This is a genomic window from Vibrio rotiferianus CAIM 577 = LMG 21460, assembly GCF_002741985.1.
GTDB lineage: Bacteria > Pseudomonadota > Gammaproteobacteria > Enterobacterales > Vibrionaceae > Vibrio > Vibrio rotiferianus.
The window spans coordinates 1-57,671 of the sequence record NZ_APHW01000111.1 but is presented as its reverse complement, the minus strand read 5'-3'; the positions used below and the strand labels follow the sequence as shown (position 1 = coordinate 57,671).

Annotated in this window: 53 protein-coding genes and 4 pseudogenes (1 of these 57 running past the window's edge); 27 read left to right on the top strand and 30 right to left on the bottom strand. The window is 44.5% G+C overall.

Going from position 1 to position 57,671, the window contains the following annotated elements:
• Both B853_RS24940 and B853_RS24935 read right to left on the bottom strand, forming a co-directional pair.
• Nucleotides 1–236 carry the beginning of an EAL domain-containing protein gene (locus B853_RS24940; protein WP_428843304.1) on the bottom strand. 895 nt of this gene lie to the left of the window's left edge, so 236 of the gene's 1,131 nt are visible here — the first part of the coding sequence; its start codon is at nt 234–236; its stop codon lies off the left edge, out of view.
• 632 nt (nt 237–868) lie between these two features.
• A pseudogene (locus B853_RS24935) lies at nt 869–2,124 on the bottom strand (adenylosuccinate synthetase).
• A gap of 107 nt (nt 2,125–2,231) precedes the next feature.
• Here B853_RS24935 and B853_RS24930 point away from each other — a divergent pair.
• Nucleotides 2,232–3,097 (top strand): annotated as a pseudogene (locus tag B853_RS24930) (LysR family transcriptional regulator).
• A gap of 7 nt (nt 3,098–3,104) precedes the next feature.
• Here the strand turns inward: B853_RS24930 and B853_RS26955 are convergent.
• From B853_RS26955 to B853_RS24915, 3 genes are read right to left on the bottom strand one after another with little or no spacing between them, the layout of a single operon-like run.
• Nucleotides 3,105–3,758 (bottom strand): lipase family protein, encoded by a 654-nt coding sequence (locus B853_RS26955; RefSeq protein ID WP_428843303.1) that lies wholly within the window; start codon nt 3,756–3,758, stop codon nt 3,105–3,107.
• The gene (locus B853_RS24920; RefSeq protein WP_128827049.1) at nt 3,725–4,252 is read right to left on the bottom strand and encodes a lipase family protein; all 528 of its coding nucleotides are present in this window, start codon (nt 4,250–4,252) and stop codon (nt 3,725–3,727) included. Before B853_RS24920 ends, B853_RS26955 begins: the two co-directional genes overlap by 34 nt.
• A complete protein-coding gene (locus B853_RS24915) occupies nt 4,253–4,687 on the bottom strand; it encodes a DUF6795 domain-containing protein (protein WP_038886525.1) in 435 nt (144 codons plus the stop codon). It abuts the gene before it with no gap.
• 235 nt (nt 4,688–4,922) lie between these two features.
• Between B853_RS24915 and B853_RS24910 the strand changes: the two genes are divergently transcribed.
• Entirely contained in the window at nt 4,923–5,315 is a 393-nt protein-coding gene (locus B853_RS24910) for a ribosome recycling factor family protein (protein WP_038886485.1), read from the top strand.
• Between the two features lie 183 nt (nt 5,316–5,498).
• The gene (locus B853_RS26640) at nt 5,499–5,981 is read left to right on the top strand and encodes a DUF2059 domain-containing protein (protein WP_029561145.1); all 483 of its coding nucleotides are present in this window, start codon (nt 5,499–5,501) and stop codon (nt 5,979–5,981) included.
• Between the two features lie 86 nt (nt 5,982–6,067).
• On the opposite strand, the gene B853_RS24900 is transcribed toward B853_RS26640, so the two are convergent.
• Entirely contained in the window at nt 6,068–6,589 is a 522-nt protein-coding gene (locus tag B853_RS24900; protein WP_038886483.1) for a DUF2058 domain-containing protein, read from the bottom strand.
• A gap of 462 nt (nt 6,590–7,051) precedes the next feature.
• Between B853_RS24900 and B853_RS24895 the strand changes: the two genes are divergently transcribed.
• Nucleotides 7,052–8,494 carry a glutathione synthase gene (locus tag B853_RS24895; RefSeq protein WP_038886480.1) on the top strand — a complete coding sequence of 481 codons (1,443 nt, stop codon included), beginning with the start codon at nt 7,052–7,054 and terminating at the stop codon, nt 8,492–8,494.
• A 58-nt stretch (nt 8,495–8,552) separates the two neighbouring features.
• Here B853_RS24895 and B853_RS24890 read toward each other — a convergent pair.
• The 5 genes and pseudogenes from B853_RS24890 to B853_RS24870 form a co-directional block, all read right to left on the bottom strand.
• Nucleotides 8,553–8,737: pseudogene (locus B853_RS24890) on the bottom strand (hypothetical protein).
• A 163-nt stretch (nt 8,738–8,900) separates the two neighbouring features.
• The gene (locus B853_RS24885; RefSeq protein WP_038886478.1) at nt 8,901–9,992 is read right to left on the bottom strand and encodes an alkene reductase; all 1,092 of its coding nucleotides are present in this window, start codon (nt 9,990–9,992) and stop codon (nt 8,901–8,903) included.
• 10 nt (nt 9,993–10,002) lie between these two features.
• Complete coding sequence (locus B853_RS24880) at nt 10,003–10,632, bottom strand: GrxB family glutaredoxin (RefSeq protein ID WP_038886477.1); 630 nt, start codon at nt 10,630–10,632, stop codon at nt 10,003–10,005.
• A gap of 79 nt (nt 10,633–10,711) precedes the next feature.
• Entirely contained in the window at nt 10,712–11,899 is a 1,188-nt protein-coding gene (locus B853_RS24875; protein WP_038886475.1) for an MFS transporter, read from the bottom strand.
• A gap of 100 nt (nt 11,900–11,999) precedes the next feature.
• Nucleotides 12,000–12,668, bottom strand: a complete 669-nt coding sequence (locus B853_RS24870) for an SDR family oxidoreductase (protein WP_038886472.1) — start codon at nt 12,666–12,668, stop codon at nt 12,000–12,002.
• Between the two features lie 121 nt (nt 12,669–12,789).
• On the opposite strand from B853_RS24870, the gene B853_RS24865 reads away from it, so the two are divergent.
• Nucleotides 12,790–13,713, top strand: a complete 924-nt coding sequence (locus B853_RS24865) for a LysR family transcriptional regulator (protein WP_009706305.1) — start codon at nt 12,790–12,792, stop codon at nt 13,711–13,713.
• A gap of 7 nt (nt 13,714–13,720) precedes the next feature.
• On the opposite strand, the gene B853_RS24860 is transcribed toward B853_RS24865, so the two are convergent.
• Genes B853_RS24860 through B853_RS24850 form a run of 3 tightly spaced genes read right to left on the bottom strand, consistent with a single transcriptional unit; the run spans nt 13,721 to nt 15,574 of the window.
• Nucleotides 13,721–14,263 carry a nucleotidyltransferase family protein gene (locus tag B853_RS24860; protein ID WP_038886469.1) on the bottom strand — a complete coding sequence of 181 codons (543 nt, stop codon included), beginning with the start codon at nt 14,261–14,263 and terminating at the stop codon, nt 13,721–13,723.
• 2 nt (nt 14,264–14,265) lie between these two features.
• Nucleotides 14,266–14,643: an MmcQ/YjbR family DNA-binding protein gene (locus B853_RS24855; protein ID WP_038886467.1), complete on the bottom strand. Its 378-nt coding sequence runs from the start codon at nt 14,641–14,643 to the stop codon at nt 14,266–14,268.
• A gap of 19 nt (nt 14,644–14,662) precedes the next feature.
• A complete protein-coding gene (locus B853_RS24850; RefSeq protein ID WP_010452915.1) occupies nt 14,663–15,574 on the bottom strand; it encodes a LysR family transcriptional regulator in 912 nt (303 codons plus the stop codon).
• Between the two features lie 222 nt (nt 15,575–15,796).
• Between B853_RS24850 and B853_RS24845 the strand changes: the two genes are divergently transcribed.
• Nucleotides 15,797–18,673 carry an MGH1-like glycoside hydrolase domain-containing protein gene (locus tag B853_RS24845; RefSeq protein ID WP_038886465.1) on the top strand — a complete coding sequence of 959 codons (2,877 nt, stop codon included), beginning with the start codon at nt 15,797–15,799 and terminating at the stop codon, nt 18,671–18,673.
• Nucleotides 18,674–18,746: 73 nt separating this feature from the next.
• On the opposite strand, the gene B853_RS24840 is transcribed toward B853_RS24845, so the two are convergent.
• Nucleotides 18,747–20,309: a DEAD/DEAH box helicase gene (locus B853_RS24840; RefSeq protein ID WP_038886463.1), complete on the bottom strand. Its 1,563-nt coding sequence runs from the start codon at nt 20,307–20,309 to the stop codon at nt 18,747–18,749.
• Nucleotides 20,310–20,550: 241 nt separating this feature from the next.
• On the opposite strand from B853_RS24840, the gene B853_RS24835 reads away from it, so the two are divergent.
• On the top strand, nt 20,551–20,979 hold the full coding sequence (locus tag B853_RS24835; protein ID WP_038886462.1) for a VOC family protein: 429 nt from the start codon (nt 20,551–20,553) through the stop codon (nt 20,977–20,979).
• Between the two features lie 61 nt (nt 20,980–21,040).
• Here B853_RS24835 and B853_RS24830 read toward each other — a convergent pair whose 3' ends face one another.
• Nucleotides 21,041–21,748 (bottom strand): lipoate--protein ligase family protein, encoded by a 708-nt coding sequence (locus B853_RS24830; RefSeq protein ID WP_038886460.1) that lies wholly within the window; start codon nt 21,746–21,748, stop codon nt 21,041–21,043.
• A 242-nt stretch (nt 21,749–21,990) separates the two neighbouring features.
• Here B853_RS24830 and B853_RS24825 point away from each other — a divergent pair, with 242 nt between their 5' ends.
• Entirely contained in the window at nt 21,991–22,455 is a 465-nt protein-coding gene (locus B853_RS24825; protein WP_038886458.1) for a hypothetical protein, read from the top strand.
• 79 nt (nt 22,456–22,534) lie between these two features.
• The gene (locus B853_RS24820; RefSeq protein ID WP_038886457.1) at nt 22,535–22,861 is read left to right on the top strand and encodes a DUF4156 domain-containing protein; all 327 of its coding nucleotides are present in this window, start codon (nt 22,535–22,537) and stop codon (nt 22,859–22,861) included.
• A gap of 56 nt (nt 22,862–22,917) precedes the next feature.
• On the opposite strand, the gene B853_RS24815 is transcribed toward B853_RS24820, so the two are convergent.
• Nucleotides 22,918–24,066: an aminotransferase-like domain-containing protein gene (locus B853_RS24815; RefSeq protein WP_038886455.1), complete on the bottom strand. Its 1,149-nt coding sequence runs from the start codon at nt 24,064–24,066 to the stop codon at nt 22,918–22,920.
• Nucleotides 24,067–24,196: 130 nt separating this feature from the next.
• Between B853_RS24815 and B853_RS24810 the strand changes: the two genes are divergently transcribed.
• Nucleotides 24,197–25,066 carry an AraC family transcriptional regulator gene (locus B853_RS24810; RefSeq protein ID WP_038886453.1) on the top strand — a complete coding sequence of 290 codons (870 nt, stop codon included), beginning with the start codon at nt 24,197–24,199 and terminating at the stop codon, nt 25,064–25,066.
• 105 nt (nt 25,067–25,171) lie between these two features.
• A complete protein-coding gene (locus B853_RS24805) occupies nt 25,172–26,086 on the top strand; it encodes a LysR family transcriptional regulator (protein WP_038886450.1) in 915 nt (304 codons plus the stop codon).
• A 63-nt stretch (nt 26,087–26,149) separates the two neighbouring features.
• On the opposite strand, the gene B853_RS24800 is transcribed toward B853_RS24805, so the two are convergent.
• The 3 genes from B853_RS24800 to B853_RS24790 all read right to left on the bottom strand — a co-directional run bounded on the left by B853_RS24800 (nt 26,150) and on the right by B853_RS24790 (nt 29,358).
• A complete protein-coding gene (locus B853_RS24800) occupies nt 26,150–27,022 on the bottom strand; it encodes a B12-binding domain-containing radical SAM protein (protein WP_038886449.1) in 873 nt (290 codons plus the stop codon).
• A 325-nt stretch (nt 27,023–27,347) separates the two neighbouring features.
• Nucleotides 27,348–28,151, bottom strand: a complete 804-nt coding sequence (locus B853_RS24795) for an SDR family NAD(P)-dependent oxidoreductase (RefSeq protein WP_038886448.1) — start codon at nt 28,149–28,151, stop codon at nt 27,348–27,350.
• A 172-nt stretch (nt 28,152–28,323) separates the two neighbouring features.
• Entirely contained in the window at nt 28,324–29,358 is a 1,035-nt protein-coding gene (locus B853_RS24790) for a DUF4382 domain-containing protein (protein WP_038886447.1), read from the bottom strand.
• Nucleotides 29,359–29,608: 250 nt separating this feature from the next.
• Here B853_RS24790 and B853_RS24785 point away from each other — a divergent pair, with 250 nt between their 5' ends.
• Entirely contained in the window at nt 29,609–29,848 is a 240-nt protein-coding gene (locus tag B853_RS24785; RefSeq protein ID WP_010452898.1) for an HP1242/YdcH family protein, read from the top strand.
• Between the two features lie 61 nt (nt 29,849–29,909).
• Here the strand turns inward: B853_RS24785 and B853_RS24780 are convergent, their stop codons facing one another.
• Entirely contained in the window at nt 29,910–30,563 is a 654-nt protein-coding gene (locus tag B853_RS24780) for a cupin domain-containing protein (RefSeq protein ID WP_038886446.1), read from the bottom strand.
• A gap of 202 nt (nt 30,564–30,765) precedes the next feature.
• Between B853_RS24780 and B853_RS24775 the strand changes: the two genes are divergently transcribed.
• The 3 genes from B853_RS24775 to B853_RS24765 are packed head-to-tail and all read left to right on the top strand — an operon-like array spanning nt 30,766 to nt 33,634.
• Nucleotides 30,766–31,908, top strand: coding sequence for a membrane protein (locus B853_RS24775; protein WP_038886445.1), 1,143 nt, complete (start codon nt 30,766–30,768; stop codon nt 31,906–31,908).
• On the top strand, nt 31,898–32,824 hold the full coding sequence (locus B853_RS24770) for a metal ABC transporter solute-binding protein, Zn/Mn family (RefSeq protein ID WP_038886444.1): 927 nt from the start codon (nt 31,898–31,900) through the stop codon (nt 32,822–32,824). Before B853_RS24775 ends, B853_RS24770 begins: the two co-directional genes overlap by 11 nt.
• Before the next feature lie 3 nt (nt 32,825–32,827).
• Entirely contained in the window at nt 32,828–33,634 is an 807-nt protein-coding gene (locus B853_RS24765) for a metal ABC transporter permease (protein ID WP_038886443.1), read from the top strand.
• Nucleotides 33,635–33,762: 128 nt separating this feature from the next.
• On the opposite strand, the pseudogene B853_RS24760 reads toward B853_RS24765, so the two are convergent.
• Nucleotides 33,763–35,108: pseudogene (locus tag B853_RS24760) on the bottom strand (DUF1501 domain-containing protein).
• Between the two features lie 5 nt (nt 35,109–35,113).
• On the bottom strand, nt 35,114–36,598 hold the full coding sequence (locus B853_RS24755; RefSeq protein ID WP_038886441.1) for a DUF1800 family protein: 1,485 nt from the start codon (nt 36,596–36,598) through the stop codon (nt 35,114–35,116).
• A 440-nt stretch (nt 36,599–37,038) separates the two neighbouring features.
• Here B853_RS24755 and B853_RS24750 point away from each other — a divergent pair, with 440 nt between their 5' ends.
• From B853_RS24750 to B853_RS24740, 3 genes are all read left to right on the top strand, one after another.
• Nucleotides 37,039–37,758, top strand: a complete 720-nt coding sequence (locus B853_RS24750) for a beta-ketoacyl-ACP reductase (RefSeq protein ID WP_038886440.1) — start codon at nt 37,039–37,041, stop codon at nt 37,756–37,758.
• 439 nt (nt 37,759–38,197) lie between these two features.
• Nucleotides 38,198–38,410 (top strand): transcription antiterminator/RNA stability regulator CspE, encoded by a 213-nt coding sequence (gene cspE / locus B853_RS24745; RefSeq protein WP_038886439.1) that lies wholly within the window; start codon nt 38,198–38,200, stop codon nt 38,408–38,410.
• Nucleotides 38,411–38,527: 117 nt separating this feature from the next.
• Nucleotides 38,528–38,728: a hypothetical protein gene (locus tag B853_RS24740; protein ID WP_038886438.1), complete on the top strand. Its 201-nt coding sequence runs from the start codon at nt 38,528–38,530 to the stop codon at nt 38,726–38,728.
• A gap of 833 nt (nt 38,729–39,561) precedes the next feature.
• On the opposite strand, the gene B853_RS24730 is transcribed toward B853_RS24740, so the two are convergent.
• Complete coding sequence (locus B853_RS24730; RefSeq protein ID WP_038884143.1) at nt 39,562–39,900, bottom strand: hypothetical protein; 339 nt, start codon at nt 39,898–39,900, stop codon at nt 39,562–39,564.
• 650 nt (nt 39,901–40,550) lie between these two features.
• Here B853_RS24730 and B853_RS24725 point away from each other — a divergent pair.
• On the top strand, nt 40,551–41,030 hold the full coding sequence (locus tag B853_RS24725) for a YehS family protein (RefSeq protein ID WP_038884142.1): 480 nt from the start codon (nt 40,551–40,553) through the stop codon (nt 41,028–41,030).
• Nucleotides 41,031–41,455: 425 nt separating this feature from the next.
• Here the strand turns inward: B853_RS24725 and B853_RS24720 are convergent, their stop codons facing one another.
• Together B853_RS24720 and B853_RS24715 are read right to left on the bottom strand one after the other, a co-directional pair.
• Nucleotides 41,456–41,950 carry a hypothetical protein gene (locus tag B853_RS24720; protein ID WP_038884141.1) on the bottom strand — a complete coding sequence of 165 codons (495 nt, stop codon included), beginning with the start codon at nt 41,948–41,950 and terminating at the stop codon, nt 41,456–41,458.
• A 194-nt stretch (nt 41,951–42,144) separates the two neighbouring features.
• Complete coding sequence (locus B853_RS24715; protein WP_128827046.1) at nt 42,145–42,735, bottom strand: hypothetical protein; 591 nt, start codon at nt 42,733–42,735, stop codon at nt 42,145–42,147.
• Nucleotides 42,736–43,360: 625 nt separating this feature from the next.
• Between B853_RS24715 and B853_RS24710 the strand changes: the two genes are divergently transcribed.
• Entirely contained in the window at nt 43,361–44,734 is a 1,374-nt protein-coding gene (locus tag B853_RS24710; RefSeq protein ID WP_038883023.1) for a carbohydrate porin, read from the top strand.
• Between the two features lie 63 nt (nt 44,735–44,797).
• Here B853_RS24710 and B853_RS24705 read toward each other — a convergent pair whose 3' ends face one another.
• A complete protein-coding gene (locus B853_RS24705; RefSeq protein WP_038883022.1) occupies nt 44,798–45,784 on the bottom strand; it encodes a LacI family DNA-binding transcriptional regulator in 987 nt (328 codons plus the stop codon).
• Between the two features lie 235 nt (nt 45,785–46,019).
• Here B853_RS24705 and B853_RS24700 point away from each other — a divergent pair, with 235 nt between their 5' ends.
• The 3 genes from B853_RS24700 to B853_RS24690 all read left to right on the top strand — a co-directional run bounded on the left by B853_RS24700 (nt 46,020) and on the right by B853_RS24690 (nt 50,034).
• Entirely contained in the window at nt 46,020–47,459 is a 1,440-nt protein-coding gene (locus tag B853_RS24700) for a sucrose-specific PTS transporter subunit IIBC (protein ID WP_017188252.1), read from the top strand.
• 165 nt (nt 47,460–47,624) lie between these two features.
• Nucleotides 47,625–48,548, top strand: a complete 924-nt coding sequence (locus B853_RS24695) for an aminoimidazole riboside kinase (protein ID WP_038883021.1) — start codon at nt 47,625–47,627, stop codon at nt 48,546–48,548.
• Nucleotides 48,549–48,579: 31 nt separating this feature from the next.
• Nucleotides 48,580–50,034, top strand: a complete 1,455-nt coding sequence (locus B853_RS24690; RefSeq protein ID WP_038883020.1) for a sucrose-6-phosphate hydrolase — start codon at nt 48,580–48,582, stop codon at nt 50,032–50,034.
• Nucleotides 50,035–50,181: 147 nt separating this feature from the next.
• Here B853_RS24690 and B853_RS24685 read toward each other — a convergent pair whose 3' ends face one another.
• Nucleotides 50,182–50,715, bottom strand: coding sequence for a dihydrofolate reductase family protein (locus B853_RS24685; protein WP_038883019.1), 534 nt, complete (start codon nt 50,713–50,715; stop codon nt 50,182–50,184).
• 99 nt (nt 50,716–50,814) lie between these two features.
• On the opposite strand from B853_RS24685, the gene B853_RS24680 reads away from it, so the two are divergent.
• Nucleotides 50,815–51,381, top strand: coding sequence for a TetR/AcrR family transcriptional regulator (locus B853_RS24680; protein WP_038883018.1), 567 nt, complete (start codon nt 50,815–50,817; stop codon nt 51,379–51,381).
• 216 nt (nt 51,382–51,597) lie between these two features.
• Nucleotides 51,598–52,458 carry a glutathione-dependent disulfide-bond oxidoreductase gene (yghU, locus tag B853_RS24675; protein WP_038883017.1) on the top strand — a complete coding sequence of 287 codons (861 nt, stop codon included), beginning with the start codon at nt 51,598–51,600 and terminating at the stop codon, nt 52,456–52,458.
• Nucleotides 52,459–52,473: 15 nt separating this feature from the next.
• Here the strand turns inward: yghU and B853_RS24670 are convergent, their stop codons facing one another.
• Nucleotides 52,474–53,376: a LysR family transcriptional regulator gene (locus tag B853_RS24670; protein WP_038883016.1), complete on the bottom strand. Its 903-nt coding sequence runs from the start codon at nt 53,374–53,376 to the stop codon at nt 52,474–52,476.
• A gap of 128 nt (nt 53,377–53,504) precedes the next feature.
• Between B853_RS24670 and B853_RS24665 the strand changes: the two genes are divergently transcribed.
• Nucleotides 53,505–53,939: a carboxymuconolactone decarboxylase family protein gene (locus B853_RS24665; RefSeq protein WP_038883015.1), complete on the top strand. Its 435-nt coding sequence runs from the start codon at nt 53,505–53,507 to the stop codon at nt 53,937–53,939.
• Nucleotides 53,940–54,033: 94 nt separating this feature from the next.
• Here the strand turns inward: B853_RS24665 and B853_RS24660 are convergent, their stop codons facing one another.
• Nucleotides 54,034–55,644, bottom strand: coding sequence for a BCCT family transporter (locus tag B853_RS24660; RefSeq protein ID WP_038883014.1), 1,611 nt, complete (start codon nt 55,642–55,644; stop codon nt 54,034–54,036).
• 470 nt (nt 55,645–56,114) lie between these two features.
• On the opposite strand from B853_RS24660, the gene B853_RS24655 reads away from it, so the two are divergent.
• Complete coding sequence (locus tag B853_RS24655) at nt 56,115–57,284, top strand: D-alanyl-D-alanine carboxypeptidase family protein (protein WP_010452879.1); 1,170 nt, start codon at nt 56,115–56,117, stop codon at nt 57,282–57,284.
• Nucleotides 57,285–57,671 lie beyond the last annotated feature (387 nt).

Genomic DNA, 57,671 nt, shown 5'->3' with positions numbered 1-57,671 from the left:
AAGTAGAAATTTATCCCAACGCAAGAGAAGACTTTAAGCGGAAATACGGATGACTCAATTTCTTCAATTCTGATTGGCTCTTTGCCTTTCGCGCTTTTGACCGTTCGGCCAATAACATCGATTCGATAATCCATATCACCAAAGCTAAAAATATCTTCTACCATTTCAATAAGATATTCTTTGGGGTAAAGAACACTTACTCCTCTCCCATTGTAGCGAGAGAATAATAAAATCAAGGTTTTATCTGGGATTAAGGCACTACGCGTGTACGATAGAGTGACATGTGATTCACTCTCCGCGAGGCGGGCTAGTATCGTTTTGTATATGTGGAAGGATGGTGCGCGCTCACTGCTGGTGCAGCGCACTTTACCATTATCGTCGAACGTAGCCGCTTCCTTAGCCATACCTAGACTGAAAATGCTACTTCGTAGTTCGTAGATTAAGTGGTCGCAACTTTGCTCATAGAAATCATCTTCGAGTAAATAACTTAACTGATCGATACTCGATAACAATTCAGACTCTATCTGAGAAACGGCAGTTAAAGTGAGGCTCTTGTGATGTTGATTGGCGATTGGAATCATTGCCAACATGGTGACGGAGAAAGATATCACCGCGACAATAAGCATCTTAAAGTTGTCACCAAAGCCACGATAAGTACGAGTAAGAAAATGATAATTCACAAGAATTTGGAAGCAAAATCGAAAAGTTACACAAAGCTATATGAAGCGTCTCAAATTTAGGAATTATTCTACGTAGAATGTGAGCTTGATCTTATAAAAAATTTAGCTAAAGATATTTAGTTATAAAAAAAGCGGCTTTACCCCGGAAAAGATAAAAGCCGCTTGCCAATAGACGTATTGTTTACGTCTTAGCGCATAATCATTTGTTCACGACCAGGACCAACCGATACCATTTTCACTGGTACACCCATCAGTTCTTCAATACGTAGAACGTATTTTTGTGCCGCAACTGGTAGCTCTTCGAATTTACGACAACCAGTAATGTCTTCGCTCCAGCTTTCCATCTTCTCGTAGATTGGTGCTAGAGCAGCCGTTTGAGGCCAAATTGGGTTTTCGCTGTGCTCGCCTTCGTAGCCAACACAGATTTTTAGATCTTTAAGACCAGTCAGACAGTCTACTTTGGTCAGAGCGATTTCAGTCGCTGCTTGAAGCTCAACGCCGTTCTTAGTCGCTACTGCATCAAAGTAACCCATGTCACGTGGACGACCTGTTGTTGCGCCGAATTCACCCGCAAGTTCACGGAATGCATCTTGCTCTTCCATTGCTGTGATCAGCGTACCAGTACCTACTGATGAGCTGAACGCTTTTGCTACCGCAATAACGCGCTCTGGACGTAGAGCAGGAAGACCACTACCGATACCTGCGTACATAGACACAACGTTTGAAGAGGTTGTCCATGGGTACTCACCGTAAACAAGGTCACGGCCCGCACCTAGCTGTGCTTCGAATAGTAGAGTTTGGTCTTTTGCTTGCAGCTCTTTTAGCGGAAGCGTTACGTTGCAGATAGCATCACGCCAAGGTGCTGACACTTCTAGTAACCAGTTCGCCATCTCTTCAGCGGTTTGTTCGAATTCGAACGTTGGGTAAAGTGCACGTAGTTGTGGAAGTTTCCAGTCCATCCAGAACTTGATGCGTTCTACTAGAACTTCTGGTTGTTTCAACCAACCAACTAGGATGCCTTTTTTCATCACACGGTCACCGTATGCAGGGGCAATACCCTGACGAGTTGAACCGTATGCGTTGTCGCCTAAGCGTTGTTCTTCTAGCGTATCTTCTAGTGCGTGTAGAGGTAGACACAGTGTTGCGCGATCAGAGATGCACATTTTCACTTTCACGCCCGCTTCTTCAACTTCCGCAATCTCCTCAGACAGCGACGCAGGCTGATAACCATACCCGGACCTAAAACTGCCAAACAGTCAGGGTTGAAAACGCCACTTGGTAGCTGGTGCAGCTTGAACGTACCTAGGTCGTTAACCACGGTGTGACCCGCGTTGTTACCACCTTGGAAACGAATGCTTGCAGAAGCTTGCTCTGCCAAAAAGTCAACGATGCGGCCTTTGCCTTCATCACCCCAGTTTGCACCCACAACAACGATAGACGACATAATTCATTCTCCAAAAACAGACCGGAAAATCTTAGGATGCTCGCATGAATAAGAGAAATTAATTATACTCATTAACTTGATAAGAAAATCATATCGGGTAATTTTCTATGTTAGATTTGAACTGGTTACGTACGTTTGTCACCTTGGCAGAAGTAAAACATTTCGGCAAAACAGCGATTGAACTGCACATGACACAGCCAAATGTGAGCTTACACATCAAACAACTTGAGCAAGCGACGCGCGCGAAATTGATCGAACGTAACCCTGTGCAATTGACTCAAGCGGGTAAGCGATTATTGGACACTGCTCAGCATATGTTGAATGAGTTACAAATCTGCCAATCCGACCTCAATGCGATCAATGACTTAACACAAGGCACGCTCTCAATTGCGGCGAGTGATATCGTCTCACGTTTGTTACTTATCAAGCCTTTTCAACAATTTAAAAGTGAATATCCTGGAATTGACTTAGCGCTGTTCAATACCACGTCATCGCAAGCGGTGGATTTGGTAAAAAGTGCCCGAGCTGACATTGGTTTTGTTATTGCACAGAAAGAAAGCCAACCACTACACTTCACACCTCTGACGCAAATCCATTGGTGCGCTTTCGGCGATAATATTTTCAAATGGAAACAGAACACGGAAGAAAACCAAACCTTGATTCTACTTGGGCACGATACCCGAACGCGTGAACTGATTGATGCCTCTTTGCCTGAATTGAAATTACCTAAACACAGGGTGATGGAAGTCGGTAGCGTAGAGGCGCAAATAGATTGGGCCGAAGCTGGCTTTGGAACGGCGATTGTGCCTGATTTCTCCCTCGACCCAAGGTTGAAACTCTCGCGAGAAGTCACGCCATTGCCTAGTTTCCCCAACACTGATTTTGCTACATAGTGCGCCAAAACCAAGTGCTGTCCAAAGCCGCAAAACAGTTATTGAAGTGGGTGGGGGAGAATGTATCGGTGGTGGGGTAGGCAATAGTTACTTCAGTGCTCTGAAGACAGAGCTATTTAACTTCTTCAACAATAAGTTAAATACATACTTTATGAACTTAAATGATAGGTCAGGAATTTTATGAACTACTTTCCCAGCAAATCGGAGCATATGCCCTAATAACCCTTCTGTTTGCTCCCGAAACCTATCAGAAATTCGGACGATTTTTTCTATGGATCTTGCTACCAGATCATAGAACGTAAAGCTGCCTACGAATGCCCCCTGTATCGCAATTAAACCAACGTATCCAGCTTCCCTTAATAGAGTCCTCAATGCTGCTGCTATTTTGTCAGCCCAATGACCGTTAAACATGACTTGATGGCTATTCTGAAACTTTAATCTAACAGATCTATGGAGATACATTTTCGAAGATCTTCCGATGTGTTGCCAAGAGTCTGAAGTAAGTGTTTTTTTATACCCGATAGAAGATGCTAACTTATGAGCATCTCCCAAAATACCTACAGATGAGTCGAGTCTGAACTCTGGTTTATCAATAGGTGCATGTACAAATGGCCACAAAGGCACCATCGGTACGGGGTCGGCGCCGTTTGTGCAACGGAAAATTGCAAAGTTTGAGTTGGTTGATTTTTGAGCGTAAGATTGCAAGCCTACACGAGGTGCTCCAAAGGTATAAAGTACCACATTGATTTTAAAATTAACTCTAATCCAGTCTGCACACAATGAAGCAATAGCGCCCCCCCCAAACTGTGACCAACACAATGTATTGTTTTTATGCTGCTAGCATTGCGTTGTATATAGGTAAAGAGGTGTACTTTCAAACTATGAAATGTGTTAACAAAACCTGCATGAGCACTAGATCCGTTGCTACTTCCTTTTATTCCAATATTCAGGTCGGTTAGTTTATCTGCAGTGTAGTCAAAGTTGGTACCCCGGAATGCAAGTACAAATTGCCCGTTTTGTTCTCCAGTCCCCTTTGCGCAAAGTACGAAATTGGAGATTCTTTTTGAAACTAGCCCTAAAGTTGAGCCTGTTTGTGCTTGGATAGTCGTTTGGCCTACATCAAAAGAAAACTTTTTAGCTAATCTGCGGTGTGGTTTGAATGTTTTAGTATCAAACTCGATATCGTAAGCTTGCTCTGCAAATGTAAGCGCTTCTTTAGGGGAGAGTGTTTTCACTTAGTATAACTCCTCAAACTTGAGCTCACTTTGAGAACAAATACTATAAACCTCATTTGTAACAGGTTCATTTTTTGACTCAGGATATGAGAATACTTTAAGTGGCTCGACTAGATTACAATTTAGATTTCGTAACGACTTAATGATCGGCTCAGAAACTTGATACGTGTGAAGTTTGGATTGCCATATGGTGACTTCATTACCATCAAATATCGTACTGACATCCAATTTTACTCTTATATCTTGTAGAGAATGCTGTTTGTGATCAGGAGGTAGAAGAACTGGGTTAAACGAGAAATCTCCGTTTTCATCCGTAATGACAGTATCAGTTTTGACTCCGTTATGAACTATAGTCCTCTCTATTTTCAATCCCCCGATAGGTGTTCCGTTTTGATTTATAGAGCCTTGAATAATAGGACTTAAAGTAAACTCCATGGGTTTCGCTATTCCTTGAAATGTGAAAAAAACTAGCAACAGAAGGTGGTTACGCATACGCCACGCTTTATTAGAAAATAATCACCATATTTGTTTTTGCTAGCGTATTTTTCAACAAAGCTTAAAAGATTCTCGGCTCGAATCACTTGCTAATGTAATTGACATTTCTAACGTTGGACTAATTTAACATTGAAAGTACTATTAACGTTGTTTTCGAAGCGTTGAACTCCATAAAATGAATAGTCGTAATCTATCCATCCCTCTACCATCTTTAATACACCGAATTGGTGGTGATAATGCTAAGCGGGCTAAAGCAATTGCGGTGGAAAAGAAGTGCGAACTGAAGCGCATCCGACGTTCACGTAATTGGCAAATTACTGGTGAGGCTTTGGATTTGAAAGCGTTTCTCGATTACATTAGGGCCGAAGAAGCTGAGCCGATGCGATTTATGATCAGCAAAATAGAAGTTGGTCTCACCAAACACAGCGATAAGCTCGAACCTTTGGAAGCCAAGCTCGTTAGATTGGTATCAGAAAACCCAAATATTACTTTGGCAGAGTTGATGTCAGAAACAAACTGTACCATCGCGCAAGCGCGAACGGCGCGCTTTGAGGCAGAGATGCTTTGAAAGAGCACATTGAACACGTTTACGGTGCTGGTAGTCATTTATCTTGGCTTAATTAGTGAGGAAATCCGTTATTGTGATCAGCAGTAGTGCATTGTTGCTCACGAACTTATAAAGTCATACCTGTTTAAGCAATTATGTGAATATTTTAGAAATATCAATAGCTTTAGAGGATGAGATAGAGTGATGAGGAAGTTGGTATTAGCTATGTTGCTTGTGTTGCCGTTACATGTAATGGCTTCAGAAGAAACCAAACTAGAAAAACTCAGTGAACTGCTAGAGATTATGGACATGGATGCGATTGTTGAAACAATTCATGCCCAGGTGAATGAGGTCACTATTCAAGCCTCCAAAGAGCTCAACGTCTCAGAGTCGAAGCAAGCCATCATTGAGCAGTACTACCAAGATGTTAACCAGATGCTTAGAGAGGAAGTGAGTTGGGCTAAACTTAAGCCTATGACAATGGATGTCTACATGAGACAGTTCACTGAAGCTGAGATTTCAGCGATGCTTGCTTTCTATCAAACGGACGAAGGTCAGAGTATTTTGAAGAAGATGCCTCAAGTGACCCAAGAGTCGATGATTTTAAGCCAAACTATGATGCAGAATTTAGCACCAAGGCTTCAAGCAAGAATTAAGCAACTTCATGCTGATATTGAAGAGCAGTAAAGACACTGTTTTTAGATTTACATTCATCTTGGGAAGAAAAAAGGCCGCTTAGACAGCGGCCTTTCTTATTATAAATTGAGGTACTCTTACCACATCAGATCGTCTGGTACGACGAAATCTGCGTACGGGTCATCTTCTGCAGGGATGTCCGCTTCTGGTTCTTTCTGTTCGATGATCACTGATTCATCACGTTGAGCAATCTTGTTTGCTACACCACGCGGGATAACAACGTAGCTTTCACCAACAATCGCGATTGCCAAGATGCCTTTGATCAGCTGTTCGCGGATCTCTGACTCAACGTACAGAGATTTCACAAGTGTACCGTGTGTGAAGTTGTATTTGATGTCGCCATCTTTCAAATTAACCTTGTTCATTTCAATCAGTTGGTTGATTTGTGCTTTGATTTCTTTGTTCAAGCGCTCTGCGTTTTGTTGCTCGCTCAATTGCTTGTCACGCTCTAACTGCTGACGTTTGTTCTCTTCAACCGCCGCTTTTACTTCGCGAGCTTGAACGCGTGATTTTTTAGAGCCTTTTTTCGCTTTCTTCAGTTTTTTCTCGTTAACCAAGCCTGCTTTAAGCATCTGCTCTTGAAGGGTAAGTTTTGCCATGATCTATCCAGTTAGTGCGCAATTTTGTGCATTTTAACCAGTCATCCGCCGCAAAGAAAGAGGGATATACTCAAGTGACTTCAAGGTGCAGGATTCAGAGCGTTGTCACTGATTCAAGTTCGAGGAAAACAACGAAGCGGAATAGTTAGCTCTTTCCAAGTTGTTTGACGAAGAAATTGCTTCAGTGACACGCTCCCGAAGGGCGAGTTGTCTTGGTTAGTATGCTTCGTTAACAATTATTGATTTAGAATCACTAGATCTTCAAATTGTTGCCTCGCCTTCAAACCAAGTCATTCTCGCTGAACCAAGCACCTCGAGGTTACTTGAGTATAAGCATACGGCGGGATATGACTCGGCGCTTTGTTGAGCAAAAAAACGAAAAATAAATCGAGAAAGTGTGCGTCTTATTGCAACTTCCAGCGTCTTAAGTACATTAGGCGAAAAATTTTTGAAGCAAAAACCATGAGTACCTCAGACAAACAAACCATCCCACAACAAGTGATTGAAGAAGCTTGTGAGTGGGCAATCATGCACGGCGTGGCATTTCGTCAAGCAGATAACACCGCAAGACACTGTCCTTTTAGCTTTGCGCCAATGACGATAGAGCGTGATGTGTTCGCACATTTGAAGAAAGTGACGCCGTTGATCGCCAAGCTGATCAGTCATGTGTCTGAGGATTATGAATTCCTGCAAACCTCCCTAGCCGAGCTAGGCAAAGCCGATACTTTCTTTGAGCGTTTATTGGAACTGCATAAAGAGGTTCACCATGAAGCAGCACGCCAACCGCTGCTGTTAATGCGAACCGACTTTATGGATGATCGTCAACACGGTGCGAAAGTCATCGAGTTTAATGGCATTGCGGCTGGGATGGCGCCTTTTGGTCAGCGAGCAACAGAGCTACATCAATTCTTAAGCTCACAATGGGGCAGCATCTATCAACAATGGTTGGAAGATAAAACGGCAACACCAGCCGATAACCAAGGCATGCAGCAACTTGCGCTTGGCATTGCCACTGCCGCGAGAAAAGTCAAAGCGCATTTTAATGAAGAAGGCGCACCGACGTTTCTGATGGTGGTGCAGAAAAACGAAGACAACGTGTATGACCAACACTTGCTCGAAGTGGAATTGCAGAAGCTTGGCGTTCGCACGGTAAGGCGTACCTTTGAGCAGTTAAGTTCACAGCTATCGAGCGGTGACGAACAACGCCTTTTGCTAGAAAACATCGGTGGTCTTGACGTTGTGTACTTACGTGCTGGTTATCAATATATAGACTACTTCTCGCCAGAGCTAAATGAACCAATCTGTTGCCACACCTTGAGCCAGACTCGTTTGTTCATGGAAAAGCACTACGTGGCGATGAATGCGACCATCGCTCAACAGTTGGCGACTAGCAAATCGATGCAAATGTTGTTAACAATTATGCCAGCAAGTGAGTATCAGCGCTGGGGGCTCAATCTTGCAGAATCCGAGTTAGTCAAAAGTGTATTGGCAGAGATGAAGCCGATTAACATTGACACGATTAAATGGTTTGCTGCTTCTGGTAACAAAGACGAATGGGTATTGAAAAACCAAGGTGAGGGCGGTGGTCACTGTATCTTTGGTGACGATATAGCGAAACAGCTGAGTCGACTACCGCAAGAGCAATACAGTGCTTGGGCCTTGATGCAGCGTTTGTATCCTCATGAAAGAGAAATACCGACGATTGCAGTGCGTGATGCACAGCTGAGCGTGGTGACGGACCTTGTGAGTGAAATTGGTTTATTCACGGCGCACTATCAAGGTGAACCTGTAACGCAATTCGAAGGTTATGCGGGCTATTTGATTCGCAGTAAACCAGCCAGTGAAAATGAAGGTGGCATCCACAGTGGTAAAGGCATCTTAGATTCTTTAGTGCTGGTGGATTAAAAAGAAACACTCTCCATGAGTAAAACATGGAGAGTGTTTTTATTTGTGGGTTAGTCGGTTACATGTGGCCCATACCGTGGAACATCCCCCGAACAGGGCTCCTAGAATACTAAAAATAATACCTAGGATGATCATCGCTGGGATTGAAGCGATAGCGAACTTAACCATAAAGATCACCATCGACATAAATGGCATCTTAATATCAACAACAGTCACTTCTTGTTTTGTAGTTTCATCAGACACGAGCGTTCTCCTAAATTTGCATTCTGAATATGCAGCCAGTTTATTATATTCAAACTTAAGAAAACGTTGAGCTGTGTTGCGCTTTTCCTTTTATGGGGCAGCAACTGATTAATCTGAGAAATACGGCACGCTATGAATCGCTATCACAAGCAGGTAAAGCCTCTCAACCAAGCGCTGGGTAATCTGTATAGCCGTGTTCATTACCACCAAAGAGTGTTGAGCCATCCAGTTCTGCCAGAGGTTGTTGGTGCTGTAAGCGCGCCACCAAATCTGGGTTAGACACAAACGGGCGTCCAAACGCGACTAAATCCGCATAACCTTTCTCAAGTACCTCATCAGCACGCTCTTGGGTGTAACTGCCCGCGACGATAATCGTGTTGGTGAAGTATTCGCGCAGTTCGATGCGGAAGCTTTCTGGAATCACTGGTGCGTCGTCCCAATCCGCTTCAGACAGGTGCAAGTACGCAATATCACGAGCTTGAAGTTGTTTCGATGCATCAAGGATGGTTGGCACAATGTCTGGGCAGTTCATGTCCTTGAAAGTGATGAAAGGTGCGAGTCGTACTCCCACTTTGTTGGCACCAATGGCTTCGCTCACTGCATCGACCACTTCTAACAAAAAGCGAAGTCGGTTTTCGCGAGTGCCGCCGTAATTATCGGTTCTGTGGTTTGAATTGGTACGCAGGAACTGGTCAATCAGGTAGCCATTACCGCCGTGGATTTCTACTCCATTGAAGCCTGCTTCAATCGCACGTTTCGCGGCATAGGCAAAATCACTCACAACGCGGTCAATATCGGCTTGAGTCATGGCTCGGGGCTCTACACAATCGACCATGTTGCCATTGCCTTGTTGGTCGGCAATCCACACTTGGGTTTCTACTGGCTTTAGTGCCGATGGAGCAATAGGCTGTTCGCCTTTTTGGAATGTTGGGTGTGATACGCGACCAACGTGCCATAACTGACAAAACATCGCTGCGCCTTGCTCTTTTGCTGCTTGAGTGACGGTTTTCCAGCCTGCCACTTGCTCATCAGTGTAGACGCCTGGTGTGAATGAGTAACCCTGCGAATCGTCTGAGATCTGGGTGGCTTCAGAGATGATTAAGCCTGCGGTAGCACGCTGCTTGTAATAAGTAGCCATCATTTGGTTTGGAATGTTTCCCGGTTGGCTGGTGCGCGCTCGGGTCATTGGAGCCATGGCTACGCGGTTTTGCAGAGTTAGTTGTTTCAGCTGTGCTGGTTCAAATAGCTTACTCATGATCGGTTCCTTACTTAAGTAGTGGTACTTGGGTTTTGTTGCTTACCGATTCCATCCAATCTTTCACGGTGTTGTCCCATTGGATTTCCGCGGCACTGAAGAACCCACGCAAAATAGAAAATAAGATCGCTTCGTCTACCAAAGTCACATGCTGGTAGGAATTGAGATTCAACACGCTTTTCGCACGTTCGATGAGCACTTCTACCTCTTTGGCAATGTTTGGTGTGTGTTGCAGAAGTGCGTCAAAATTGAGTGCTTCAGTTTCCTTTTTCGCGCGCCAAGCGAGCTGTGCAGACTGAGTGGCAAACTCTGGTAAATCCATGTTTGACCAACGTGGGTAACCCACTTTTTGCAGTGGAAGAAACGCAATTTTTTGCCAATCCAGCGCTTGTTGAGATGGTTGGTTTGTTTCGCTTGATGCTGCCAATTCAAGGAAGTAAGCGATGATATCTAGGCTTTCTGCCATCACTTCACCATTGTCTTTGATAAGAAGTGGTACTTGTTTGGTTCCAATCAGGTCTGTTGTGGTTTTGTCGTCGTCATAAGCAATATTGATGACGTCGAGTTGGATATTCAGCATGCCAGCAACATAGCGGACGCGAGCACTGAATGGGCAATGTTCGTAAATGTAGAGTTTCATAGTGTTTTCCTATCGATTCGTATTGGGTAGCCCCGCTTGTTCGGGAGGCGTTAAGTCAGGGCTACCAGTAGGGATGAAATTAGTTGTTGAAGCTTGGTGCTAAGTCGGTTTGTTTGCTTTCTTTGCGATTCGCCTTGGCGATGAATAGCAAACCAATCAGTGGAACAATGATGGCTGCGTAAGGGATCATGCCTGCGCCCATTTGGCTATCGAGCACCATGCCGCCTAAGAAACCGCCAAAGGCATTGGCTAAGTTGAACGCAGAGATGTTTGCCGTCGCTGCTAATTCCTGACCTTCACCACCGTGGTTCATTACTCGAAGCTGCATTGCTGGCACGTTAGCGAATGACGCAATACCAAATACAAAGGCGGTGGCAATAAACAGAACTTTGCTGTCGACAGTTAGGCCGACCAGTACCAGTGATACAATCATCGCGATAGCCCAGAACATGGACGCTTTTTGTAGGTTTTTATCTGATGAACGACCACCCATGGTGTTGCCGACAATCAGACCGACACCAACGATAACCAAAATCCAAGTCACGGCACTTTCACCAAAGCCAGTGATGTGCATGGCGATAGGGGCGATGTAGCCATACAAAGTCATAAACCCCGACCAAGCAAATACGGTGATCGCAAGGCTGATAAGTAGCATTGGGTTTTTGAACGCAGCCAATTGCGCTTTGACATCTTTTGCTTCGCCATGACCAGTCGATTTGATCACTGAAGTGATGAAGAACAGAGCCACTAAACCAAAAGCGGCAACAGTTAGGAAAGTGGTGTGCCAGCCGAATTGCAAGCCAATCCAAGTACCGCCAGGCACACCTAAAACGTTAGCCAGTGTTAGGCCTGCGAACATCTGTCCGACCGCACGGCCTGCCATTTTTTCTGAAACCAAATTGGTCGCCACCACAGCACCGATACCGTAGAAAGGACCTTGAACCAAGCCCGTGATCACTCGGCTGACCATCAACACAAAGTAGTTCGGTGCGAAAGCGGACATTACGTTGCCGAGAATAAACAGCACCATTAGCCCAGCCAGTACGGCTTTCTTGTTAAAGCGTGCTAAGTAAATCGTAAGTAGCGGGCCGCCAAACACAATGGCAAGCGCGTAGGCACTGATTAGGTAACCCGCTTGCCCTTCCGTAATGGACAAAGAGTTGGCGACTTGAGGAAGGATTCCTGCAATAACAAATTCCGCGGTACCGATGGCAAAAGCTGCAAGCGTTAGGATCCATACCTGCAGCGGCATTTTTTCTTTATTCATGGGGGAGTCTCTTTTTTTATTTCGTTTGAACCCATTAGTGCCATGCTTTTTTATTGCTCTGGCACCTTGTTTTTATTTGCGGTTAGCTAAGCGGGTGTTGTTAGCCAAGCAGTGCGCCACCATCAACATCAATCACGGCGCCGGTCATGTAGCTGTTTTCAATCAGAAGTAAGTAAGCTTTTGCAACGTCACCGGCTTCGCCTACTTTGCCTACGGGCAGGCTATTTTGTGTGCGTTTGAACATGGCTTTTCTGTCGTCTTCGCTCATGCCTTGATATGCCTCAGTTCTAGTCAAACCTGGGCTGACTGCATTCACTCGGATAGGAGCTAATTCTTTCGCCAGTACTTTTGTGGTCGCTTCAATGGCCGCGTTGATGGCAGTTTTGACGTAGGTGTTAGCAACAACTTTGCGCGATAACATGCCAGATGTTAGCGTGATTGAGCCGCCTTTCTTGATGTAGCGTGCGCCATGTTTCGCCGCATTGATTGCGCCCCAAAACTTGGTATCAAAAGCGTATTTTGCTTGGGAAACTTCCACGTCCATCACTTTGCCTGCCGGAGCATAAGAACCTGCTGTGACGATCAGGTGGTCAAAAGCACCAATGGTTTCGAAGTAGTGGTAAACCGACTGCTCATCGCTGATGTCTAACCCTGTTTTGCGGCTTGCTACGTGGACAACCGCATTGTCGCTTGCAAGTTGTTGGCTAAGTTCAGCACCAATACCTGATGTACCACCTAGTACGACGTAAACAGTTTTTTCTGTTTTCATGATTTGTTTCTCCAATCTTGTTTTGTTGGAGCCAGTATATTGATTGGAAGAAATTTGATAATTGGGTAATATTTGAATTGATTATTCAGCTCAGATGAATAATGAGGTTTCAGGAGGGGATGTGGACAAGTTTTCGGATATGACGCTGTTTGTCAGCATAGTGAAGAACCAAGGGCTGGCGGCGGCTGGTAGAGAGCTCGGTTTATCGCCAGCAACAGTAACGGCAAGATTGCAGTCGTTGGAAGACCGTTATGGGGTGAAATTACTTAATCGCAGTACAAGGCATATTTCACTGACGGACTCTGGTGCTATGTACCATCAGGCATGCTTGGAAATCATCGACAGCGTTAAAGAGACGGAGAACTTACTCCAAACTGGCACCAAAGAAGTGCGCGGCACACTTAAAATCTCGGCTCCTCGTGATATTGGTAAGCAATACATTTCGCCAATACTGTCGGAATTTAGTCAGCTCTATCCCGATGTGATCCCTTATCTGTATTTGAACGACAACTTATCCAACTTGGCGGAGTCCGGTTTGGACATCGTTATCCGATATGGGGAGCTAGCCGACAGCAACCTTATCTCTCGCAAACTGGCGTCCAGTCGCCGAGTGCTTTGCGCTTCTCCTCAGTATTTGGCAAAGAAAGGCACGCCGATCACGCCACAAGATTTAGCTCAGCACGATTGTCTAGCCATGGTTCGCAGCAATGAAGAGTTGAAAACATGGCACTTTCAAGATGAAGAGCAGCACAACGTTGTTACTGTCGTACCGAAGCGTTTTTCTGATGATGGTGAAGTGATTCGTCAATGGGCATTAGATGGGGCGGGGATTGCGTTGAAATCGATTCTCGATGTACAAGAAGACATCAAACAGCAGCGTTTAGTGACGGTGTTAAATGGCTATATGAAGAACTTCAACGCATCGACCTCTTCTGCAGGCGCGGATTTGAACGTGATTTACCTGAGCCGCCAGTATCAACCCAAGCGACTTCGTTTGTTTTTGGACTTCTTGATTGAGCGCTTCCATAGTCAGTTTCCTGAATAAGCAAGACTTAGACGGCAACCTGCAATTGAGGCCATGTGTTCAGCCAGTTTTTGGATTCTACCCGAGATTGAAACAGCGTTAATGTTCGCTTGGGATTGTAAGTAATCTGACTTTCAAACAAAGACTCAAACCCGAACGCTGAAATGCACTCTATCTGGTTCTTTTCGTTCAATCTGGCAGCGACCGCTGTCTCTTTTTCTGGCCAGTAACTCATCGCATCTAAGGTACTTTGGTATGGCTCATCACCATTCCTTAGGTGCATGTTTGCTTGATTGCGAACTTGCCAGTTGAGCTCTGGCATTAAGGCGTTTAGTTGAGTTTCGTATTCGAGGTTGGCCTGATCGTCGAACTCATTCGGAGCGAAATAAACCACATCAAGATCGTTTAATTGTGTCGAATTTTGCTTTTGATGAAGGTGATCCCAAACTAAGTTTCGAACAAAGCCAGCAGCAATGTAGCAATCTGGTAAATCTAGCGAGCAGACGCATTGCAATGCTTGAACGCGAATTGGATCCTTCGCCAATAACTGGACGAGTTTATCTTCAAACATTACTATTGCTTCCCAGGTGGCAGCTCAATGCCCAATTCTTCGCGTTTTCGCTTACTCAAGCCAAGTGCAACTAATCGATAAGATTCTGATAAATAGTACTTTAGCTCTTCGTCTAGGCGTCCGGAGGTTTCTGTTTGCTGAATCCACTTCATACCTCGGTTAGCGAAATAAGGGGCAGGAATATAGCCTTCATAATCACTTAAAAAATCGAAGTTTAAAGGGGAAGTCTTAAACGTAAATGCAGGCTGCTTGTCTTTACTCCAGCCACCAATAGCAAATACCTTTCCACCGACTTTCCAAACGTGCGCGTCGCCCCATTGAACTACATGGGAAGTGGCAGCGAATGAGCCGCAGAATTGATTAAATTCATCGTATGTCATCGTTACACCTCGTTCATTTTCAACTTAAACTCTGCGCCAGTTTCGTTATTCTTTCGATCAAAGCTAAGTGAGATTCCGAGGTCTCTCGTCGGTGACGATAAATTCCTACCGTTCCCGGTTTCGCTTTTTTTTCCATAGTTAGTTTCTGCAAACCGAACGACTCCAAATAATCACTCAGATGGCTGGTATAGGACATTACAGCAACGCTGTCTTTAAGGGTATCAATGCTGGCAAGTAATGAGTCAATTTCGTACGTCGGTCTATCATCCAGTTGCTGGCGTTCTCTTTCATTTTGCTTTGGAATGGGATTATCAATGACGTGATTGAACTTTTTTGCGTCATAAGTTACTGAGAGCGCGGGGTATTCATGCAGCATTCGCTCTGTGACGACTTGACTGAGAAGAGGGTGGCTTGGTGAAACAAAGAAGTCATCAGCGGTTTGAAACAAAGGGATAAACGTGACATCACATTTTTCTGATAGGCCAACGATCTCATGGCCAATAAAGAATTCGATTTGCTCGTTGATTAACGAATCCATCAAAGCGAGGTGATTACCAAACTCTACGTGAGTAGATGCGGAGGGAGATTGAGCAAGGTGCTCGTCGAGTGCGCGTTTGGCAAACAAAGGCCACCATGCATCGCCCGTTCCCATTTTAATTTTGCCTACTTGGTATTGTTTTCGTTCACCAATGCTTTGCATCATCTGGTTGTACTCGTGCTGCATTGCATTGCTATGACGATAGAGGATGCGCCCATACTCGGTTAGCTCCATACCGTTTGCGTGTCGTTCAAATAACATGACACCAAGGTTGTCTTCTAGCTTTTTCAAGTTGTGGGTGACTGTAGGTTGGCTTAACCCTGCTAACCTTGCAGCTGCACTGATGCTTTTGCAGCGAGCTACAAGTAAAAACTGCTGAAGTGATTTATCCATACGTGTTACCCATAGTTTAAGTGGGAGTATTTTGCACAATAATATTTATAAATCACAAATTTAAAACCTCATTTATTCGAAGATAAATGCCTTTCGTAGATCTCAGTCACGTTCGGTTTAGTGGGTATAGATGTTATCTATATCTGTTTACGGTTCGCCTATTTTTCGTTGAACCAATGGTTTCTTAGACTATCGCCCAAAATAACAATCTAAGGGATAACTATGAAACCAAGTATTATTGCGCTTGCTGTCGCGTCATGTATCGGTTTATCGGGCTGCGGTTCCGATTCAGATAGTCCGGAAGTAGTGGACAAACCAATTATTTCTGCTGATCTGTACTTACGTGGCTTAAACGGCGATTGGGGAACCGCCGAACACGCCAAGCTTAACTATTTAGGCAACAATGAATATGAGACGGTTCTGCGCGTCGCTCGTGGTAGTAACCAATTCAAGATTGCAGATCCGGGTTGGCAAATTGAATACACACACTTTTCAGATCCTGCTGTATTTGACCAGCCTCAAGACTATCTGCCTAAGCCAGAGACGAATGAAGCGTGCATGAACAATGACTGTAACTCGGAAATTACGTTTGCTGATAAAGGGTACTACAAGTTCTCAGTGAACTTTGCCAGTGAAAGTAGCGCAACGATGACGGTCACCAAAGCGACGCAGGCCGAAGCCGAGAAGTACTATTCTGATGCCATTATTGATCCAGCCATGGTGCACGAAGGTCACCAAGTAAAAGAAGTCAAACTCTTCGCTAATTACGACGGTAGTAATGAAACGGTGACTTTCTCAGTCAACGACCCAAAAGCGGCCCAACGTGAGTTTGGTATATCAACGACAACTGAGTTACGAGATGCTCTCGATCAAGGTATGGTGATTACCGAGCAGGATGGCCCACGAGTTGTGTCTGGTGACACTGCGTTTGACGCGTTGTTTGCACTAACTCTTAAAGAACTCGATCAACTCGCTGTCTCTGAAATCAAAGATGGCAACTATAACTACAACAAACCAATTAAAGCAGAAGTGTTCGAAACAGGTGCTAAATGGCACTATGTTTGGACGCGTGATCTTGCCTATGCGGCTGATTTGTCTTTGGCGTTGATGAACCCTACTCGTGTTGAAAATGGTTTGGAATTCAAATTATCTGCGTTCCGTGATTCAACCGATAAACAATATGACGGTGAGCAAATTGTTCAAGATACAGGGACAGGTGGTAGTTGGCCAATCAGTACTGACCGAACAACTTGGGCGTTGGGCGCAGAACGTTTGCTGTCTGCACTTGATGGGGAAGACTACAACCAATTTGCAGAGCGCGCCTACAATGCGGTTAGCAATACACTAGAAGCAGATCGATTAGCAGCGTTTGATCAAGACTCAGGTTTATACACTGGCGAACAGTCTTTCTTGGATTGGCGTGAACAGACATATTCTACTTGGACGCCAGATGATGTTAATGCGATTGGTAGTAGCAAGGCGCTATCAACAAACGTTGTTCACTATCGAGCAATGCGCTTAGCAGCAAAGTTGGCAGAGCAGTTTGACTCTAAAAACGCCGTCAAATATACCGATTGGGCGAATCAGTTGAAGCAATCAATCAATACGCACTTTTGGAATGAGAATCGCGGTATGTACGTCAGCTACCTGTTTGACAACGGACAGGATATTGCGGTCGATAAATATGACATGCTAGGTGAATCGCTTGCAATTATAAGTGGCATTGCCAGTGATGCTCAGGCGAAACAAATTATGGAAAACTATCCTCATAGTGAGTTTGGTGTGCCAGTTTATTTCCCTCAACAGCCAGGTGTTCCTGTTTATCACAACCGCGCGATTTGGCCATTTGTCACCGCATATAGCTTACGCGCTGCACATCATACTCAAAACGTGGCAGCGGCTAACAATGCGATTCAGTCCCTAGTTCGCGGTACTGCAACGAACCTGTCAAATATGGAAAACTTGGAGTGGTTGTCTGGTAAATCGTTCATTATTCACAGTGACCATGGTGCAGATGCTTCTCTTGATGGCCCAGTAATTAACTCCCAGCGCCAGCTATGGTCGGTAGGTGGTTACCTCAATATGGTGGTCGAAACTATTTTTGGTATTCACACTGAAACAGGGCAATTGGAAGTTAAACCGTTCATTACAGGATGGGTTCGCAATCAACTTTTTGCTCAATCAGATCAGATTACATTGGAGAACTTCAGCTTCAAGGGTAAAAGCTACTCTGTGACGATTCACCTGCCAGAAGTACAAGGTGAGTCAAACGGTTACTATCCAGTGGAAGAGGTGACGGTTGATGATAATGGTCACTACCAAGTCACCTTGGGTAGTCTTGTTGCTGACGACAGCAGTATAAAAGTGGTGGATGGTGTTAAACCTTACACAACAGAAAGCGCAAAAGTATTTTCTCCAAAAGAGCCTAAGCTCGATGTCGCTCGCGCTAACAATAATGTGACGATTGGTGTAACTAGTGACTACAACATTAACTTGTACCGCAATGGTCAACTGATCCAAAGCAATGTTAACGGAAAAGAATACAGCGATACCTTAAGCGGCTTTGCGTGTTATTTGGCTGAAAGTATTAATGAACAAGGATTCCGTTCTAACCCAAGTGAACCTGTTTGTGTTGGGGAAGATATCCGCGTCAAGCTCGAGGGTGAGTACCAACCGCTAAAAGACGATGTATCGGTAGTCACTGTGAGCAAAGATAGTGGTGATGTAAATGGTCTGAGTGCTTTCTCCGTCCCTACTAGCGGGCGATACCAGTTGGCGGCGTGGTATAACAATAACCTAGGCCAACTAAATACCGGTATTACTAACGCAGTGAAAGAGCTCGAAGTTCTCGACGAATCTGGTCAGTCAGTTGGTAAAGGTTATATTCAAATGGGCCATATTGGTGAGAACAAAGGTATGCGTTACTCAACACCGATTGAAGTCTCTCTAGAACAAGGCAAATCATACCGACTGGTTCTCAAAGATCATTTCAATATGAGTTACTTGAAATCTAATGAAACCTACATTTACTCAGGTGGCGTAGATGGCGAGATGAATGAAGCGCAGATTGCTGATATCCGCATAGCACCGCTTCAATAACGTGAATTGAAGTTCTAAGAAAAAGCCGCTGATTTATCCAGCGGCTTTGTTGTTTTAACAAAGTAAAGAGTGACTACGCAGTTTGCGGACGAGGCTTACGACGTTGCCCTGATGGCTTGTTGCCTGACGGTTTACCGTTTGAAGGCTTTGCGCCTGCTGGTTTGCCGCTGTTAGGCTTACGGTTACCCGACGGTTTACCACCGTTACCGTTTTTGCTCGCGTTTGGCTTATTCGCATTCGGCTTGCTACCGCTTGGCTTGCCGTTTGATCGCGCTTGACCATCGCGGTTACCTTTTGGTTTACCAGCGCCAGCTTTGTCAGATCTGTTTTCGCCTTTGCCATTTTTGTTGTCGCTGTTGAAACGACGCTTTGGTTTGTTGTTACCGCCGCTGTTTTTCTTCTCAGCGGTTTGACCGTTTTCACCTTCTGCTTTTGGCTTCTTAGGCTTTTTCGGTTTCTTAGGCTTGATAGGGCGAGTATCAAGCTTCGACTCTGGCAGTACGTTAGTTGGTGCGTAGCCTTCCAGCTCTTTACGAGGAAGCAGCTGTTGAATCAAACGTTCAATCGCAAACAGCTCTGATGCTTCAAGTGCGCACACCAAAGAAATCGCTTTACCTACTTCACCAGCTCGGCCTGTACGACCAATACGGTGAACGTAGTCTTCTGCTACTTTCGGCAGCTCGAAGTTCACCACTTGAGGAAGTTGTGGAATATCGATACCACGAGCAGCAATGTCGGTGGCAACTAGAACGCGAACTTCACCAGATTTAAAGTCAGCCAGTGCTTTGGTACGTGCACCTTGGCTCTTGTTGCCGTGAATCGCAGCTGCTGTAATCTTTTGGTCGATTAGGAACTTGGCTAAGCGGTTTGCGCCATGCTTGGTTTTGGTAAATACCAATACTTGTTTCCAGTCACCGTCTTTGATCAGTTTGACCAACATTGGCGCTTTCTTCTTCACGTCTGCTGGGTAGATGCATTGTTCTACGGTGCGTGCTGTCGAGTTTGCAGGGTTAACTGAAATCTCTACAGGGTTGTTTACCAAACCTTTTGCAAGGTCGCGAATTTCGTTAGAGAAAGTCGCAGAGAACAGAAGGTTCTGACGTTGCTTCGGTAGCAAGTCAAGGATCTTACGAATGTCGCGAATAAAACCCATGTCTAGCATGCGGTCCGCTTCGTCCAGAACCAGCATTTCTAGTTGGTCGAACTTCACTGCATTTTGGTTGTATAGGTCCAATAGACGACCTGGTGTTGCAACCAATACGTCCGCACCTTTACGAAGACGAAGCATTTGCGGATTGATCTTCACACCACCAAATACCACTGCACTCGTTAGAGGTAGGTGACGGCTGTACATGAATACGTTTTCTTGCACCTGAGCCGCAAGCTCACGAGTTGGCGTTAGCACCAATGCGCGGACTTGGTTGCTGCGTACTCGTGGACCGTTAGACAGACGTTCAAGAATCGGCAGCGTAAAGCCAGCCGTTTTACCTGTACCAGTCTGTGCTGCTGCCATTACGTCTTTCCCTTCCAAAACAGCTGGAATTGCTTGTGCCTGAATTGGCGAAGGGGTGTCGTAGCCTTTTTCCTGAATAGCTTTAAGGATTGGAGCAGATAGACCTAACGAGGTAAAACCCATATGTATGATTCTCAATTGTCGTTTTAAATAACAGGCGCGTCGAATTTATGCTCGACACGAAAAGTGCGCCATTCTGAGGCTTTTGTGCGTTGGCTTCAACTATTTCCGTCGTGTATGGATATTTGATGTGGATCTCATTTCTTATCGCGGTGTAAAAATTAGCGCTTTACCTAAAGCTAACTTGAGGTTTTAAGGTGTTTAACAAGCCAAAGGAAGACCCTAATAAATAAGGAACAACGTTATGAAAAGCTATGTTGAACACGCCAATATTTCCGTCGTCGATGCTCGTAAAACCATTGAGTTTCTGACGACAGCTGTCCCTGAGTGGACGATTCGCGGCAGCGGCAAGATAGATGATTGGTTTGGCCGTCCAATTGAATGGTTCCACGTCGGAGATGAACACTCTTATATTGCTATTTCGGATGGCGGTAATGGTGATGCTGAACATTGGACGACACATTTTACTGGAATGAAGCACCTCGGCATCGTCGTGTCAGATGTAGAAGCGTTAGTCGCTCGATTAAAAGAAGTGGGTTATGAGCTTGACCACTGGGGCGCCGATCACCCATTTCGTAAGAACGTCTACTACCTAGAAGATCATGGTATGCAGTTTGAGTTTATTGAGTATCTGTCAGACAAAGACAGCGAACGAAATGATTACACTCAGTAGTGTTTATTGAATCAAGGCTGGAGCAAGGCATAGAGCGTATACCTTGCTCTTAAGAGTGAGGCTAGTGCTTGGCGTGATCCAAAAAGGCTTGTGTTAGCAGTTGGAACAGTGCGTCAGTATCTGGCCTTTCTTCTATGTGATTGAATAGGGGAGTGTGCACATCCCCGCGAATATCATCGTTATGCCCGCATAGACGATTACACAACTGCACAGGTTCAACGATTTTCTCTACATCGGCGTCAATGAGAATACAGGCTTGAGAGAGCACCACTTGTCCGCCACCTTTTTTAAGCAATACACGCTGAGCTGTACCCACCACTTTTTGCTTATTGATATTCAAGTTGTACTCGCCATCACAATAGGAGTTTGGCGTAGCGTGCACATCGACTTGCACTCCAAGTTGCTCGAAAAATGCAGTTAACACAGCGCACAAATCAAGGTACGCTTTTTTGATGTCATAAGGCTGATCTTCCGGCCAGTGATAGATATGCGAGAGGTTAATGATCCCCGGCACTTGCGGTACAGGTGCGCCGCCAGTTTTTCTAGAGAATAGCTTCCAGTTAGTCTCTTCAAGACCTTGTTCAAGCTCGTCTGAAATAGGCCACTTCTTTCCCGCAGGAAGGACGAGCGTTGGGCTTTTCACTTGCCACAACAATAAGACTTGAGAGAGTTGATCCGTCTGCACGAGTTTGATCAGCTCATCTTCTTTACTGAAAGCATCTGCGACTTCAGTGGATTGATAACGGATCAGTTTATTTTTGGAAGCCAAACTCAGTTCCTCTTTTCATCTACCCTTCAGTTTTACTCCAATTCCTTCATAAAATCCAATCACAACTCTGTTTTTGTTTAAAAGTAAATATTCATTAAAAACATTAAGTTAAAACCTTCAGGCTCAAATATCGAGTCAGGTTTACAATTTGTTTTAAATGCAAATGTTGCTGATGCAATGATTGTTATGTAATCTTTATTGTGTATCGCTACTTACATCAAATCGAAAAAGAGAATATCGGTATGAAAAAGAAACTCAGTCTAGTTCATCGAATCAGTTCTATTAGTGCTTATCTGCTTATTATGAGCTTTTTTACCAGTACAGTAGTGGTTGAGCTCTTTGGTAATCAGCATGCAATATTGGCAGTGAAAACCTATATCTCTTACGCAATATGGGCGGTAATGCCTTTAATGGCAGTGGCTGGTATTACTGGGGCAAAGATGGCACCTAATGTGAAAAAAGGCCCATTAGCGGCAAAGAAAAAGCGTATGCCTTTCGTTGCGATGAACGGCATCTTGATTTTGGTTCCGGCGGCGATTTATTTGCAGCATTTAGCCGCAAGTAATCAGTTTGATACGACCTTCTATGTTGTTCAGTTGGTTGAGTTGCTTGCTGGTTTCACGAACCTAACATTGATGACGCTGAACATTTGCGATGCGCGTGCATTAAAGAAGCCTAAGAAAGCTCCTAAACGAGCGGTTATGTAAAGCATAAAAATAATTTGTTGGTCATTGTCTAAACGATAAATAGAATCCGCAGACTATTTAATTCTAAGGCGATGAAATTATGAAAAAGTTAATGACTGCTGCAGCATTAGCAACGTTGTTAACTGGCTGCGTGACCTTCCCAACCCAAGAATCTGAGCAAGTTAAAGTTATTTGGGACGATGCAAGCGCAATCGCGAACTGCCAACACTTAGGTACAGTAATGGGCTCTGAGGGTCACTTCTACGATTACTGGCTACACGCAGATAAAGACATGGTGTGGGGGACGTTAAACCAGATGCGTATCAAAGCCGCTGATCTTGGTGCAGACACGCTATACCTTTACCAACCGCTGGGTTTTTCTAGCTCAGTGACGATGTTCGCCAACGCGTATCAGTGTCAAAACTAAAAGAAAAGCAGACGTTAACGTCTGCTTTCACCGCTATAATTTCGAATGGGACTCACTTAGATTTGCTTCAGTACGTCTGCTAAGCGTGTCACCGCCACTTTCAATTCTTCAGGTGTCGCATTAGTAAAGTTAAGGCGCAATGCCGCTTTTACTTCTGAGCCCTCAGGGTAGAACACTGGGCTCGGTACAACGGCAACACCATTCGCAAGCAGTGATTTTGCCAGTTCGAAAGTATCGCATTCTGGGATCTCCACCCACACGAACATACCGCCATCAACGGGCTTGAGGACGCAGCTTGCTGGAAGCTGTTTTTCTAGCTCTGCATACATCACATCGTAGCGAGACTTGTACAGTTCACAAATGGTGCTGATGTGGGTTTCGAAGTTGTCATGTTGAAGCAAGCCGTGCAGTAGGGCTTGCATCGGGACGCTTGAGTGCAGATCGGCACCTTGTTTGATTTTAATCAGCGGTTCTAGGTAGCTAGTTTTACCCGTAACCACACCGATACGAAGACCTGGTGATGCAATCTTAGAGAATGAACGCAGTACGATAGAGTTCTGTGGACAGAAATCAGAAACCAAAGGCAAAGCTTCACCAGAGAAGCGAAGTTCGCGGTACGGCGCATCTTCGATGAAAGCCACGTTGTATTGAATACAAAGCTCTGCAACCTTTTGACGCGTTTCTAGTGCCCAGCATACGCCTGTTGGGTTATGGAAATCTGGCACCGCATAGAACATCTTCGGCTTTTGCTCAGCGAAGCACTGTTCTAGCTCTTCAAGGTTTGGACCGAACTCAGTTTGAGAAACAGTCACGATATTTGCTTGAACCAAGCCAAACACCTGCATCGCACCAAGGTAGCTTGGGGCTTCCATTACCACTTTGTCACCCGGGTTCACATAAGCGCGTGCAATCAAATCCAAACCTTGCTGAGAGCCCGTAGTGATCATCGCTGTGTGTGTTTCAGGAAGCTTGAAGTAACCGTTTAGGAAGTTAAGTAGCGGTCCATAGCCTGCGGTTGAGCCATATTGGAACACCTCTGGCATGTTGGCCAAGTTTTCAAGCGTCGGCTTCATTAAGTCGATTGGGAAGGTCTTCTCGTCTGGCAAACCGCCAGCAAGCGAGATGACGTTTTTATCGCTAGCGGCAGCGAGGATCTCTCGAATGTACGATGACTTTACTTGTTGTAGTGACTGTGCGATTTCCATGTGTTGTGTTTCTCGTATTTTTTAATTTTGGTTTTATTCAGAAGATAGTACATGGGATTTGCTAACTTAAGTGTGTCCATTTATGCTGTTAAACATGTCCATTTATGCTATTTCAATCAAACGCTAAATTATGAGCCAGCAACAGGTTTCCAGAATCAATGACGTACTGTTCTACATTCACCAAGACATTAGCAGAGAATTATCCGCTAAAGAGTTGGCTGATGTAGCAGCGTATTCTGAGCAGCATTTCCACCGTATTTTTAAAGATGTGGTAGGGGAGTCGATTCATCAATACATTCGTCGCACGAGAATGGAATACGCAGCAAACCAGTTGATGTTCGATACCAAATCGTCGGTATTAGAGATTGCCAATAAGTGTGGCTTCAGTTCTGTGTCGTCATTCAGCCGTGCCTTTAAATCCACGTTTGATATGTCGCCTGGTGCTTGGCGCAAGCATGATTTGCACGTCGCTGAAAAACCGTATCTCAAAGATCCAGAAGTGGCGGCGGGTTACCATCGAGTCGCGAAGCGTACCTTACCGGATCCAAAGATTGTTGAAGTGCCCCAACGCTTTGCGGCTTATGTTCGTCATGAAGGCTACAACCGCTCTATTCGTAATGCTTGGCTGGTGTTAAAAGCGTGGGCCAATTCAGAGAACCGAGACTTCTCTACGCAATATGGTTTGCATCATTCCAATCCGGCTTGGGTTGAGTTGGACAAATGTCGTTATGTGGCGTGCATGGCGATTGATAAACCGCTTAAGTATCGTGGAGTGGTTAACCAGATGACGATTCCGGGTGGCTTACATGCGGTGTTCAGGTTGACTGGTGTGTATGGTGAGCTGCTGCCTCAAATCAGCATGGTATTGGAGAAATGGTTGCCAAACTCGGGCTTTAAGCAACGCTCAACTCCTGCGTATGTGCATTATCATCAAAACCACTTTTTAAATCATGAAGAAGCGTTCGAATTAGATTTCTACTTGCCTATCAGTTTCTTCTAACAATTTCTCTTAAAAAGCTTTGCTTCACGTTCAATGCTTTACTATTGTGTCAGATGAAAATGCCCGACATTTACGCCGGACTTTATAGAATAAGTTGAAAATGAAATGAATATAGAACATCTCAAGCTTTTCGTTCGTTTGGCATCAACGCACAATATCAGCATGGCAGGACAAGAGCTTGGATTATCGCCGGCCGTTGCCAGTGCCCACATCAATAAGTTGGAGGAAGGGCTAGGCGTTCGCCTTGTACACCGAACCACACGTAAGGTCTCATTAACGGAAGAAGGTCAGGCATTTTTGCCACACGCTGAAGAAGTGCTTGCAACGGTAGAAGCGGCGCGAGGTGCGGTAGGAGTAGGTCATAGCGCACCAACCGGCACGTTACGAGTAACGGCTCCAGCGTCGTTTGGGCGTTTGCATCTTGTGCCGGCGCTCAAAGGCTTTATGGCGGCTTATCCCGAGCTTACGGTGGATTTTCGCTTTTCTGATTCCATCATTGATATGGTTGAAGGCGGGTTCGATGTCGCGATTCGTCTTGCAGAATTGAAAGACTCAACGCTGGTGGCACGTAAACTAGCACCAGATCGTCGCATCATTGTCGCTTCACCAGAGTATTTAGAAAAGCACGGAACGCCGAAAACACCGCAAGAACTTGCTGAGCATGAATGCGTGACGCTAATGGGATTGGACAACTGGGTGTTTGAAACCCCAGATGGTCATTATGCGATGCGCGCTTCGGGCAGTTTTAGAACCGATAACGGCGATGCGATGCGCGATGCTTGTATCGATGGACTTGGTGTGTCGATTAACTCGATTTGGAGTGTCTACAAACAGCTTCAAGCCGGTGAGTTGGTCGAAATCTTGGAAAACTATCCATTGGTGATGAACGCCAGCATTTGGGCCGTTTACCCTAGCTCACGTTTGATCGCACCTAAGGTTCGTGCCTTTATTGATTACTTTGCCGAGTATTACGGGCAACCACCTTACTGGGAAACCGAACTGGCAACCTATCAGAAATAAACAAAAACGCTTTCCAATCGGAAAGCGTTTTTTATTGTGTTTATCTAGCGGGAAAGAGAACGACTACCAAGAGAAAGTCTGGATGACGTTGTCTTTTGCCATTGGGTTAGATGCAATCGCGTGATTGATGTTTCTCAGAAAATCTTCGCGTGAATCCAACAGCCACCCTTTTTGTGGAACGATGTTGTTACCATGGTCGCCCCAGTAGAAGGTATCAATGTTCAAGTTTTCGAGTAGGTATTTCTCTTCCTCAAGCACTTGGAGTTGAGTTGGCATAATGAACTCGCCGTTCTTCACTTCTTGTTCCATCACCGTACCTGGCTGAATCGCAAGTGCCATAGGAGCAATTTGCTCAGGGTTGATTTGGTTCAAGATGTCTGTTGTCGCAATAATGTGTTCTTTTGAACGTTCACGACCACCAAGACCAAAGATGAAAGACAGCAATACTTCAATGCCAGCTTCTTTTGCCATTGCCATGCCTTCAATCGCTTGCTCTGGTGACATGTGTTTTTTAATGCGTTCTAGAACAACGCGGTCGCCAGATTCAAGGCCAGAATAGGCCATATCTAACCCCGCATCTTTCAGTTCTTTCAATTCAGCAATGGTTTTACGGCGGAAATCGTTCAGTCCACTGTAAAGAGAAATCTTTTTGCATTCAGGAAAGGTTGAACGCAGTTTGTCGAAGATCTTAAGCAAGTAATCCGTACGTGCCGCCATAACGTTACCATCAATCAAAAAGATCGACTCTACCTGTGGGTAGATCAAGCGTGCTTCTTTAATGTCTTTAAACACGTCTTCAATAGGGCGTACCTTAAAGCGTTTGTCATCAAACATGCTGCAAAACGTGCAGGTGTTGATGCTACAACCCAATGTGGTTTGGATTAAGATGCTGCGGTATTCCGGCCATGGTCGGTAAACTTTGCCCTCATAGTTCATAGTTGGATCTCCAGTTAAAAGCGGGATGATTCGATGTCATCACTCGCGAAAGATAATGGGAACGAACGCGTTTGAGTCTGGCGTTTTTCCCGATGGTTGAAGATTAACAAGAGACGGCTTTGTTGATAATTGGCCTTTATATCGAATGAGTTTTTAGATTTTATTGAAAATGAACAATGATGGCAGTTTTTTAAGCGCGAGACAAAAACGTGAGAAACAGAAACGCTAGAAGCCAGTCCACAGAAAGCATTCCATTGAAACAAGTGCGTAAAAACAACAACACCCAGCCGAAGCTAGGTGTTTAATAGGAATCAACCGTGTGGAATTAAGCGAGTTTAGCAATCACAGCTTCAATCGCGTCTACCACTTGTTGTGATTTAGTGTCATTCAACGCATCACGATGAGGAGCGGCAAAAGCTTCAATGTCGTTGTCGAAGTACGAACCATGCGCTTGAGCAAATTCATCAGATAGTGCAGCACGAATTAGAATGTCTGCGCCCAAACTGATGTCATTACCCGCTATACCGTAAGCGTCTTTCACCATTTTGCTGCCAAGGAATGATTTTGGATTGACGGAAACCACCATAGGGCCGACGTTTTTCAACTGCAATCCCATTACGCGTGACCACATAGTCAGTGCCAGCTTACTTTGAGCGTAAGCTTCACCGTCTGACAGTGGTTTGTCTCCCATCAAGGCTTCGATGCTCACTGGTGCTTGTGCTGCAGAAGATAGGTTTACAACACGACCTGTGTTGCCAAGTAGTGGAAGTAACTCTTTTGTCAGCATGTATGGCGCGATGGTGTTAACGGCAAAGCGCACATCGAGACCTTCTTGAGTTCTTGAGTTAGGTGTCGCGAACACGCCAGCGTTATTGATGATCACATCCAGTTTGCCAAAGCGTTCTGCCACTTCCGCAACCATCTGTTTCACGGCTTTGACTGAAGATAGGTCAGCAACGATGCTTTCCACTTTGCCAGCGTTCATCTCAATCAAGCTTTGCTCTACGTTTTGAACCTTTGCTTCGCTACGGCCGTGTACGATCACGTGGTGACCATCTGCCACTAACATCTTTGCTGTTTCTAAACCAATGCCGTCTGTAGAGCCAGTAATCAGGATGATTTTTTGCATAATTGAGATTCCTTTTGAATTCGATATGCAACAATCATAGTGGCATCTTTGGCGTTCGACTATTGGGAGAGTGAGGGAAACACTTTATAGAAATGATTGATAATCCGAGAGGGGTATAAAAAATAGGGCCGAAGCCCCGTTATTCATTTAACGTTTAAATGAGTCTCAAAACTTAAAGGTTTGCGTTAGTATCGCTACCTTCAGTAACATTTAACCCACTTTCGGATGTATAAATACTGAATGTTTCACCATCCACAATGCCTTCTTCCGAGTCATCGTTAGCGGTACAGGTGTAACCAATTGAGTAAGTGCCAGGTTCTACGTAACCAAACTCATATTGATAAGTGGCACCTTCATCTTCTGTGGTCACATTCGCAGAAGCGATAGGGGCTTGAGACTCACTTGGGGCAAACGATCCCATGTTTGCTTGCGCGATATCACCTTCATAGAGGTATACGGCATGCGCATAACCGTTGCCCGATGTCGTGTCAGTTTCGCAGCCTTGGTAGGTTGTGAGATCAACGCTGCCACCAAGGTTACCAGTCGTAATCGTGTTGATTAGGCTGATTGACGTTCTTTGAATCGTATAACCTTCGTCTTTACCCGTTGCATCTTTTAAGCCTCGACGTAAATCGAATTCCACCACGTAATCGTTGTTGTCTGGATTGACGGCAAATTGGTTATTGAAAAAGAGTACGCCAGAATTAGGCTCATCGCCGACACCTTGTGGGCACTTACCGTTACCCTTTACCGTTAATGGCATTTGGTTTCCTGTGCCTTCTTCAACGACGTAAGATGGGTATTCAGGGTGGTCACCGTCGTTTGCAAAAACACACAGTTGGTAGTTACCAGTAGGAATCACTTCGTTATCAACGAGCTCCTGAGCATCACTGCCCTGAAAATCTAGTAAGTTCACACTCAATGGCAGCGGATCTTCTCCGTCCGGAAGAAGATTACCTTCTTCATCAACGTAGTTGCCATCTTCATCAGTTTTGTAGACGTTGAAGATTTGAGGCTCGCCTTCACCAACAGGAAGAAACGCCACTTTGCTGTAGGTTACTACGACTTCAGAAACATCATCTATGGGCGCGTCTGATACTGAAAGGGTAACGGGAGTAGTTGCGCTAACTGAACTGCTATCTGAGTTACATCCTGCCAGTGCAAATACCACAGCTGCGCCGACCAGGCTAATTTTAAGAGTGTTCATTTGTATTTCCTTTTTAATACAAAACTTATTAAATGTAGCTGAAATTTAGCAATAAACCGCTCTTTAATTGCTAGGTTGTTGCAAGACAATGTCAGTATTAAGAATGAGAATATGTCGTTTGAACGAGTTAAGTAAAAATGTGCTCAAGTCGACGATTTGATGGCGGATGAAATGCTATGGTTATGAATAAGCGTTGCTCAATAAATGAGCAGCTTCTTTAACAAAAATACGCTCAGCCAAAGAGGTCTTTATGTTAGGCGAAAATCACTCACTAACTCATGAATTTCCGGAACATTTGGATACAATCACTCAACTTACGGCGAATGACGCTGACTTCGCTGAAAATGCTAAAAATTACAATACGCTTGATAAGGAAATCCGAGAACTCGAATTGCAAGGGAACCCTATTGACGATCATCAAATGAACACACTCAAACACAACCGTTCAGAGCTGAAAGATTGGCTTTACTCAAAAATTATGAGCGTGTAGTGATAACCTAGTACTGCATTAATGGCGGCTCGAACATTCGGGCCGTTTGTTTTTCTGAGTTTTAACCAACGGGTAGATGCCCTGTTTTTACCCAGATAACCGTTTCTTGAATAACAAAAGGAAAGTGCTCACTCATATGTGGGCTGCGCAGCCACGTGTGTTTTGGATAATTACCAAACTCATCATTGAACTCCCCGGATAGTACGAGGATCTCCTCGCCACCAAAATGATGGTGTGGTTGAAACTTTTCACCTTTTGGCCACTTTACCAATGCAACATGCTCGTGCTCAAAATTGTGCAGTGGCATGACTTTCAGCCCACCAACCCCTGGTAGCCATTCAGCTTGACTGGTGTTAATACGCACTGTTTCAAGATCGTTGGGATCAAACTGGTTCAGTTTTACTAAGAGCACGCAGCCTTTCTTGCTAAAAGGTGCGTGTTTACTTCCTGGAGGGTTACGCAGGTAAGTACCTGCCGGATAGTCCCCATACTCGTCAGAAAATACGCCCTCAAGTACCAATATCTCTTCTCCACGTGGGTGAGGGTGCGTAGCAAACTTCGAGTTTGGTTCGTACTTCACCAAGCTGGTGGTATGTCCTGACTCTTTCGCTTCTCGCTCTAATGGTTTGCGCCATACACCCGCCGCAGGGCTAGCTAACCAATCTTGATCAGAGGCTCTGATAACCAGTCTTTTTGAAAAGTCCATATTTAACATATTGAAATACCGAGTGATTATGAAGAGTGAGTCCAAGTGGGATTCATAATGATATTGAATGAATTGTAGATAACGCTTTCACAAGAGGAAATGTATTTTTCTGTTACATTTTCTTACATTATCCTTGTTGAATACGAATTGTTATATTATAACATTGCGCAAATCTAAACGTTATAACATAACAATAAACAAGGAAAATGCAGTGAATAAAAAATTGGTCTCTCTAGCGGTTGGTAGTTTGTTTGTCTCCCCAGTGTTTGCAGATACACTTTCGAATCCTCAGATTGGAGTGGTACTAGACGGTTACTATCAAGATGGACAGCGTCATAACTCAGAGCGCGAAGAGGGTTTTGGTCTTGGTCATACTGAATTAAATATGTCAGCAAACATTGATGACAAGTTTCATGGTGCACTGACGGCAGTACTAGAAAGCCATGGTGATGAGACAGAGTTTGTTTTGGAAGAGGCATTCATCGAAACACTCGCACTTCCTTATGGTTTGAATGTGCGTGCTGGTCGATTCCTGTCTGACTTTGGTTACCTGAACAATCAACACATGCATACCGACAGCTTTGTTGAGCGCCCAATCGCTTACCGCACGTTCTTAGGTTCGCATTATTACGATGATGGTGTTCGCGCAAACATCGTGTTGCCAACGGATCTATACGTAAAGTTTGGTGCTGAGGCGCTAAGCGGTAGCAAGATGTCTTCAGTTGAAGATGGCTCTGAAGTTGGCGTTTACACGACGACGCTGAAGCTAGGCAGTGATTTCTCTGAATCATCGAGTTGGCAGTTTGGCTTGAGCTACTTGTACAACAAAAATGGCAAAGTGAAAGAGTTCGAAGATCACGACCACGGCCATGAAGAAGAGCATGGTCACGACCATAGCCATGCAGCAGCAGTAACGGGTGAGAACCTTTACGGCGCTGACTTTGTATGGAAATGGGCACCAGATGGTAACTACAAGTACAGCAACTTCACGCTATCTGCAGAATACATGTTGCTTGACGGTGTGGTAGACAGCAAGTTCAAAGATGACGCGGAATCTCCAGACAACCTTACCGCATACTACGTATCCGGTGTTTACCGCTTTAATCCAAGCTGGTCAGCAGGCCTGCGTTACGGTGAAGCAGAAAGCTACGACGGCCACGCACACGGTGACCACATGCATTTCACGGCACTAAACGATAAAGAGATGGATGCTATGATCGCATGGGATTCGTCTCACTTCGGTACTATCCGTGCGCAATACTCTCGCATTGATAACCAAGACAGCGAAACAGACAACGTATTCACACTGCAATATGTGATGACGTTTGGAGCGCACGGTGCACATGCGTTCTAAGCTGACGTTAAGTAAATGCAGTTTAGCAATGATGGCGGCGGGGGCTGCCATCATTGCTTCGCCTGCTTTGGCTCTTAACATCTTCGTTTGTGAGTCAGAATGGAAAGCCTTTCTTGAAAGCCATGCGCCAGACGCCAGCATTTATTCAGCGACAACGGCTAAGCAAGATCCACATTACGTACAAGCTCGCCCTTCATTGATTGCCAAGATGCGTCAAGCGGACATGGCTATGTGCTCGGGGGCTGAATTAGAAGTGGGGTGGTTACCGATGCTGCAAGTTCGTAGTAGCAATGCGGCGGTGCAAAATGGTGCGCCGAGTATGATTTATGCGACGGACTTCGTGCGTATGTTAGATACTCATGATCACGTTGACCGTAGCATGGGAGATATACACGCTCACGGTAATCCACACGTCCAATTTGCAGCTAACGATATGATTCCGCTCTCACGTGCGATCACCGAGCGCTTGAAAACCATCGATCCAGACAACGCCCATACGTACCAATTTAATGGCATGAAGTTCCGTGCTCATTGGCGTAAAAAGCTCGATGAATGGAATGAGAAAGCCGCTGCTTTAAAAGGTAAGCAAGTTGTCGGTTATCACGCGACGTATCGTTATTTGTACGATTGGCTAGGAATGAAGCAGATTGCCGATCTCGAACCTAAACCGGGAATTTCACCGACCACATCTCATCTGCAATCACTCACCAAGTTAAATGCTGACAGCTTTGATGCGATTGTTTACTCGTCTCATCAAGATCAGCGTCCTGCGAACTGGTTGCAGCAGCATACGAAAAAGCCTGTAATTCAACTGCCTCTGACGGTATCTCAAGGTCAAAGCTTGGATAAGATGTACGATCAAGTCATTGATGATTTACTGGATGTGTTAGTGCAGCCTGTACCAGTGAAGATCTAAGCCATGGCAGATTATGCATGGCTTTTACCTGCGGTTTTGTGTGGTTTAATTGCGTTAGTCGGCAACATCGTACTGGGGCAGCAAGTTCTTAATCGCCAGATCATCTTTATTGATTTGGCGGTGGCGCAAGTCGCGGCATTGGGGGCTGCACTAAGCCATTATTGGTTGAGTCAATACGCGCTGTTCTCAGGTTCATTCTTTGGTGAAATGATTGGCCCTTGGGTGATGTCTTTGATGCTGTGCGGTTTGATCGCCCTAATGGAGAAACGATACCAACAGCATTTGGAACCCATGATAGGTAGCTTGTTTGTGGTGTCTGCATCGCTGGCGATACTGCTGGTGAGCAAAGACCCGCATGGCGGAGACTTTATTCAAGGTATCCTTAATGGGCAGCTGTTATGGGCGACTTGGGCTGATGTTTGGCCTTTGGCATTGATTACCGCTGCGATGCTGCTATTGGTATGGTTAAAACCTGCGTTTATGCAGGGCAGTGGTTTCTATCTGATCTTTGCTATCTTGATGCCGATTACGGTCAAGTTAACGGGCATTTATTTGGAATTTGCCTTGTTGGTGATTCCAGTTCTATGTGCAGCGGCATTAAAGGGAACTCGATTCTTTATCGCCAGTATCAGCATCGGTATGGTTGGGATCATATCTGGCATTGCAGCATCGGCTCGTTACGACTTACCAAGTGGAGCGAGTATCGTGATCACACTCTTTATTGCTGGCATGTTGTTTAATCTCTTGCTTCAGCCTTGGTTGCAAAAAGCGCAATCTGAGCGTGAAGAGCGAAGAGAAATCGCACAATGATAAAAAGGCTCCGCGTTAACGGAGCCTTTTGTTTAGCACTGCTTTTTCTTATTAGTAACTACATGATGCGTTACTTGATTGCCTGATAACTCAGCTCTAAAACCCGAATTACTCTACTTCTTGCTATCTTAGCAAGGTTTGAAGATAGGGAGCGTCTGAGGCTTGATGGAATCTGTCAAAGTGTTATCCAGCGCAGGGAATAATTGGTTTATCCCTATTTCAGACAGTCCTAACCACGCCATTAAGCTCGCATGAAGTTGGTCTGAAGAAATGGTTGGAATCACTCGCCCACGGGAGAGTAAATAAGGGCTCTCGTCAGATAAATCTGGGTACTCACCTACAATCGCTTTTCCTGCCACACTGCCACCCATCACTAATGCATGGCTTGCCCAACCGTGGTCAGTGCCATCGGTGCCATTTGGGATCAGGGTTCGGCCAAACTCTGAATGGGTGAAGGTCGTGACTTGATCAAATAAGCTGTGATTTTCTAAAGCTAATTGAAATGCCGCCATCGCTTCTGCCAACTCTTGCAATAGGCCAGTTTGGCGGCTGATTTGTGCAGAGTGGGTATCGAATCCGCCCAACTTGCAACTGAAGTACTGAGCAGGATGTTGGAACTGATCTTTGTGTAGAATCAGCTTAAACACCGCTTTCAATTGTTGACCAATTCGCGTCTCAGGGAAGACATCGGCGATTTCTGAATTCAGAATTGCACTGAACTGCTCATACATTCTGGTTGAATCCACCGCGACGCCAGCATAGTGAGACTGAAAAACGTTACCGTAGTTGCCCGTGCTTTGCAGCTGATCAAACAGAGCACGTGAGCGCTGATCATTGAAAATATCGCTTGGTGGCTGAGACCCTACCGAGTTTGATTGTGCCTCAATACAGTTGGTCCACACTTGTGTACCACCAATATCAAACATGGGTGACAAGTCGTTTAAGCTACGTAGCATCGAGCCTAGTTCAGTGGATGTTTTTGCACCGAAGCCCTCTTTTGATAGTGACTTGGTGGCATGGGATTGAACCATGGTGGATTGATGTGAGTGGCTAAACAGGTGAGCCGGGCGCGTACTTTCGTCATAAAGCATGTTGTTCACGCGTTGTGTCAACGGACCTAGGTTAATCACAGGCACTAGATTCGAGCTGTCCCAATAGGCTTAAGGGCCGCCATAGCAGGGTTGAGTGCCAACTTAGCAGCATCGTTGACTGCGTCTAAGTAGATACAACTGGTTTCATCCAAAGCCAAATTGCCACGCAGCGCGCGATACTGGCTGTTGGCATTAGAAGCCGTCGGGATCAGCATGTTGTAGCCATCATTGCCGCCAGCAAGGTCAATGCCAACCACGGCACGATAACCGTTTTGGCATTGGTTAAATGAGTCAGCAAAAGCTGGAAACGCAGTAAGGTTAAGCGCAGAGATCCCCACACCAGCGGAACTTGCTTGTAAAAATCGGCGTCGAGTTAAGTTCATGATGATTACCCCTGTGTGATGAATTCTGGTGAAAGCAGTGCGTTCATCACGAGATTCTTAATCTCCTTGCGCCATTTAGATTGACGACTTGGGCACAGAGCGAGGTAATCGAGATAGCATTGGCGCGCTTGCTCACTCATTTGGTAAGCAAACAAGTGTTGGTTAAGGTAATCCACGACACCTTCATCATCGAATGCGAGGTATAGGGTGAACAGTTTTTCATCCATGTACCAATCTTTGGTTTCTTCCTCAAAACGAGCAACAAGCTCACGGAACTGAATCCCGTATTGATAGATGTCGTGCCATTGATACACATTGAATTCTGGCGCGACCAGACCATTAAAATCAGGATGGTTTGGTGCGTCGTCAGGTTGGTAATAATAAAATACCGATGGGGCTGACAGAGGTAAAGTTCGGTTATACCAGTTGAACTGTTTTGGCCACATCAGTACACCGTCACGTCGTTTCACTTGCAGCGCGCGCATTGCATGCGTAAAAACAGAAAGCGGATCACGCAATTTGCCGACGGTGCTGCCAGAGCGAAGGGCATCCTTGTCGGTCAGAATCGCAATCACAAGGGTTTGCATATCACCATCAGAGCGTTTGAATGCACGGCGTACGCGGCGAATATAACCCGCTCTAGGGTTACTGGTGACCAGCTTGTTGATGAAGAACTTAGTCACAAAAGTGTACAGAGTACTTTGATTCATCAAGTGCTCAATCACCGCTTCCAGTTCATCCCCTGCGCTTACACCCGATGAGAAGGTTTTACCAAGAATGCGCTTCTCGCCCGTATCGTGTTCTCCACGAGGCTCCATCGGTTGGCTATATTTGTCGTTACCGCGAATATCGATGAACTTCCAACCAGTAAATACGCGCGCTAGTTCTTCGATGTCTTCTTGGGTATAGGTCGCGATTTCATTACCTTCTGCATCCAAACGGACATCACCGTTGTTCTGCAATTTAACTGGCCCAAGAGTAAAAAGCTGAAGCAGCTCTCGTGCGTAGTTTTCATCTGGCGCCGTGAGCTCATTAGAAACGTTGTTTACGAAAGTTAGGTACTCACCCATGATTGGGGATTTCGATACAAAACGAATCACATCACGGAAGTTTCCGAAGGCATTATCGAGCAGTCCATCGAAGTAATTGCACATGTAACGGCGCTTAGACGCGGCACTAAACGCAGGGTCCTTCACACTGACCACAAACAGCTGAGAAAGAGTGTAAGCAATGCGTTGGCGCAGAATGTCTTTTCCTTCCACCGTCATACGCGTCCAACTGCTCGCGTAATACAAGACTTGGCCTAAGTCGGGTACGTTGAGTTCATCTTGCTCAAAGTGAGTGAGCCAAGAAGAGGAGGGAATAAGCGTTTGTTGAGCAACCCAGTTTTCAATGCTTCCTGATTGAACAAGGTCATTAATGTCACGTTGGGATGGCCCGAACGTGCATTGTTGCAGCGTTCTTGCTGCATCTATGTAAGCCTGATTCATTTTATCTCCCGTAGGTATTCTTATCATTGTCAGGTACGGTGTGTTTTCTTACATCCTGTTTAAAAACACGTTGTATCTTTAAAATCGTAATCCAGAATGTTGATAACAAAAATGTAAGACAGGCAGGTTTACTGTGACTTTGCTGCACAATCTAGGAATTAGTCCGGTGAGCTTTTAAAGAAAGAAAAGTAAATCCACGTTCGAGTTATGAATTGACTGAGAAACATAACCAGAACGGTGACACAAACGTGCTATTTGGCAAACCATCATCAAGTTGTCTTGATTAGTTCACATCCGACTCCCAGACTGTTTCTATAGTTTTTATAAGATATGAAAGACCCTGCGTACGAGAAGCGCAGCTGTAACGCGACTATGCATAAAAACAACAAACGCTAGGGATTAAAGCGAATTTGTAATCTCAACATTTAAGGAAGACCAAGATGAAACCGGAAAAAGTAGCAGTAGTCACTGGTGCGGCGCGTGGTATTGGCCAAGCTATTTGTGAGCAATTACTGGAGGATGGATTCCACGTCGTCGGGCTAGACATATCGCCTGTGGAATGGAGCCAGTCGGCGCAGCTAAGCAGTTATCAAGTCAACTTGTGCGATGCCGCAGCCGTTAGCGAAGTGGTAGACAGTATTGTAGAGCAGCATGGAAGAATCGATGCGTTGGTTAACAATGCAGGCATCACTCGAGATGCATTGTTGCCAGACATGCTAGAACAAGATTGGGACAGCGTTATCGACGTAAACCTAAAAGCGGTGTTCTTACTCACCCAGCGCGTTGCTCCTGTGATGTTAGAGCAGGGCGCAGGTAGCATTGTCAGCATCTCTTCTATTGTGGGTACGGATGGCAACATCGGCCAGAGTAATTACGGTGCGAGTAAAGGTGGCGTCATCTCAATGAGTAAAGGCTGGGCGAAAGAGCTATCAAGAAAGGGGGCACAGATACGCGTCAATTGTGTCGCACCAGGTTTTATCGCTACCGACATGACCAAGAACCTGCCAGAAAAAGTCATTCAAATGATGGAAGGCAAAACCCCGTTAGGCCGAATGGGCTCAGTACACGACATCGCCAATGGCGTCTCTTTCCTAGTCTCCGACAAGAGCGCTTACATCACAGGCCAAGTGCTCAAGATTGATGGCGGCTTAGTGCTTTAACCGACGAACTAAACCTCAAATAACAAACGCCCTTCATCTGAGTGAAGGGCGTTTTTGTGAGATAGCGTTATTGGGTTTTGGGCATGCTGTTGCTCCATCAGGAGTTAGAAACAGGTACTGTCTCCATATCGAATATTAGTTTGTAACAATTGTACGAATAATACCCTCAATTTGAACTTAAGAGATTCAACTTTACATTTTACACTTTTTAAGTGATTGATTTAATGGGGAATAAAATTTAATGAAGAAATGCATATCTATTATTCTTACATGGTGTATAGTGTCGCCAGCTCAAGCAGTGAGCTATTGATAATCTATTTAGTTCAAGATCTTCTCAGTTTTTTCGATTAAATTCGACATATCTATCCTGCGATACCTTATTCTTCATTCCTTATTTAGTAGCTTTCTTTTTAATTCAATTAGTGTATCGAGATTTATTATGTCAAATAAAACAACTGGTTCAGTAAAATGGTTTAATGAATCTAAAGGTTTTGGATTTATCACCCCTGATAACGGCGGTGCTGACCTATTCGTTCATTTCAAATCAATTGTTAATGAAGGCTTCAAAACATTATCTGAAGGCCAAAAGGTTTCCTTTAATGTAGAGCAAGGTAACAAAGGCCCTCAGGCGGGCAACGTTACTTTAGTGTAAGAATTTTTTAAAGGTCTCTTCGGAAGATGAGACCTTTTTACTTTAAATTTAATCAGGATTCCGAAGGCTAGAAAACGAATTAAAATAAGCTTTGGGATCGATAAGGTAAGAAGTTAAATGAGAAAACCAGTAAGAAAATCAAACAAGAAAACACAGAAAAATAACTTCGAAGAACGATTCGCAGCGATGGTAAAAGAGTATCAAGAAGCGAAAGAAATTCTAGAGTCTATGACTGAAGGTTCACCAGAATATATGGCTCAGAAAAAACTATGCGATAAGCTTTTTGCAAATGCTGAACGATACATCAATAAAAAATAATAAATTGAAATGGTTTTACTCTAGTCTGTATAAGGTCATCTAAACTGATTTTACTAAGAATAGCGGTTTTAATGACCTACTTAGCATCAATTTTCTAAGTGGTATATTGGTATTGATTATAAGTTTGTGCGGCAAGTTTAGCTCAAAGAATATGTTCACCATAATCAGAAATAGTGACATTAAAAGACATCCTCAATCTGTGTCTATCTAACTTAAAAAAGCCATTGAACTTCTTTTGTCCATTTCTGTTCTGACTTGTGTAGTATCATTGTCGCTTTCATCGCCAGCATGAACGCGGTGCGAAGTGCAGTAAATCACTAAAAGTAGGATGATATATGAGCAAGTTACCTAAGCCGAAACCTGAAGAGTTGAAGACAATGGGTGTCCGCAAACGAATAGACGAGATTGAGGCACAAAAAGAATGGGATAAGGAGTGGGGATTGTGAGCTCAAGAAACCTCTCGGAGCTTATTAACACGACACTCCTCATACATAGTGAAAAGCTGAGCAATTTGGACAGAGACATGCTTTCAGGTTTACTAGATCAACTCAACCGTGATCAAGCCTTGTCAGACAAACAGGTCAAACTGTGCCAAAGACTACTACGAAAAACGAATCAAACCTGTGTATTTATTCACGACACTCCAAACGAACAATGATTGCAAGTCAGCATTAGTCTTCGCTGCTATCTACTCACCCATAATCAAGCGTCATTCGACTCTGTGCTTGGCCCAATAAATCTTTGATCTCAATTCACATCCTGTTATTAAACGAAACGCTGCGGATAAACGGCTAGATACTTCTATTCGCTGATTTCGACTTACTAAATTACTTTCAGTCCATTCGAGTAATAAAGGTTTGATCATCATCCAAAAAAGCTACAAAGCCGCCGTGATAAATAAACACCCTACCACGTCCCTCAACTAGGCACGCAAGCTGTGGGTTCAAATCTTCTTCGTTATCTTGGCTTTGAAAAGTGCCGGTATCGGTGATTACGCCGCTGAGTGTAGGCAAATATCCGTAAGCACGTTTAGCTTGATCAATCAGGTTCAATTCACTGTCGGTAGAGAAGCAAGAGGGGATCTTACCAGCGTCTTCGATGAATATAGGTTTCAGTTCTTCAAAAGCTGTAATCACCAGCCAGTCGATGCCGTTTACATGATGGATAAACATAGAGTTTCTCGATAATTCTGATGAGGCGATTCTATCACTATCAGGTGTAGAGCGTAGTAGAAATTTAGTTGCTAAAGGCGGTAATTCTGTTCCATTTTCCGGACACTCACTAGGCCAACTTGAAACACATGTCTGCCCAAACTTGGCTGACTGTAACAGGTTAACGCTGGGGGATTTAGCATGAGTCAGACAGGTAGCCGATACGCTCTAATAGAAACTTACCAATGGATGTACTAAGTCGGTTCGGTTTGGCATTTAAGTGTTGGGTCGGCAGAGACAATGAGCGCAGTAAATCTTCATTAGAATAATTTAGTCAACAGGCTGCTGGACAAATTACACTACTCAATATTGCAAGAGACTCTTGCAAAAACGAGCCACCCCATTCCTTGCCAGTAACGTTCAACCTCACAAATCACAGTGAGATGGTTTGAACTACTTCTTCTAATCAGCATAGTGTCTATGAAAGTGGGGTCTTACCAACTTCGCCAACTAGTTCGAATAGGCCGTCTTACCTCCATTTTTTAACCTACCGAAGAAACGTGTTCTCTGTTAGAGTCACCGTCAACTACGCTATTGAATAAAGATACCCACAGATCGCATGTAATTGATGGATTTTTATTCACCCTTAGAACTTATTTTAGGAATCCCTAGTGACTAACAACGAAATTTTACGTCGTATCCAACACGCGTTAAACCTTAAAAACGCACAGATAATGAAAGCTTTCGGGCAGGCCGAAGTCACTGTGGCTCACGATAAAGTGGCAAACTGGTTAAAAGATGAAAGCGACAAATCTAGTGTTAAGATGAAGGATCAAGAGTTAGCGGTATTCTTAAATGGCTTTATTAACCTCAAGCGAGGCAAAAAAGACGGCGAGCAACCTAAGCCAGAAGTCGCATTGACCAACAACATGATTCTTATGAAGCTGCGCATTGCGCTAGACATGAAAGCAGAAGATGTGTTGGACGTATTAGAAGTGGTTGGTATTAGTTTAAGTAAATACGAAATTGGTGCGTATTTCCGCAAGCCAAACAACAAAAACTACAAACAGTGTGAAGACCAACTGCTGTGCGACTTCTTAAATGGTGTGCAGTTTACCAATCGTCCCGATTCTGAAGAGTTTGCTGGATAATTTTTATCTCGGATCGAACGTGGTAATTGATTAAAAAAGCGAGAACCATTTCATTTGGTTACTCGCTTTTATCATGTTAAAGACCGATATTAGAGCTTCACAATCACGTCTACTCCTTGTCTTTCTTCAGTAGATCCCTATCAAATCATGTTGAAATCTGATCGGCTTTTAGAATCAAGACACACACCGCCCCCTATGACCCTACCAAGATAAACCCAAGCTAAAACCTTAAGCCAGTTAGGGGCCTCTATTCTGGTCAAGCTATTCTAGACATCTTGTAGTGATTCACTAAAACTGTCCCCGTATATAGAGTTTTTCCATACTTTTGGTCATGCGAGCAGGGTCACGACTGACGCCATTAGTAACACGAATTTGCCCCATTATGAGTTATATGACAATAGATCCCAAATTAAACCTATTGTCTATTAATATTCCTCGTCGGTGTCTTCTTCAATGCCATGCTCTACCACTTTATCGTTTCGGTGATTTAGCCTAACATTAAACTCGAGGCGCTCACCTGTTTCGTATTCATCATCCTCAAAACAAATGAAAACTTGATTGTTTCTGGCAGCACTGACATGCACTGATGGATTGATTCCTGTTAGCTTTTCTAGATGTCCACTGTTGCTAAATATCTCCTCGACTAACGCATATAACCATTGCTCGATAGGTCCATCACCAACCCAAATATGGGAAACATGATCAAAGGCACTGCTCTCAAACTCACTAAAAGTTGGGTGGTATTCTGGCTTACCGAGATCAACACCATCTAGCATAGCTCCCCAGTGAGTATGGTAAGAGGAACTGTGTTTGTAGCTCCTAGCGTTGTTGTCGACAATCAGAGCAATAAGTAATAAAGCTCTAAGCTCATTTTGTTTTTTCTGCGGTTCGCGTAAGCTTTGGACGCTTTTATACTTCATTAAAACCTCGTCATAATTCCGAACTGGCTAATTGTTTACTAAACAGGTGCGTTGATAGAACGCCCTAATGTTAACGCTTACTCAGTTTGGGCTTGGAATACTGAGGTATATAAACATAGGGGTACCTTATTTGTACCTTCACTAAGATAGGAGGTACGCTGTCAATATAACCACTGAACTTGAAAGGTAGCTGTTCAATCGACACTTCTTATTTTGCCAAGCGTATCCAGTGAAATTAGGCTTCTTCTGAACACCATCTCCCCATTTTCAGTCCTTGCTATTTGATACAACACTTCATTGTCAACAACTAAAGAACCTGAAGGTCGCCCCTGGTATTTATTAGTCATGTAGTGAAGCCAATTTTCAAGATCTTGAACCATCGTTTGTTCAATATTGTCGGGGTGTGTTCCTGTCTTAATGATCTCGTAACCACTTCTTCGGTACCACTGCCTAACCACATCTCCTTTTGGCAAAGAGTTAGCGATATATAGGTATTCAATAAATTGGTCAATAGTTGATACGTTGAAAGTAGTTATTGGACAAACCCCACTGTTCGCTATATCTAAAGCTTTTAGAGTCTTTCCCGTAGAGTTCATCAGGTTCTGGGCAAAACGTCTAGCTCTTGCTGCGTCACTCTCAAACACTAGTTTTCGATTGGGAGAAAAGTCTTTAAGTCCCGATCTTTCCAATACCCCTTTAAGTCCTTCAACCGTGGTAGTCGAAGTAAAGTACCAGTTGCCATCATGGCCTTTAATATTCCAAATAAATAGTGTTTTTACATACATTGAGTTTCGCCCATTTTTGAAAATCACTAAAAGAGACACCTTTGCCAACAGTATATATAGCATGCCATACTATATAATTCAATATGCAAAAACTAATGGTGCTGTACGATTGGTATACAAGTAATCTTTAAACCATAGGTGTTCTGTAACAAAAATCCTGGCCAAAGATGTGTGATTGGGTTAGAGCTAACTCGGAAGTGTCCAGAAATGAGTCAGATTAAACATGGATTTCATGGTGATCCCCAAACAGGTTCGCGCCTCCGCCGAGTAGGATAGGGAAGCGAGTGAACACCATTTCCTGAAACGAGTATCAAATTACCACTTCACAGCCTGATATCTTCAAACTACTTCCTCTAGATCGAACAATTCAAATGTGCGCTGGTTAATGATTTTTCTATAAGTAATACAACTTGGCGTGATACAGGTAACAAAATCACTCGAGTTCGGTAACGTTCCCGAAAAAACTCGAATATTATCATCTCATCAATACAAGTAGTGAAGAAGCGCTCGTTGAGAGCCTCTTTTATTCTGACTTTGAATGGAGCTTTAAAGTCACCATATGTTTGCAATTTTTCTTGGGAACGTTTGCAAAACCCTGAGTATAAATTTACGTGAGACTATGGAAATGAAACTACACACTTTGACGATGGCAGTAGCGCTTGGGCTGGTTACAGCACCTGCATTCGCAACAACAGATGTTGACGCTCTTGAAAAGCGAATTAATGAATTAGAACAGAGACTTGAACAGACAGAAAAAGTATCCACAGAAGCAAATGAGAAAGCCTCAAGCTTTGAGTTTCATGGCTACGCTCGTTCCGGGCTGCTCATTAATGATGATCTGAATGGTGCAGTGGGTACTGGTCCTTACATGACGGCAGCTGGTGCTATTGGAGCGCCAATTGGACGATTAGGGGTTGAGGATGATCATTATGTGGAAGCAAACCTTATTCACAAACGTTTTGCAGATGATGGTTCCAGCGCTTTGTTCCGAATCATGCTGGCAGATAGTACGGAAACCAATAACGAATGGACAGCGAGTGAGAGTCAATTAAACGTTCGTCAGGTATATGCTGAGCTAAACAAGTTGAGCATGTTCTCTGAATCAAGTGCGTTTTCTGACGCAACGTTTTGGGCAGGTAAACGATTTGACCGTGATAACTTTGACATTCACTTCTTTGACTCGGATATCGTTTTCCTATCTGGTACTGGTGCTGGCGTGTATGACGTCCAAATGAGCGATTCGTGGAAAGCAAACTTCTCGATCTATGGTCGTGATTTTGGTGAGATTGATAGCTCGTCAACTGATGTTGAAAACTATATCGCGACAATGAACAACCGCTTCGGTAATTGGCAGTTGATGCTGAGCGGCATGACGTCTGCTGATAACAATGATCGCGTAGAAGGTGCAGCAGACAAAGGTTTACATGCGATGTTTGCCTACCATGGCGATAACTTCTTTGGCATGAGTGAAGGCTTCTCTAAAACTGGTATTTTGATGGGTGATGGACTGGGTGCAGAACTTAAAGGCATTGGTTCAAACGGTGATTTGCTAGAAGACGCAAAAGCCGTACGTTTGTTCAGTTATGGTGTAACACGCATCGGTGACAACTGGCGTGTAGCACCTGCGTTGCTAGCAGAACATAGCCAAGATCGCTTTGCTAAAAATGATGAATTTACTTGGGCATCGTTCAACATCCGCTTAGCGCAAGAGTTTACACAAAACTTTGAGATGGTTTATGAAGGCTCATTCCAATACATGGACCTAGACAATGCGATTGATAAAGCAAGTGGCAGTTTTTACAAAGCGACAATTGCACCAACGCTTAAGATGTCTACCGCAGCAGGTTTCTTTGACCGTCCGGAGCTACGCTTTGCCGTTAGCTACGTTGATTGGAGCGAAGACTTGAATGGCTACTCGATTAGCCAGGATGCGGGTACTGCAACGATGGGTGATGGTGGTGAAGTTCTGTTTGCGCTGCAAATGGAAACGTGGTTCTAAGTGGCTTAAACCCAAAAAGAGTAATAAGAAAAGCGCCAACTGATGTCAGTTGGCGCTTTTTCATTAACAGGATTGGCGCTCAATTGCCTTGAAAGTTAAGACCATCTTACTCATTTCGAAACTTTTGTTAGCAATTCTATCAAGCAATAGCTTCGCACCATTTTCCCCAGCTTTATCAAATGCATAGTTAAATGTTGATAAGGTTGGGGTGCACACTGATGCGAGCTCATCATCGCCAACCCCTAGCACTAAAACGTCTTTGCCCGGTGTTAACCCGAGCTCTTGAGTCGCTCTCATCGCTCCGATGGCAATACGGTCTGTCGCACAGAACAAGCCGTCTAGCTTCGGGTTTTCTGTTAAGTGTTGTTTTGCCAATGAATAGCCAGAGTCTATTGTAAAGTCACCACGAGCATGGAAGGCGAGCTCTAAACCATGGTGTTGCAATGCCTGAACAAACCCTTCAGAGCGCAGCTTATCTACCGCAATATCGTCGCCTTGCACGCCAATAAAGCCCATGGTTTGGCAACCTTTTGCAACCAGTCTGTTTCCCGCTTCAAATCCTACCCGCGCGTCATCATGAATGATGCTTGGAATATTAAACATGGAACCATCTTGACCGACGAGTACGACTGGAACCGCTGAGTTTTGAATTGCTTTTACCAGCTTAGAGTCAAGGTGGGTGGCGTAAAGAATGATCCCTTCGACCCGTTTTTGGTTAAAGATCTGAATGTATTCCAGTTCTTTTTCGTGGGCTTGGTGAGTGCTGGCAAGTAAGACGTGTTTCCCTGCTTTTTCAAGGACATCGGTTAATCCATCGACGCCTTGGGATGTGGCATGAGAGGATACTCGAGGAACAATGACACCAACAAGGTTGGTCTTTTGAGATTTTAGATCTTTAGCGACTTGGTTCGGCACATAACCGCACTCTGCCACTGCTTGGCGGACCTTCTGTTTTGTCGCTTCTTTTACGCCATACTCATCGTTTATAACCCGTGACACTGTTGATTTTGATACGCCAGCCAGACGGGCGACATCATGCAGACTCGCCATTGTTCCTATCCATTCTGTTTTTCGTTTTTGGGATTGTTTGCAAAGAGAAGATGAAAATCTCTTTGATAAGTAGCGATTCTAACCTCCTATACTGCTCTTAGGGAGAGAATTTGACGATCATTCTCACATTCTCTCTGCTTTATCTTTGATCATTTGGTTTTATTGAGCAAAAATCTGTTTTGCAAACGTTCCCGAAAATTTCGCAAGCTCAGATAATAATCCAATGGGGTATGAAATGAATTATCCGGCAGTAGCAAAAGAGTTGTTAACTCTATTAGGTGGTAAAAGCAACATCACCGCACTTGCGCATTGTGCGACACGCTTACGCCTTGCCGTTGCAGATGAGCAAAAAATAGATGAACAAGCGATTGATAGCCTTGAAGGGGTAAAAGGGCAGTTCAAAGTTGCGGGTCAGTACCAAATCATTTTTGGATCAGGCATCGTAAACCAAGTTTATGCAGAAATGGCGAAGTTGACGGGTATGAGTGAAATGTCCACCAACGACGTTGCGTCTGCTGGTGCAGAGAAACAAAACATCGTTCAGCGCGCGGTGAAAGGGTTGTCTGATATTTTCGTTCCAATCATTCCCGCAATCGTCGCTGGCGGTTTGTTGATGGGTATCTATAACCTATTGACTGCCCAAGGCTTGTTCATTGATGGCAAATCTTTGATTGATGCCAACCCAGGACTGACAGACTTGGCGAACATGATCAACACGTTTGCGAACGCACCGTTTGTTTATCTGCCTATTCTGTTGGCATTTTCAGCCAGTAAGAAATTTGGTGGCAACCCATATTTAGGGGCGGCGCTAGGTATGTTGATGGTTCACCCTGAATTGCTTAACGGGTGGGGCTTCGGTGGTGCTGCGGTATCTGGCAACATTCCGGTTTGGAATATTCTCGGCTTTGAAATTCAAAAAGTGGGCTATCAAGGTTCGGTGTTACCGGTTTTGGTATCGGCATTCATTCTTGCGAAGGTTGAGTTAGGTCTGCGCAAAGTCATTCCTTCTGTTTTAGATAACCTCTTAACACCGCTACTTGCGATTTTCATCACTGGTTTATTGACGTTTACTGTCGTCGGTCCATTCACACGTGATATCGGTTTCCTATTGGGTGATGGTCTGAACTGGCTTTACAACACAGCTGGCTTTGTTGGTGGTGCTGTATTTGGTCTTATCTATGCTCCGTTTGTTATTACCGGCATGCACCACAGCTTCATTGCGATTGAAACGCAACTTCTTGCGGATATTGCGACAACAGGCGGAACCTTTATCTTTCCTATCGCGGCGATGTCTAACGTTTCTCAAGGTGCAGCAGCGTTGGCTGTGGGCGTGATGAGCAAAGATAAGAAGATGAAAGGTATTGCGATTCCATCTGGTGTCACGGGCTTGCTAGGTATTACAGAACCAGCCATGTTTGGTGTTAACTTAAAACTGCGTTACCCATTTATCGCGGCAGTTTGCGCAGCGGCGTTATCGAGCGCGTTTATTACAATGTTTAATGTAAAAGCTCAGGCGCTGGGTGCTGCTGGTCTTCCGGGCATTATTTCCATTACGCCAGATAAGATTGGATACTATATCGCAGGTATGGTGATCGCGTTCTTGACCGCATTTGTTCTAACCATTGTTCTTGGTATGCGTGACCGCGCTAAAGTCGGTAAAAAAGCAGCGGCTTAATCTGAACTCCTTAAGGGTGGAGTCCCCCAAAATCCACTTCTTTTCCTAAATTTTTGGGGCGCTAGCCAAGCACCAATGGCTTGGCTAGCCTTTTTCAAATTTTACTTGTTAGTGAGGGCGTTAAACGCGTTGGACTATCAAGGCTTCAATTTTAAGGTAAGCAAGATGAATCAAGTGTGGGTAACTGGTGATGCCGTTGTCGATCTAATACCGGAATCTGAGACTTCTTTACTCAAATGTCCCGGTGGCGCACCAGCGAATGTCGCTGTAGCAATTGCTCGTCTATCTGGTAAGAGTGCATTTTTTGGTCGCGTGGGCGATGACCCGTTTGGTAGTTTTATGCAATCAACGTTAGATCAAGAGGGCGTCAGTACGGAGTTTCTCGTTAAAGACCCTGAACAAAGAACATCAACGGTGGTGGTGGATTTAGACGACCAGGGTGAACGCAGCTTTACTTTTATGGTGAAACCAAGCGCTGATCAGTTTATGTCTATTGAAGACATCCCAAACTTTAAGCAAGGTGACTGGCTGCATGTCTGCTCGATTTCACTGGCAAATGAGCCAAGTCGAAGCAGCACATTTGAGGCAATCAAAAGAGCAAAAGCCGCTGGTGGTTTCATTAGCTTTGACCCTAATTTGCGTGATGAAGTGTGGCAAGACCCATCTGAAATCCAAACCATTGTGATGAAGGCTGTTGCCATGGCTGATGTAGTTAAGTTCTCTGAAGAAGAGCTTTTGTTCTTAACTGACTCAACGTCGATGGCACAAGGTTTACAACAAATAGCCACTTTGAATATTGCTTTGGTCTTGGTGACACAAGGCGCGAAAGGCGTTTGGCGCGTCTTTGAAAACCAAGGTGAGTTGATCACTGGTCAAGTGGTTAGTCCGATTGATACCACTGGTGCGGGTGATGCTTTTGTCGGAGGGCTACTTGCATATCTGTCTCAGCATGACGATTGGAAAAATCATCCGGTTGTTAGCTCTGCGATTCAATGGGCAAATGGTTGTGGCGCATTAGCGACGACCCAAAAAGGCGCAATGACCGCGCTTCCGACCCAAATGGAATTGCTACAATTTATTGGGCAATGATCTTCAGAACCAATTTCAGTTGAGAAAAATAATGAGCTTAAACAACCGTTGGACTGTAGAGCAAAGATATCGCCGACTTGATCAAATCCCTCAGCGTGATATCGAGGAAATGACATTTTTACGTCAGCAAGATAAAGGCTTTCCTAGTTTTCATATCGCCCCTAGATTTGGGCTGTTAAATGACCCAAATGGGTTGTGCTATTTCAATGGCGAGCACCACATCTTTTACCAGTGGACGCCTGTGGGACCAGTCCATGGAATGAAGTATTGGTATCACCTTTCTACTAAAGATTTCATCCATTTTACTGATCATGGCGTGGGTCTTCATCCTGACCAAGACTACGATTCACATGGTGTCTATTCGGGCGGCGCTTTGGTGGAAAACAACAAGGCTTTGCTGTTTTTTACTGGCAACAAGCGTGACCAAAACTGGAATCGAATCCCAACACAGTGTTTTGCCACCATGGATTCAGACGGCAGCATTGAAAAGCACGGTGTAGTCATTGAGAACGAACATTACACGGAGCACTTTCGTGATCCAAAAGTTTGGAAGAAAGGCGATGACTATTTGATGGTGGTGGGGGCTCAGACCAAAACCGAGCATGGCTCAATGGTGCTCTATCAAAGCAAAGATTTGAAAACGTGGCAGCATAAGGGGCCTATCAAGACTAAGTTTTCCGATCTTGGTTACATGTGGGAGTGTCCTGATTTCTTTGAGATTAATGGTCAATCGGTGGTGCTGTTTTCTCCACAGGGCGTGAGTAGTAGTAATCCTTATGATTTTAAAAACATCTATTCTGTCGCGTATATTGTAGGTGATCAGTTGAACCTAGAGTCGATGACTTTAGAAAACCACCAAGATATTCTACAGCCAGATTATGGGTTTGATTTCTACGCCCCACAAACCTATTTAGATGAGAATGGGCGTCGCATTCTTATTGCATGGATAGGGTTGCCAGAAATCGACACGCCATCGGTCACACACCAGTGGGCAGGAATGTTGTCTCTTCCTAGAGAACTAACGTTGAAAGATGGTTTTCTTGTTCAAACCCCATTACCAGAGCTGAAGAGTTTGAGAAAAGAAGAGGTGGTCTTTGCACAATCCCATACACTGGAAAGCACCAGTTGTTTGATCCAATTAGACCTTGTGGACGATGGCTTTGAACTTGAGTTGAGTAACCTCAAAGGTGACAACATCGTCTTTAGTGCGACAGAGCACGAGTTTATGCTGGACCGTCGTCACATGTCGCACTTGTACGCAGAAGAATTTGGTGGCATTCGAAAAGCACCAAGATTGGACGCTAAGCAGATGATAGATATATATATCGACAATTCTGTCATCGAGATTTTCATTAATGGTGGCAAACACACGATGACCAGTCGTTTCTTTATTGATGACCTAAAGACGGTAACGTTGAGAGGGTTGGAGCAAGCAAAGTTATTCCCTTTGAAAGGTATCAGTGGCTTGTTTGAGTCTTCTTTATAATTAGTCATATAAAGCGGCGTTGCTTTTTGATATACGTGCCTTTTGATATACGTGCGTCTTGATATATATAACAGTTTCTCAGTAGGCATCAAAAATGCCCTTCATAGAGATATGAAGGGCATTTTGCTTTCTAACGATCTACTCAAACTACCTTTCACGCACGTAAGTAGTTTGAACTAAGGTATCCAAAACAACGTCACTCTTAGTGACTTTGAAGTTCAGCGGTTGTTCCAAATCCCCAAATAGAGGTGCGCCACCGCCAAGTAGGATAGGGAAGCGAGTGATCACCATTTCGTCGATAAGATCTTCTTTAAGGAAGTTCTGAATCGTTACACCGCCGTCGATGTAAAGATCGTTAAAACCTTTTGCGTTTAGATCCGCAAGCACATCTTTTAGCTCGCCTTTTACTAGAAAGACTTTGTCTTCGTAGCCTTGTGGCACTTCTGTCATGGTATTGCTGAGTACGAAAACGGGTTTGCTGTATGGCCAATCGCAATCAAAGCTCAGCACGACATCTAGGGTGTTGCGTCCCATTACCAAGCCATCAATACGCTCCATCAGTGGGAAGAAGCCAGTATCAATGTTGTCTGGATTTGGTACTGAATGTAGCCAGTCGAGTTTGCCCTGCTTATCTGCGATGTAACCGTCCAGACTGGTTGCAATAAATACGATATTTGCCATGAGTACCTCATCAAAATTGCGATGCTTGAGCCAAGCTAAAGTATGGTTTAAAATTAATTCTACAATGTAGAATAACTCTGAGTTTATCGGGAAGATCAAATGTCTGTCAACGAAAAGAAACGCGGAAGGCCAGCCGCTAAGCAGTCGCAGTTAAGCGCAGAAAGTATCCTAGCTACGGCTAAATCATTGATGAAAAAGGATGGCAAGGTACCAAGCATTCGCTCGTTAGCGACGCAATTAAATGTCGATCCTATGGCGATCTATCACTACTTCAAAAACAAGAATGCGTTGCTTGAAGCGTTAACCACATCGCTGGTGGAGGAAATTTATCAACCGAAAGTGAATGACGATTGGCAAGGCGAACTCAAAAACTTGTGTATTAGCTACATTGAACTGCTGCGTGAGTACAACGGGTTATTGCAAACCATGCTGAGCATGACATCTCATGGCCCTGCTCAAGTGTTTACCGAGCGTTATCAATTGATTGCTCAGCCGTTGGGTTTATCTCAGCAAGTGGAGAAAGACTGTTTAGATCTGCTGGCGGATTACTTGCACGGTTTTGCGCTGTCGATTAGCTGCTGTCACGATGCGAGCTTGATCAAAACAGAGATGATGGATGGGCCGTTGAATCTGATCTGTTCTTCGTTATTGGCATCTCGAACCTAGTTCACATTAACGTGCACTTGTTACTTATAGCGTGAAAGAAATTCCCATAACCAAAGGTTCTAACTAAAAGAGATTGCAGGACTTTTATTTGGCGAATTCGACCTAATATCTTGAGTATGCCCAATCGCAGTTGGCGAAGTGGTGATTTTAATAATGCTTGCTGGCGTGCAAAAGCCGTCAGTTTGAAGATGCATTCAAACACAATAAGGGATAACAATGACTAACGAATACATTCCACCAAAAGTTTGGACAAACGATAATGAAAACGGCGGTCAGTGGGCGAGCATCAACCGTCCGGATTCTGGTGCACGTCATGAGCAAGAGCTTCCGGTTGGTGAGCACCCATTCCAACTTTACTCAATGGGTACACCAAATGGTCAGAAAGTGACGATCATGTTTGAAGAGCTTTTGGCGGCAGGTGTAACGGCAGCAGAATACGATGCATATCTGATTAAGATTGGCGATGGCGACCAGTTTGGCTCTGGCTTTGTGTCAGTTAATCCGAACTCAAAGATTCCAGCATTGGTTGACCGTTCAGGTGCTGAGCCAGTGAACGTGTTTGAATCTGGCAATATCTTGTTTTACCTAGCAGAGAAGTTTGGTCACTTTCTACCTACAGAAAGTGCGAAACGCGCTGAGGTAATGAACTGGCTATTCTGGCTACAAGGTTCTGCGCCATACTTAGGCGGTGGTTTTGGTCACTTCTACGCGTACGCGCCAGAGAAGTTTGAGTACCCAATTAACCGTTTCACCATGGAAACAAAACGTCAGCTAGACGTGCTAGATAAGCGTCTTGCGAACAATGAATTCCTAGGTGGCGACGAGTACAGCATTGCTGATATCGCAACATGGCCATGGTATGGCAACCTTGTATTAGGTCGTGCTTACGATGCAGCTGAGTTCCTAGACGTATCAAGCTACAAAAACGTTGTGCGTTGGGCTAAAGCGATTGATGAACGTGAAGCGGTAAAACGTGGTCGTATTGTTAACCGCTCATGGGGTGAAGAGTGGGAGCAATTGGCAGAACGTCATAGCGCAGCAGATATTGATGCCGTATTCGCTAAGGCTCCGAAGTAGGCATTGAACTGCGCTTCATTGATTAAACTTAGGAACCCTTTCCAACATAAAATCAATAAAGGCTCGGATATGGGGCTTGGGGTAACTCGAGCCCTTATAAACTGCGAATATCTCACCACTCCCTTTTTCGTTTTGTGTTGCTTTCCAATCAGGCAACACACTGACGAGCTCGCCGCTATCGAGATAAGGTTGCACCATCCAAGTCGAAAGCAGTAAAACCCCTCCATGATTGAGTGCCGCACACAGCAATGGTGACCCGCCTTTCGAGATAAAATTCCCGTCGACACAAACCTTTTTAACTTGAGATTTATTGGATAGATACCAGTAACTACGGCGTCTATCGTGATTGAGTAATAAACAGTTGTGTTGAGTTAGATCCTCAGGCGTCGATATCAGTTCTGTTTCGGATAGATACTTTGGGGTCGCCACTAAGGATGTGTGATTACTCATAATATGACGAGCTTTTAAGCGGCTATCTTGCGGTGTTCCAATTCGAATTGCGATATCAACATTGCTACTGTTTAGGTCAACAATGTGGTTATCAAGGTCGAGCTCAACCTGGACGTTAGGGTAGCGTTTAAGGAAATCGGGAATAATGTCGGCGAGAAAGAGATTTCCAAAGCTTTCAAACACTGAAATGCATAGATGACCTTCTGGCTCATCAAGAGAGCCTTTCATCTCATGCACAAGTTTGGCGGTGTCTTCCAGTATCTTGCTTGATTGTTGATAAAAATATTGGCCTTGCTCTGTCAGAACAAGTTGCCGAGTACTTCTCTTAAAGAGCGTTGTCTGCAAATGATTTTCTAGGTTGTCTATGTTTCTGGCTATTGATGATGGAGCCATGTTCAGAGCTCTTCCCGCTTTAGAAAAACTGCCTGAAGCGACAACTTGATCAAAGATTTTAATCCAATCTAACATGATTTACCTTTCTGTTTTTTGCAAAACTGATTTGCTTTTCCTATCTATTCTATCGCTCAGTGAAATAGTCAACAATGCGAACAACGCAATAAACGAATGACTAAATCACAAGATGAGGAACAGAAATCATGACTCAACGACTACAAATTGCGACCGTTCAACCTGATGCGCTTACCGCGATGCTTGGCTTGGAAAATTATCTTTCAAAGGTAGAGTTGGCAAAAGAGTATAAAGAGCTCATCAAACTGAAAGCATCCATGATCAACAAGTGTGCTTATTGTATTCAAATGCATACGCAAGAAGCGTTAGACGTTGGAATGCCACAGCAAAAGTTGTTTGCTATTACAGCTTGGGCTGAATCTCCTTTATTTACGGAACAAGAGAGAGCGTTACTCGCTTTAACCGAAGAGATGACCCTAATAAGTGATAAAGGGCTAAGTGACGCGACCTATCAAGAGTGTATTGCTTTGCTTGGTGAAGAGTTAGTCGCAGAAGCTATGATGCAGGTGATCATGATTAACGCGTGGAATCGATTTGCGTTAGCGACAAAAATGACCCACTAAACGGATCATTAATAGGCTTGGTGATGTCTTAGAGATAAAAAAATGGAGCTATTTGTAAGCTCCATTTTTTCGTCAATTGTTGCTTGTGTTTGCCTTAGCGAACGACGGCTTGGCCTGCTATTGGGTCTTGATAAGCAGGTAGCTCTGAGCGCAACCCTTTGATTAGGCTGACACACATCAGCAGTAGTACCAGCGTGAACGGAAGCCCTGTTGCCACTACGCCAGATTGCAAGGCTTGTAATGCCTCTTTACCACCAATCCATAGCATGACTGCGGCGATAGAGCCCTCAATACATGCCCAGAAAATACGTTGTGGTACTGGAGCATCGATCTTACCGCCAGCGGTAATGCTATCGATAACCAATGAACCAGAGTCTGAAGAGGTGATAAAGAACACTAAGATCAGAACGATAGACAATACTGAAATGAGCGAGCTAAATGGCATTGCATCGTAAACGTGGAATAGTGTCAGCGAGATGTCGGTCAGGCCATTGGCACCAAGTTCACCCACTTTGTTCACCACTTGATCAAGCGCGATGCCGCCGAATACTGCCATCCAAACTAGCGTTACAGTGGTTGGAATCACGATAACTGCAAACAGGAATTCACGAACGGTACGACCTTTCGAAACACGTGCGATAAACATACCGACGAATGGTGACCAAGACACCCACCATGCCCAGTAGAAAACAGTCCAACCATGCATCCAGTCCGTATCTTCACGACCGTGAGGGTTGCTTAGGGCAAAAATGTCTTTCGCATAAGCCACCGTGGTATCCCAAATGGATGTTGTCGCGATATCAAAACTAATGAACATAACAAAAGCTAATAAGGCGAAGGCTACCGCCATATTAATGTTGCTCAGTAGTTTTACACCACCATCGATACCGCGAATTACAGAAAGTACTGCAATAAAGGTAACGAAGGCGATAACAATCATTTGCGTACCAATACCGCCATCTAAGCCGAAGACGTGATTAATGCCACTTGTTGCTTGTTGCGCGCCTAAACCAAGAGAGGTTGCTAGACCAAACAAGGTTGAAAGTACTGCCAGAATGTCGATCACGTGACCTAACCAACCCCATGCACGATCGCCAAACAAAGGGTAGAACGCCGAGCGTAATGAGAGTGGTAAGCCTTTATTAAAGGTAAAGAAAGCAAGTGAAAGGGCAACAATCGCGTAAATCGCCCAGCCGTGAATACCCCAGTGGAACATGGTGGCACCCATCGCGAGTGACTTTGCTTCTTCAGTGTATGCTTCGACATTCAGTGGAGTGCCGTACCAATTAGTAAAATAAGCGGTAGGTTCAGAAACACTCCAAAAGAGTAGGCCAATACCCATTCCGGCAGCAAATAGCATGGAAAGCCATGACACTGTTGAATGTTCCGCGCGGGCATCTTTGCCGCCAATTCTAATTTTACCAAGTGGTGAAAGTAAGATTGCTAGAGCAAATAGGATGAAGAAGTTTGCTGACCACATGAAGAACACATCGAAGTCGGTAATGATGCCGTTCTTAAGGCCATTTAAGGCGTCACGGGCTGTTGAAGGGTCAACAATTAAAAGAGAAGCAAGACAGAGAAGAACAAGACCAGCACTAATCCCAAATACTGGATTGTGGATATCAAATCCCCACTTTTGAACGTTATCTTGACCAACCTGATAGTCGGTAGTGTCGATACTATATTTTTTTAGTGCATTATCCATAAATACAACATATACGCTTTTTTAAATGTGTCTTTCTTGAACAAGAAAAACACTAAAACCGCCCTCCAATTATTTTGAGTTCAAATTAAAAAATGCGACGAGATCATAGTGTTTTATGTAAAACAATGCAACTCAAAGGGTTTTTTGAGCGTTTTTTCGATATTTAGCGGGGTTTTATGTAGAAAATGTAATGATGTGTAATGTTTTGATGTGTAAGTATTGGTGTGGAGTTGGTCGAGCATGGTTTAATCAAATGGTATTGTCTTTGTTCGGTTCACTATGAGTGAGCAGCGAGAGTTCGTCATAAGTCATGATTTCATCGAATTGGCGAACGAATAAACACAAACTTCAGCCGACTTCGCATTCTTTTCGACAAATATCGAGTAAACGTAACTAATCGTAACAGAGCTGCTGTAACTGCACGCCGTTTCAATATACTCCCCTAAGTTTGTAAGCCACAGAATGCTGCTATGAGAAAAAACACTTTATTCAATGCTACGTTAGTGACCACCCTGACTGCTGCTTCCACATTCAGTTTTGCTGCTCCTACCGTTGTTCCTAATGCCCCTGAACTGAGCTCGCGTGGCTATGTTTTAATGGATTACCACACTGGTGCTGTGTTGGTGGAGCGTGATGCCGACAAGCGTCTGAACCCGGCAAGCTTAACCAAGCTGATGACTGCTTATGTTGCAGGTCAAGAAGTGAAGTCTGGCAACATCAGTTTGGACGATGAAGTGGTGATCAGCCGCAATGCATGGGCTAAGAACTTCCCAGATTCCTCGAAGATGTTTATCGAAGTTGGTACATCGGTTGTACTTTCCGATCTTTACCGTGGTTTGATTGTTCAATCGGGTAATGATGCCAGTGTTGCGATTGCAGAACATGTTGCAGGCAGTGAGGCTGGCTTTGTCGGTCTGATGAACAGCTGGGCGAATCAGCTTGGTTTGTCGAACTCAGCGTTTACTAACCCGCACGGTTTGGACAGCGATGGTTTGTACTCAACCCCACGTGATATTGCGACACTAGGCCGTGCAATCATTCGTGATTTACCCGATATTTACCCGCTTTACAGCGAAACATCGTTCACTTACAACGGTATTACTCAGTACAACCGTAACGGTTTGCTACGTGATCGCAGTATGAACGTGGATGGTATGAAGACGGGTTACACCAGTGGTGCTGGTTATAGTCTTGCGACGTCTGCAACCAATGGTGACATGCGCCTGGTCGCGGTTGTTATGGGCGCGAAAAGCCCAAGCATACGTGAATCAGAAAGTAAGCAATTACTTAGCTATGGATTCCGCTTCTTTGATACTGTAATGCCAACACAAGCGGGTAAAGAAATCGCGACGGCTCGAGTATGGATGGGTGAGCAAGATGAGCTGAAAGTAGGTGTGGATCGCGACGTGTATCTAACGCTGCCAAAAGGTGACGTAAACAAACTCGAAGCAGAGGTTGAATACAATGGCGATTTGATGGCTCCCATCCAGCAAAACCAAATTGTTGGTAAAGTGCTGTACAAAGTTGACGGCGATGTTGTGAAGGAAACTGAGTTGGTTGCACTGGAACCTGTCGATGAAGGTGGCATCTTCAAACGCTTGGTGGACTGGTTTAAGCGCTTGGTAGCAAGCTGGTTCTAGCATTTCTAGTTTGAGCTTTGCTGAAGCCGTACCTTAGTTTTAAGGTGCGGCTTTTTAGTTTGTGTTTGAGATGACTTTGATTTTTCGCCTATGTCATTGTCCATATGGCAATAAATGTTGCCATTAGAGTAGGGTCTGTTGACCTTTTGAGCTGATTTTTGCTGCAGTTCGTGGGTTCTTTATACAAGGCAGAGGCTTTGAAATGTAGTTGCCCTACCTGATAAGCCGATAACGCAGTAGAAAGGAGCCACAAACGCTGCCCGAAGGGTTCGGCTAAAAGCGTTTTACTCTTTGTTGAGAGGATTTTGCTTAGAATAACTAGACTACAAACCTCTCGCCGCGATTAAAACCGCTTTTATCTCGAACAAAATTTAACCGCAAAGGTCA

Bases quoted from the DNA above. Each gene is read 5' to 3' on its own strand.
- B853_RS24765 (WP_038886443.1), top strand. From the start codon at position 32,828: ATGGCAGATTATGCATGGCTTTTACCTGCGGTTTTGTGTGGTTTAATT.
- B853_RS24800 (WP_038886449.1), bottom strand. From the start codon at position 27,022: ATGAACTATGAGGGCAAAGTTTACCGACCATGGCCGGAATACCGCAGC.
- B853_RS24665 (WP_038883015.1), top strand. From the start codon at position 53,505: ATGACTCAACGACTACAAATTGCGACCGTTCAACCTGATGCGCTTACC.
- B853_RS24840 (WP_038886463.1), bottom strand. From the start codon at position 20,309: ATGGGTTTTACCTCGTTAGGTCTATCTGCTCCAATCCTTAAAGCTATT.
- B853_RS24730 (WP_038884143.1), bottom strand. From the start codon at position 39,900: ATGTTTATCCATCATGTAAACGGCATCGACTGGCTGGTGATTACAGCT.
- B853_RS24875 (WP_038886475.1), bottom strand. From the start codon at position 11,899: ATGAATAAAGAAAAAATGCCGCTGCAGGTATGGATCCTAACGCTTGCA.
- B853_RS24655 (WP_010452879.1), top strand. From the start codon at position 56,115: ATGAGAAAAAACACTTTATTCAATGCTACGTTAGTGACCACCCTGACT.
- B853_RS24795 (WP_038886448.1), bottom strand. From the start codon at position 28,151: ATGCAAAAAATCATCCTGATTACTGGCTCTACAGACGGCATTGGTTTA.
- B853_RS24780 (WP_038886446.1), bottom strand. From the start codon at position 30,563: ATGTTAAATATGGACTTTTCAAAAAGACTGGTTATCAGAGCCTCTGAT.
- B853_RS24845 (WP_038886465.1), top strand. From the start codon at position 15,797: ATGAAACCAAGTATTATTGCGCTTGCTGTCGCGTCATGTATCGGTTTA.
- B853_RS24895 (WP_038886480.1), top strand. From the start codon at position 7,052: ATGAGTACCTCAGACAAACAAACCATCCCACAACAAGTGATTGAAGAA.
- B853_RS24850 (WP_010452915.1), bottom strand. From the start codon at position 15,574: ATGGATAAATCACTTCAGCAGTTTTTACTTGTAGCTCGCTGCAAAAGC.
- cspE (WP_038886439.1), top strand. From the start codon at position 38,198: ATGTCAAATAAAACAACTGGTTCAGTAAAATGGTTTAATGAATCTAAA.
- B853_RS24785 (WP_010452898.1), top strand. From the start codon at position 29,609: ATGTTAGGCGAAAATCACTCACTAACTCATGAATTTCCGGAACATTTG.
- B853_RS26640 (WP_029561145.1), top strand. From the start codon at position 5,499: ATGAGGAAGTTGGTATTAGCTATGTTGCTTGTGTTGCCGTTACATGTA.
- B853_RS24790 (WP_038886447.1), bottom strand. From the start codon at position 29,358: ATGAACACTCTTAAAATTAGCCTGGTCGGCGCAGCTGTGGTATTTGCA.
- B853_RS24915 (WP_038886525.1), bottom strand. From the start codon at position 4,687: ATGGAGTTTACTTTAAGTCCTATTATTCAAGGCTCTATAAATCAAAAC.
- B853_RS24690 (WP_038883020.1), top strand. From the start codon at position 48,580: ATGAGCTTAAACAACCGTTGGACTGTAGAGCAAAGATATCGCCGACTT.
- B853_RS24880 (WP_038886477.1), bottom strand. From the start codon at position 10,632: ATGAAACTCTACATTTACGAACATTGCCCATTCAGTGCTCGCGTCCGC.
- B853_RS24740 (WP_038886438.1), top strand. From the start codon at position 38,528: ATGAGAAAACCAGTAAGAAAATCAAACAAGAAAACACAGAAAAATAAC.
- B853_RS24805 (WP_038886450.1), top strand. From the start codon at position 25,172: ATGAATATAGAACATCTCAAGCTTTTCGTTCGTTTGGCATCAACGCAC.
- B853_RS24900 (WP_038886483.1), bottom strand. From the start codon at position 6,589: ATGGCAAAACTTACCCTTCAAGAGCAGATGCTTAAAGCAGGCTTGGTT.
- B853_RS24855 (WP_038886467.1), bottom strand. From the start codon at position 14,643: ATGACATACGATGAATTTAATCAATTCTGCGGCTCATTCGCTGCCACT.
- B853_RS24755 (WP_038886441.1), bottom strand. From the start codon at position 36,598: ATGAATCAGGCTTACATAGATGCAGCAAGAACGCTGCAACAATGCACG.
- B853_RS24720 (WP_038884141.1), bottom strand. From the start codon at position 41,950: ATGAAGTATAAAAGCGTCCAAAGCTTACGCGAACCGCAGAAAAAACAA.
- B853_RS24825 (WP_038886458.1), top strand. From the start codon at position 21,991: ATGAAAAAGAAACTCAGTCTAGTTCATCGAATCAGTTCTATTAGTGCT.
- B853_RS24885 (WP_038886478.1), bottom strand. From the start codon at position 9,992: ATGAGTAAGCTATTTGAACCAGCACAGCTGAAACAACTAACTCTGCAA.
- B853_RS24820 (WP_038886457.1), top strand. From the start codon at position 22,535: ATGAAAAAGTTAATGACTGCTGCAGCATTAGCAACGTTGTTAACTGGC.
- B853_RS24670 (WP_038883016.1), bottom strand. From the start codon at position 53,376: ATGTTAGATTGGATTAAAATCTTTGATCAAGTTGTCGCTTCAGGCAGT.
- B853_RS24815 (WP_038886455.1), bottom strand. From the start codon at position 24,066: ATGGAAATCGCACAGTCACTACAACAAGTAAAGTCATCGTACATTCGA.
- B853_RS24870 (WP_038886472.1), bottom strand. From the start codon at position 12,668: ATGAAAACAGAAAAAACTGTTTACGTCGTACTAGGTGGTACATCAGGT.
- B853_RS24715 (WP_128827046.1), bottom strand. From the start codon at position 42,735: ATGTATGTAAAAACACTATTTATTTGGAATATTAAAGGCCATGATGGC.
- B853_RS24700 (WP_017188252.1), top strand. From the start codon at position 46,020: ATGAATTATCCGGCAGTAGCAAAAGAGTTGTTAACTCTATTAGGTGGT.
- B853_RS24685 (WP_038883019.1), bottom strand. From the start codon at position 50,715: ATGGCAAATATCGTATTTATTGCAACCAGTCTGGACGGTTACATCGCA.
- B853_RS24750 (WP_038886440.1), top strand. From the start codon at position 37,039: ATGAAACCGGAAAAAGTAGCAGTAGTCACTGGTGCGGCGCGTGGTATT.
- B853_RS24835 (WP_038886462.1), top strand. From the start codon at position 20,551: ATGAAAAGCTATGTTGAACACGCCAATATTTCCGTCGTCGATGCTCGT.
- B853_RS24770 (WP_038886444.1), top strand. From the start codon at position 31,898: ATGCGTTCTAAGCTGACGTTAAGTAAATGCAGTTTAGCAATGATGGCG.
- B853_RS24860 (WP_038886469.1), bottom strand. From the start codon at position 14,263: ATGTTTGAAGATAAACTCGTCCAGTTATTGGCGAAGGATCCAATTCGC.
- B853_RS24695 (WP_038883021.1), top strand. From the start codon at position 47,625: ATGAATCAAGTGTGGGTAACTGGTGATGCCGTTGTCGATCTAATACCG.
- B853_RS24910 (WP_038886485.1), top strand. From the start codon at position 4,923: ATGAATAGTCGTAATCTATCCATCCCTCTACCATCTTTAATACACCGA.
- B853_RS24660 (WP_038883014.1), bottom strand. From the start codon at position 55,644: ATGGATAATGCACTAAAAAAATATAGTATCGACACTACCGACTATCAG.
- B853_RS24810 (WP_038886453.1), top strand. From the start codon at position 24,197: ATGAGCCAGCAACAGGTTTCCAGAATCAATGACGTACTGTTCTACATT.
- yghU (WP_038883017.1), top strand. From the start codon at position 51,598: ATGACTAACGAATACATTCCACCAAAAGTTTGGACAAACGATAATGAA.
- B853_RS24680 (WP_038883018.1), top strand. From the start codon at position 50,815: ATGTCTGTCAACGAAAAGAAACGCGGAAGGCCAGCCGCTAAGCAGTCG.
- B853_RS24710 (WP_038883023.1), top strand. From the start codon at position 43,361: ATGAAACTACACACTTTGACGATGGCAGTAGCGCTTGGGCTGGTTACA.
- B853_RS24705 (WP_038883022.1), bottom strand. From the start codon at position 45,784: ATGGCGAGTCTGCATGATGTCGCCCGTCTGGCTGGCGTATCAAAATCA.